The 57,671-nt window shown below is 39.3% G+C and carries 59 protein-coding genes (2 of these 59 cut by a window edge); 31 read left to right on the forward strand and 28 right to left on the reverse strand.

The genetic code is table 11. The features are described 5' to 3' along the window. Positions 1-1,908 carry the 3' portion of a TonB-dependent receptor gene (locus CHB71_RS11650; RefSeq protein ID WP_089357103.1) on the forward strand. It extends 651 nt beyond the left edge of the window, so only the last 1,908 of its 2,559 coding nucleotides appear in the window; its start codon lies off the left edge, out of view; its stop codon occupies positions 1,906-1,908. Further along, entirely contained in the window at positions 1,905-2,738 is an 834-nt protein-coding gene (locus CHB71_RS11655; RefSeq protein ID WP_179213392.1) for a DUF4249 domain-containing protein, read from the forward strand. Before CHB71_RS11650 ends, CHB71_RS11655 begins: the two co-directional genes overlap by 4 nt. A gap of 445 nt (positions 2,739-3,183) precedes the next feature. Here CHB71_RS11655 and CHB71_RS11660 read toward each other — a convergent pair whose 3' ends face one another. From CHB71_RS11660 to CHB71_RS11670, 3 genes are read right to left on the reverse strand one after another with little or no spacing between them, the layout of a single operon-like run. Continuing rightward, positions 3,184-3,624 (reverse strand): DUF1572 family protein, encoded by a 441-nt coding sequence (locus CHB71_RS11660; RefSeq protein ID WP_221406720.1) that lies wholly within the window; start codon positions 3,622-3,624, stop codon positions 3,184-3,186. Position 3,625: 1 nt separating this feature from the next. Next, positions 3,626-4,225, reverse strand: coding sequence for an IMPACT family protein (locus tag CHB71_RS11665; RefSeq protein WP_089357105.1), 600 nt, complete (start codon positions 4,223-4,225; stop codon positions 3,626-3,628). Continuing rightward, the gene (locus tag CHB71_RS11670) at positions 4,222-5,334 is read right to left on the reverse strand and encodes a hypothetical protein (RefSeq protein ID WP_144017407.1); all 1,113 of its coding nucleotides are present in this window, start codon (positions 5,332-5,334) and stop codon (positions 4,222-4,224) included. The genes CHB71_RS11665 and CHB71_RS11670 overlap by 4 nt, the downstream gene beginning before the upstream one ends. Positions 5,335-5,433: 99 nt before the next feature. On the opposite strand from CHB71_RS11670, the gene CHB71_RS11675 reads away from it, so the two are divergent. After that, complete coding sequence (locus tag CHB71_RS11675) at positions 5,434-6,324, forward strand: GNAT family N-acetyltransferase (RefSeq protein WP_144017408.1); 891 nt, start codon at positions 5,434-5,436, stop codon at positions 6,322-6,324. Here CHB71_RS11675 and CHB71_RS11680 read toward each other — a convergent pair. Next, entirely contained in the window at positions 6,302-7,483 is a 1,182-nt protein-coding gene (locus CHB71_RS11680; RefSeq protein WP_089357108.1) for a glycosyltransferase, read from the reverse strand. The genes CHB71_RS11675 and CHB71_RS11680 overlap by 23 nt on opposite strands. Then, positions 7,480-8,394 carry a sulfotransferase domain-containing protein gene (locus tag CHB71_RS11685; RefSeq protein WP_179213393.1) on the reverse strand — a complete coding sequence of 305 codons (915 nt, stop codon included), beginning with the start codon at positions 8,392-8,394 and terminating at the stop codon, positions 7,480-7,482. Before CHB71_RS11685 ends, CHB71_RS11680 begins: the two co-directional genes overlap by 4 nt. A gap of 162 nt (positions 8,395-8,556) precedes the next feature. On the opposite strand from CHB71_RS11685, the gene CHB71_RS11690 reads away from it, so the two are divergent. After that, positions 8,557-9,402, forward strand: a complete 846-nt coding sequence (locus CHB71_RS11690; RefSeq protein ID WP_089357110.1) for a glycosyltransferase — start codon at positions 8,557-8,559, stop codon at positions 9,400-9,402. A gap of 1 nt (position 9,403) precedes the next feature. Here CHB71_RS11690 and CHB71_RS11695 read toward each other — a convergent pair whose 3' ends face one another. The 7 genes from CHB71_RS11695 to CHB71_RS11725 form a co-directional block, all read right to left on the reverse strand. Then, entirely contained in the window at positions 9,404-12,034 is a 2,631-nt protein-coding gene (locus CHB71_RS11695; protein WP_089357111.1) for an FtsX-like permease family protein, read from the reverse strand. Continuing rightward, positions 12,031-12,369 carry a PadR family transcriptional regulator gene (locus CHB71_RS11700; protein WP_089357112.1) on the reverse strand — a complete coding sequence of 113 codons (339 nt, stop codon included), beginning with the start codon at positions 12,367-12,369 and terminating at the stop codon, positions 12,031-12,033. Before CHB71_RS11700 ends, CHB71_RS11695 begins: the two co-directional genes overlap by 4 nt. Before the next feature lie 100 nt (positions 12,370-12,469). Continuing rightward, positions 12,470-13,222, reverse strand: a complete 753-nt coding sequence (locus tag CHB71_RS11705) for an ABC transporter substrate-binding protein (protein ID WP_089357113.1) — start codon at positions 13,220-13,222, stop codon at positions 12,470-12,472. Between the two features lie 3 nt (positions 13,223-13,225). Continuing rightward, positions 13,226-13,678, reverse strand: a complete 453-nt coding sequence (locus tag CHB71_RS11710) for a hypothetical protein (RefSeq protein WP_089357114.1) — start codon at positions 13,676-13,678, stop codon at positions 13,226-13,228. Continuing rightward, complete coding sequence (locus CHB71_RS11715) at positions 13,678-14,745, reverse strand: M42 family metallopeptidase (protein WP_089357115.1); 1,068 nt, start codon at positions 14,743-14,745, stop codon at positions 13,678-13,680. The genes CHB71_RS11710 and CHB71_RS11715 overlap by 1 nt, the downstream gene beginning before the upstream one ends. A 3-nt stretch (positions 14,746-14,748) precedes the next feature. Further along, positions 14,749-15,447 (reverse strand): SDR family oxidoreductase, encoded by a 699-nt coding sequence (locus CHB71_RS11720; protein ID WP_089357116.1) that lies wholly within the window; start codon positions 15,445-15,447, stop codon positions 14,749-14,751. Positions 15,448-15,559: 112 nt separating this feature from the next. Continuing rightward, a complete protein-coding gene (locus CHB71_RS11725) occupies positions 15,560-17,143 on the reverse strand; it encodes an acyl-CoA carboxylase subunit beta (RefSeq protein ID WP_089357117.1) in 1,584 nt (527 codons plus the stop codon). A 115-nt stretch (positions 17,144-17,258) separates the two neighbouring features. Here CHB71_RS11725 and CHB71_RS11730 point away from each other — a divergent pair, with 115 nt between their 5' ends. From CHB71_RS11730 to CHB71_RS11755, 6 genes are all read left to right on the forward strand, one after another. After that, positions 17,259-18,203: a Ppx/GppA phosphatase family protein gene (locus CHB71_RS11730; protein ID WP_089357118.1), complete on the forward strand. Its 945-nt coding sequence runs from the start codon at positions 17,259-17,261 to the stop codon at positions 18,201-18,203. Positions 18,204-18,263: 60 nt separating this feature from the next. Next, positions 18,264-19,949 (forward strand): hypothetical protein, encoded by a 1,686-nt coding sequence (locus tag CHB71_RS11735; RefSeq protein WP_089357119.1) that lies wholly within the window; start codon positions 18,264-18,266, stop codon positions 19,947-19,949. A 9-nt stretch (positions 19,950-19,958) separates the two neighbouring features. Then, positions 19,959-21,044 carry an Ldh family oxidoreductase gene (locus tag CHB71_RS11740; protein ID WP_089357120.1) on the forward strand — a complete coding sequence of 362 codons (1,086 nt, stop codon included), beginning with the start codon at positions 19,959-19,961 and terminating at the stop codon, positions 21,042-21,044. 29 nt (positions 21,045-21,073) lie between these two features. Next, a complete protein-coding gene (locus CHB71_RS11745) occupies positions 21,074-21,499 on the forward strand; it encodes a DUF1801 domain-containing protein (RefSeq protein ID WP_089357121.1) in 426 nt (141 codons plus the stop codon). Beyond that, on the forward strand, positions 21,483-21,938 hold the full coding sequence (locus CHB71_RS11750) for a hypothetical protein (protein WP_089357122.1): 456 nt from the start codon (positions 21,483-21,485) through the stop codon (positions 21,936-21,938). The genes CHB71_RS11745 and CHB71_RS11750 overlap by 17 nt, the downstream gene beginning before the upstream one ends. Positions 21,939-22,051: 113 nt before the next feature. Further along, a complete protein-coding gene (locus tag CHB71_RS11755) occupies positions 22,052-22,408 on the forward strand; it encodes a SiaC family regulatory phosphoprotein (RefSeq protein WP_089357123.1) in 357 nt (118 codons plus the stop codon). Between the two features lie 5 nt (positions 22,409-22,413). Here CHB71_RS11755 and CHB71_RS11760 read toward each other — a convergent pair whose 3' ends face one another. The 4 genes from CHB71_RS11760 to CHB71_RS11775 all read right to left on the reverse strand — a co-directional run bounded on the left by CHB71_RS11760 (position 22,414) and on the right by CHB71_RS11775 (position 25,373). Continuing rightward, complete coding sequence (locus CHB71_RS11760; RefSeq protein ID WP_089357124.1) at positions 22,414-22,938, reverse strand: hypothetical protein; 525 nt, start codon at positions 22,936-22,938, stop codon at positions 22,414-22,416. Beyond that, a complete protein-coding gene (locus tag CHB71_RS11765; protein WP_089357125.1) occupies positions 22,938-23,240 on the reverse strand; it encodes an FtsB family cell division protein in 303 nt (100 codons plus the stop codon). The genes CHB71_RS11760 and CHB71_RS11765 overlap by 1 nt, the downstream gene beginning before the upstream one ends. Before the next feature lie 431 nt (positions 23,241-23,671). Then, positions 23,672-24,100: a type I restriction enzyme HsdR N-terminal domain-containing protein gene (locus CHB71_RS11770; protein ID WP_089357126.1), complete on the reverse strand. Its 429-nt coding sequence runs from the start codon at positions 24,098-24,100 to the stop codon at positions 23,672-23,674. After that, a complete protein-coding gene (locus CHB71_RS11775; protein ID WP_089357127.1) occupies positions 24,078-25,373 on the reverse strand; it encodes an MFS transporter in 1,296 nt (431 codons plus the stop codon). The genes CHB71_RS11770 and CHB71_RS11775 overlap by 23 nt, the downstream gene beginning before the upstream one ends. A gap of 70 nt (positions 25,374-25,443) precedes the next feature. Between CHB71_RS11775 and CHB71_RS11780 the strand changes: the two genes are divergently transcribed. Both CHB71_RS11780 and CHB71_RS11785 read left to right on the forward strand, forming a co-directional pair. Continuing rightward, positions 25,444-26,373, forward strand: a complete 930-nt coding sequence (locus CHB71_RS11780) for a succinylglutamate desuccinylase/aspartoacylase family protein (protein ID WP_089357128.1) — start codon at positions 25,444-25,446, stop codon at positions 26,371-26,373. Continuing rightward, a complete protein-coding gene (locus CHB71_RS11785) occupies positions 26,370-26,819 on the forward strand; it encodes a GNAT family N-acetyltransferase (RefSeq protein ID WP_089357129.1) in 450 nt (149 codons plus the stop codon). Before CHB71_RS11780 ends, CHB71_RS11785 begins: the two co-directional genes overlap by 4 nt. Here CHB71_RS11785 and CHB71_RS11790 read toward each other — a convergent pair. Beyond that, positions 26,816-28,315: an OmpA family protein gene (locus CHB71_RS11790; protein ID WP_144017409.1), complete on the reverse strand. Its 1,500-nt coding sequence runs from the start codon at positions 28,313-28,315 to the stop codon at positions 26,816-26,818. The genes CHB71_RS11785 and CHB71_RS11790 overlap by 4 nt on opposite strands. A gap of 116 nt (positions 28,316-28,431) precedes the next feature. Then, positions 28,432-29,085, reverse strand: coding sequence for a DNA-3-methyladenine glycosylase (locus CHB71_RS11795; RefSeq protein WP_089357131.1), 654 nt, complete (start codon positions 29,083-29,085; stop codon positions 28,432-28,434). A 17-nt stretch (positions 29,086-29,102) separates the two neighbouring features. Between CHB71_RS11795 and CHB71_RS11800 the strand changes: the two genes are divergently transcribed. Together CHB71_RS11800 and CHB71_RS11805 are read left to right on the forward strand one after the other, a co-directional pair. Then, the gene (locus CHB71_RS11800; RefSeq protein ID WP_089357132.1) at positions 29,103-29,966 is read left to right on the forward strand and encodes a DUF2911 domain-containing protein; all 864 of its coding nucleotides are present in this window, start codon (positions 29,103-29,105) and stop codon (positions 29,964-29,966) included. A gap of 99 nt (positions 29,967-30,065) precedes the next feature. Continuing rightward, positions 30,066-30,623 carry a hypothetical protein gene (locus CHB71_RS11805; RefSeq protein WP_089357133.1) on the forward strand — a complete coding sequence of 186 codons (558 nt, stop codon included), beginning with the start codon at positions 30,066-30,068 and terminating at the stop codon, positions 30,621-30,623. A 43-nt stretch (positions 30,624-30,666) separates the two neighbouring features. Here CHB71_RS11805 and CHB71_RS11810 read toward each other — a convergent pair whose 3' ends face one another. Next, entirely contained in the window at positions 30,667-32,367 is a 1,701-nt protein-coding gene (locus CHB71_RS11810; RefSeq protein ID WP_089357134.1) for a sodium:solute symporter, read from the reverse strand. 134 nt (positions 32,368-32,501) lie between these two features. Further along, on the reverse strand, positions 32,502-34,970 hold the full coding sequence (locus CHB71_RS11815; RefSeq protein ID WP_089357135.1) for a PIG-L family deacetylase: 2,469 nt from the start codon (positions 34,968-34,970) through the stop codon (positions 32,502-32,504). Positions 34,971-35,111: 141 nt separating this feature from the next. Between CHB71_RS11815 and CHB71_RS11820 the strand changes: the two genes are divergently transcribed. The 4 genes from CHB71_RS11820 to CHB71_RS11835 all read left to right on the forward strand — a co-directional run bounded on the left by CHB71_RS11820 (position 35,112) and on the right by CHB71_RS11835 (position 39,830). Next, entirely contained in the window at positions 35,112-36,293 is a 1,182-nt protein-coding gene (locus tag CHB71_RS11820; RefSeq protein ID WP_089357136.1) for a sensor histidine kinase family protein, read from the forward strand. 1 nt (position 36,294) lies between these two features. Continuing rightward, the gene (locus CHB71_RS11825) at positions 36,295-37,446 is read left to right on the forward strand and encodes a sensor histidine kinase (RefSeq protein ID WP_089357137.1); all 1,152 of its coding nucleotides are present in this window, start codon (positions 36,295-36,297) and stop codon (positions 37,444-37,446) included. 72 nt (positions 37,447-37,518) lie between these two features. Then, positions 37,519-38,685 (forward strand): sensor histidine kinase family protein, encoded by a 1,167-nt coding sequence (locus tag CHB71_RS11830; RefSeq protein ID WP_089357138.1) that lies wholly within the window; start codon positions 37,519-37,521, stop codon positions 38,683-38,685. Then, positions 38,682-39,830: a histidine kinase dimerization/phosphoacceptor domain -containing protein gene (locus CHB71_RS11835; protein ID WP_089357139.1), complete on the forward strand. Its 1,149-nt coding sequence runs from the start codon at positions 38,682-38,684 to the stop codon at positions 39,828-39,830. Before CHB71_RS11830 ends, CHB71_RS11835 begins: the two co-directional genes overlap by 4 nt. 1 nt (position 39,831) lies before the next feature. Here CHB71_RS11835 and CHB71_RS11840 read toward each other — a convergent pair whose 3' ends face one another. Together CHB71_RS11840 and CHB71_RS11845 are read right to left on the reverse strand one after the other, a co-directional pair. Next, positions 39,832-40,305 (reverse strand): response regulator, encoded by a 474-nt coding sequence (locus CHB71_RS11840; protein ID WP_089357140.1) that lies wholly within the window; start codon positions 40,303-40,305, stop codon positions 39,832-39,834. A 109-nt stretch (positions 40,306-40,414) separates the two neighbouring features. Further along, positions 40,415-41,809: a sensor histidine kinase gene (locus CHB71_RS11845; protein ID WP_089357141.1), complete on the reverse strand. Its 1,395-nt coding sequence runs from the start codon at positions 41,807-41,809 to the stop codon at positions 40,415-40,417. 135 nt (positions 41,810-41,944) lie between these two features. Between CHB71_RS11845 and CHB71_RS11850 the strand changes: the two genes are divergently transcribed. From CHB71_RS11850 to CHB71_RS11865, 4 genes are read left to right on the forward strand one after another with little or no spacing between them, the layout of a single operon-like run. Continuing rightward, positions 41,945-42,247: a hypothetical protein gene (locus CHB71_RS11850; RefSeq protein WP_089357142.1), complete on the forward strand. Its 303-nt coding sequence runs from the start codon at positions 41,945-41,947 to the stop codon at positions 42,245-42,247. 56 nt (positions 42,248-42,303) lie between these two features. Beyond that, positions 42,304-42,771, forward strand: coding sequence for a nuclear transport factor 2 family protein (locus tag CHB71_RS11855; protein ID WP_245811261.1), 468 nt, complete (start codon positions 42,304-42,306; stop codon positions 42,769-42,771). A 29-nt stretch (positions 42,772-42,800) separates the two neighbouring features. Next, positions 42,801-43,250 (forward strand): GNAT family N-acetyltransferase, encoded by a 450-nt coding sequence (locus CHB71_RS11860; RefSeq protein WP_089357143.1) that lies wholly within the window; start codon positions 42,801-42,803, stop codon positions 43,248-43,250. 19 nt (positions 43,251-43,269) lie between these two features. Further along, the gene (locus CHB71_RS11865) at positions 43,270-44,439 is read left to right on the forward strand and encodes a cation:proton antiporter (RefSeq protein WP_089357144.1); all 1,170 of its coding nucleotides are present in this window, start codon (positions 43,270-43,272) and stop codon (positions 44,437-44,439) included. Between the two features lie 5 nt (positions 44,440-44,444). Here CHB71_RS11865 and menC read toward each other — a convergent pair whose 3' ends face one another. Continuing rightward, on the reverse strand, positions 44,445-45,509 hold the full coding sequence (gene menC / locus CHB71_RS11870) for an o-succinylbenzoate synthase (protein WP_089357145.1): 1,065 nt from the start codon (positions 45,507-45,509) through the stop codon (positions 44,445-44,447). On the opposite strand from menC, the gene CHB71_RS11875 reads away from it, so the two are divergent. Further along, the gene (locus tag CHB71_RS11875; RefSeq protein WP_089357146.1) at positions 45,508-46,668 is read left to right on the forward strand and encodes an S-adenosylmethionine:tRNA ribosyltransferase-isomerase; all 1,161 of its coding nucleotides are present in this window, start codon (positions 45,508-45,510) and stop codon (positions 46,666-46,668) included. The two genes, menC and CHB71_RS11875, sit on opposite strands and share 2 nt — an antisense overlap. Here CHB71_RS11875 and CHB71_RS11880 read toward each other — a convergent pair. Beyond that, entirely contained in the window at positions 46,665-47,102 is a 438-nt protein-coding gene (locus CHB71_RS11880; RefSeq protein WP_089357147.1) for a DoxX family protein, read from the reverse strand. The two genes, CHB71_RS11875 and CHB71_RS11880, sit on opposite strands and share 4 nt — an antisense overlap. A 378-nt stretch (positions 47,103-47,480) precedes the next feature. After that, entirely contained in the window at positions 47,481-48,185 is a 705-nt protein-coding gene (locus CHB71_RS11885) for an SIMPL domain-containing protein (protein ID WP_089357148.1), read from the reverse strand. Positions 48,186-48,421: 236 nt separating this feature from the next. On the opposite strand from CHB71_RS11885, the gene trhA reads away from it, so the two are divergent. From trhA to CHB71_RS11915, 6 genes are all read left to right on the forward strand, one after another. After that, the gene (gene trhA / locus CHB71_RS11890; protein WP_089357149.1) at positions 48,422-49,048 is read left to right on the forward strand and encodes a PAQR family membrane homeostasis protein TrhA; all 627 of its coding nucleotides are present in this window, start codon (positions 48,422-48,424) and stop codon (positions 49,046-49,048) included. 130 nt (positions 49,049-49,178) lie between these two features. Then, positions 49,179-52,298, forward strand: a complete 3,120-nt coding sequence (locus CHB71_RS11895) for a sensor histidine kinase (RefSeq protein WP_179213394.1) — start codon at positions 49,179-49,181, stop codon at positions 52,296-52,298. An 8-nt stretch (positions 52,299-52,306) separates the two neighbouring features. Then, entirely contained in the window at positions 52,307-52,822 is a 516-nt protein-coding gene (locus CHB71_RS11900) for a YdeI/OmpD-associated family protein (RefSeq protein WP_089357151.1), read from the forward strand. A gap of 5 nt (positions 52,823-52,827) precedes the next feature. Then, positions 52,828-53,313: a peptide-methionine (S)-S-oxide reductase gene (locus CHB71_RS11905; RefSeq protein ID WP_089357152.1), complete on the forward strand. Its 486-nt coding sequence runs from the start codon at positions 52,828-52,830 to the stop codon at positions 53,311-53,313. A gap of 15 nt (positions 53,314-53,328) precedes the next feature. Further along, entirely contained in the window at positions 53,329-54,048 is a 720-nt protein-coding gene (locus tag CHB71_RS11910; protein ID WP_089357153.1) for a hypothetical protein, read from the forward strand. 15 nt (positions 54,049-54,063) lie between these two features. Beyond that, positions 54,064-54,468 (forward strand): OsmC family protein, encoded by a 405-nt coding sequence (locus CHB71_RS11915; RefSeq protein WP_089357154.1) that lies wholly within the window; start codon positions 54,064-54,066, stop codon positions 54,466-54,468. Here CHB71_RS11915 and CHB71_RS11920 read toward each other — a convergent pair. Genes CHB71_RS11920 through CHB71_RS11930 form a run of 3 tightly spaced genes read right to left on the reverse strand, consistent with a single transcriptional unit; the run spans position 54,465 to position 56,454 of the window. Next, complete coding sequence (locus CHB71_RS11920; RefSeq protein ID WP_089357155.1) at positions 54,465-55,064, reverse strand: hypothetical protein; 600 nt, start codon at positions 55,062-55,064, stop codon at positions 54,465-54,467. The two genes, CHB71_RS11915 and CHB71_RS11920, sit on opposite strands and share 4 nt — an antisense overlap. Positions 55,065-55,069: 5 nt before the next feature. Beyond that, positions 55,070-55,432, reverse strand: a complete 363-nt coding sequence (locus tag CHB71_RS11925) for a response regulator (protein WP_089357156.1) — start codon at positions 55,430-55,432, stop codon at positions 55,070-55,072. After that, on the reverse strand, positions 55,429-56,454 hold the full coding sequence (locus tag CHB71_RS11930) for a sensor histidine kinase (RefSeq protein ID WP_144017410.1): 1,026 nt from the start codon (positions 56,452-56,454) through the stop codon (positions 55,429-55,431). The genes CHB71_RS11925 and CHB71_RS11930 overlap by 4 nt, the downstream gene beginning before the upstream one ends. 67 nt (positions 56,455-56,521) lie before the next feature. On the opposite strand from CHB71_RS11930, the gene CHB71_RS11935 reads away from it, so the two are divergent. After that, complete coding sequence (locus CHB71_RS11935; RefSeq protein ID WP_089357158.1) at positions 56,522-57,463, forward strand: carbon-nitrogen hydrolase family protein; 942 nt, start codon at positions 56,522-56,524, stop codon at positions 57,461-57,463. Further along, positions 57,460-57,671: the 5' portion of a hypothetical protein gene (locus CHB71_RS11940; RefSeq protein ID WP_089357159.1), read on the forward strand. Its footprint extends 649 nt past the window's final position; only the first 212 of its 861 coding nucleotides appear in the window; the start codon lies at positions 57,460-57,462; its stop codon lies beyond the right edge, outside the window. Before CHB71_RS11935 ends, CHB71_RS11940 begins: the two co-directional genes overlap by 4 nt.

A 57,671-nucleotide genomic window follows, 5' to 3' on the forward strand; every position in this document is an offset into this window, starting at 1 on the left:
TTATTAAAGCCCGGAATTAGAGCTATTGGTGAAGATGCGAGTGGACTTCACGTTAGAGGTGGTGGGGTCGACCAAAACCTCACGTTACTTGATGAAGCCACTATCTATAATCCTAATCATTTCTATGGTTTAATTTCAATATTCAATCCTGAAGCGGTAAATAATGTTAGAATACTTAAGGGATTCATCCCTCCTTCATATGGAGGTAGAACATCTTCAGTAATAGAAGTCCGCCAGAAGGAAGGGAATATGAATGAAACACGAGCTTCAGGTGGTATTGGTATCTTATCCGCCCGAGCATTAGTTGAAGGACCACTGCATAAGGGTAAAAGTTCGTTTCTTATATCTAGTAGGCAAAGCTTATTAAACCTTTCTATCGATGATTTTGCCAGCACTTCGGTAAGACGAAACCGCATCCGCTTTCAGGATCTAAATGTGAAGTTGAATTTTAAGTACAGTCAATCGAGTACCTATTACCTATCCGGTTACGTGGGTAACGACCGAAATCAGGTAGGCTTAAATTCAACACGTAATTGGGGTAACCGAATGCTGAATTTTCGGTGGAACTACCTTTTCTCACCTAAGCTATTTTCAAATATTTCTGCTTTTGTATCTGAGTACAATTACAAGATTGAAAGCACAGAGGAACCAGGAGCTTTTGTAGGTAGGTCAAAAATCGCTGACTACAGCATAAAAACAAACCTTTCATATCTGCCTAATCCAAATAATGAATTGTCATTTGGTTTTAGTACAATTTATCATCGACTATTGCCAGGCTCACGAGAACCGTTTGATCAAAATGCCAGCACCAATACTATTGAACTCGAAAATGAGCAAGGTCTGGAGAGTGCCGCTCATTTTGGTCATGAGATGACCACCGATGGATTTTCATTTCACTATGGACTGAGAGTAAGTGGGCTGCATACCCTGGGGCCAGGGACCGTATATCAGTATCGAGACGGAATTCCATCAGCTGATTCAACCATTACGGACACTATACAGTTTAAGCGTCTTGATATCATTGAAAAAAATATCAATCTGGAGCCGAGGATTTCTTTGAATTGGAAATTGAATGGAACCACTTCATTGAAAGCTTCTTTTACACGTACAGCACAGTACCTCCATTTAATTTCTAATACCATCTCCCCTGCTCCCACAGATATCTGGAAATTGAGCAGCGAGTATATACCTCCAACCACAACAAACCAATATACTTTAGGACTTTACAAAAATCTTAAAGACAACACCTGGGAGCTATCATCAGAGGTTTACTATAAGGATATAGGTAACAATATTCAATATAAGAACGGAGCTGACTTGGTCTTTAATGAAAATATCGAGACCGAGCTGTTGCTCAGCCAGGCAAGAGCGTATGGACTTGAACTTTATGCTAAGAAAAAAACAGGCAAACTAAAAGGGTGGATAAGCTACACCTTATCCAAAGCAGAAAGTCGTATCCCTGAATTTGATGATGTTCGTTTCGTGGTTGAGAATCATGATAAAACACACGATTTCTCAACCTCCTGGAGCATGGGGCTATCCGATAGACTAAGTGCCTCAGCCAATTTTGTGTTTAATACCGGTATTCCTGTAACACTTCCCACCGATAAGTATGAATATGAAGGAAACTTAATTCCTCATTTTCAATTTAGAAATAATGCACGCTTACCTGACTATCACAGGCTTGATGTGTCTTTCAAGTGGGATGGAAAAAAGGTTAAAAAGAGTGGTGAAAAGAGAAAAAATGATGACTATTGGATACTCACTATTTATAATGTGTATGCGAGGCAAAATGCGTATTCATATTTCTATAGAGAGTCACCAATCGATCCCGGCACTGCTCAGGTAGTCAAATATTCTATATTCGGAACAATAATACCGGCCATAACCTACAATTTCAGGTTTTGAAAAAGGTTATTTATATATCGCTCATTTTTCTTTTTGCCTGTGAGCAAGTGGTGGTTGTTGATCTTCCACAACCACAAAAACTTGTAGTGTTGGAGGGGTGGATTAGTGACGACTCTACCAGCAGACACCCCATCAGATTAACTCGCTCCAATGCATTTTCATCAACAAACAGAGTTGCTCCTATTGATGATGCTGATGTCATAGTTCAAGCCCGAACGGGCGAAGTTTTCAATTATTCTTATGATCAAGATGGCTATTACACTGCCAATAGTGAGTATAGTGGTATTTCCGGAGTTGCATACCGGGTTCTTGTCTTTGTTGACTCAATGGAAGTCAGGTCTGAATGGGATATTATGCCGGAAAAGGTGCAGCTCAATAACATTCAGATACAATCTTTTCAGGAAAATGATCCTGATGATCCAAGTCAGCAAATAACGATTTATTATCCCAAAGCGAATACTATAGACCCAGTTGAAGAAAGAAATTTTTACAGATGGGTTTTCTACAAAAATGAAGAGATTTATAATGAGCCTGACCCCTTTACGCTTCAGGATGATCGCTTATTCAATGGCAATCTTATTCCAAATAACTTTCAAAATTTTGGTTACGACGCTGGAGATGAAATGGAAGTTCAGCTTATTTCTATTTCTGCAAGGACACATGCTTATCTATCATTGCTAAAGTCCCAAATCACTACATTAGGCACTTCAGGAGGCACCACGCCTGCAATAGTTGAAGGAAATTTGTCATTCATCAGTGATGATTCACCTCTTGTGTTGGGGTATTTTGGAGCAGTTTCTATCAGTTCACAAAAAAGAACTGTACGCTGATCAAATTTTTGGGGGTCCTCAGCAATAGAGTGGACTATCAAATATGAAAAGAAAAATCACCCTATTGGTAGTTTCGGTAATTGTCACTGCACTTGGAATTAAGGCCACTCGAAAAATGAGAAGAGCATCTTAATAAATCAGACGCTTTTTTGGAAATTGATCAAAGCCATCTGTTTTGAAACGGTGGCTTTTATTTTTTTCAAATGATTATGTGGGGATAAAAAAGCAAACGGAGCGCCCTCACCAAAGCAACTCCGTTCTAATTCAACCAGCTATGGATTGTTTTGAATTTCTTTCCCTCAAGGTTAGTGAAGTTTTCATAAACGAACCATCCTCATTCGTCAATTGAGCTTGATTATTAGACCAACGTACATTTATTCCCGATTAAAGATCTTTAGATTGCAATATTCTATGATAAAGACAGAATAAGGCGCGCTTTAATCGCTTATGATAGTATTCTTCTATGATAATTTATTTGTCCAAGATGATAGTTTAGATGTCCTTGCAGGTGCATCAGGAAGAACCTGTTGGTGACTGGATGACCGAAATGATCAATGGGGAATTTATCATCAAGAGATGATGAATTCATTTGAGTAAAGTATCCATCAAGTACTTTCTTAGTGGTGTTGATTTCATTCTTCAATTCATCAAATGATAATTTGCCTGCAAACTCAAAATCTCTTTCACGAACATATCCTGACTTGGCCATTTGGGCTCCTATGAAATGTTGAAGATTTCCACATAGATGCATAATCAAGTTACCCGCTGAATTATTTATTCCTTCAACCTTAACCCATAGTGATTCATAATTAGGGTATGACTCCATTTCAGTCATCAGTTTATCCAAATCTCTTTGAAAGAGCTTATTAAATTCTTGTCCGTGCATTTTACTCTTCTATTTGAAATTCCAAATTATAAAGTTCAACAGTTTTCTGCTTAAATAACTCAATCAAATCCTTTTTAATCCACGCAGAAATTTCGCACGAAAGTTGGAAGTCACGATCAATTACTTCCATTTCGAAATCGGTAATCAATCGCTCAGCGTTGCTCATCATGTCATACGGGAATTTCATCACTAATTTTCTTGTCTCGAAAATTTTAACTTTCACAGCCTTTGATAATGCTGCCTCTGTAGCAACTTTATAAGCATTGATAAGCCCTCCAACACCAAGTTTGGTGCCACCAAAGTATCGAATGACAACCACCAAAACATTTGTTAGTTCAAAGGAGCGAATTTGTCCAAGTATGGGATCTCCGGCACTATGAGCTGGCTCCCCATCATCATTCGCTCGCCATTGCTGCTCATCCATTCCCACAATCCATGCAAAACAGTGGTGCCTGGCATCATGATATTCTTTTCTAAGCTCCTCCTGCCTTTGCTTTATTTCCTCTTCAGACCGAACATGAAATGCATGAGAAATAAACTTGCTCCCTTTTTCTTTGTAGAAGCCTTCTACTTTTTCTTTAATGGTAAAGTATGTGCTCAAAGTTCTGATAAGAGCCTGTAGGCTTCTTTTTCTACCTGATCAGTCTCAGCATATTTAAGTGATAAATCCAGCATTTCTCTAGCCTCATCCTTTTCACCCTTCTCAACTAATATTCTACCTAAGCCCACATACCCAAAGCTTTTGAAAAACTCGCCATGGCTAGGGATCGTCTTCCCGTAATCCAAAGCAAGACGATAGGCATATTCAGCTTTCTTTTGATTCTTGATAATCTTCTCTTCCAGATAACCTAAAAAAACGTATCCTGCGAGCTTGTAATAAGGGCTTTCATGTTTAATCAGTGAGTAGATGATGTCAATTGGAGCTTGCTTAAAATCAGTCGGGTTGGCCAGAGATTCAAGATATTTTGCTTTAGCATAGTAATTATTAGGGTACTTTTCACACAGTGCAGACAAATATGTCTGAGCGAGCTTCGGTTCGAACTCATACCTTAAATAGATGTAGCTCAGATAGACGTGTGCTTCTACGCGGGTTAAAAAAGATTCTTTAGTTGCACGCTTTAATTGATTCAAGCCCAGTTCCATGTCACCGTTTCTGAAAAACCAAAGCAAGGGTTTATAGATTGGATGTTTCTCCGGATACTTTTCACGGAAATAATTATATAAACCAGTAGTGAGTAAAAACTCTGGGTACTCATCTACTATTTCAAAACCTTTTTTCATAAGGCCATATGCACGATTTGCCTCTCCTACTGCTCTCATTGTATACCCCTGATCGGCATAATACTCAGCTAATAAGCCATATGATGCCATGGCGAAAAATATCATTTCGGGATCTTCTAACTCCGGATCATTTTTAACTGCAAGTGAAACTGCCGAGTCCAGATGATATTCCATTTCCAAAAACAACTCTTCTGAAATTGTTGGAATATTAACCCAGAGGATGGACATGGCTCTCATCAATGGAATTACCGGGTGGTATGGTAAATGCTTTTCTGCCTTAGCGATATAATATTCAGCCGAATCAGGTGAAGCATTGTAAATATGATCTGTTCCACGTTTAACCAGGTTTTGTACATAACCACGCTCAAAAACCTGTGCGGGACTATAAAATGCGACTGAGAGCAGAAAAGCGGTGATTACTTTTTTCAAAGGTGAAATAATTGGGATTTTATTGTAAAAATCTAAGATGCAAGATAACGCTCGTTTTAAGCTTTCAAAAGCTGAGAAGGGTTTTAATTTTGTAATCACATGTCCTTTCAAATACATAACTCAATACATGGTATTCCATCCGGAATGTCAACGACCTATTACCATCCAAAGTACTTTGAATCACAAGACTACAATGAATTCATTGTTTATAGTCAAGGTGGTCTGTTCATTGCTTTCGATCTCGATGGTGAAAAGGCAATTAGTATACCAAGAAGTCCTTTTGGGTCAGTATTGAAACAGAAAGAATCAATAGAAGAGCTAGAATCATTCTTTGAGAAGATTAGGGTAGACTTAAAAGCGAAAAGTATCAAAGAGGTAATTATTCATCATCCTTCTGAGATATATGAATCTTACGCCTCTATTGACTGGCTAACGAGTGTATTGGGAGAGCCTGTTTATACCGATATCAATCAGAGCATAGCGCTTGAAGAAAATTTTTCTGAAAAGCTGCACAAGATGCAGAAGAGAAAACTTGATTCGTTGATTAACGAAGGTTTTACTTTTCGAAAAATGGAAGACCATGAGTTTGAAACAGCTCATAAGTTTCTGAAGGTCTGTCGCCAAGCACAGGGATTGCAAATCAATATTTCCTGGGAGCAGCTTAATAAATTAAAGCAAAATCTACCAGAGAGATATGAATGCTTTGGTGTTTTTCGAGAGGAGAAGATTTCTGCTTTATGTATTACCGTCCGTGTAACTGACAGAATAGCCTACTATTTTCTACCTGCCACCAGTCCAATGTTTCGTAACCAAAGCCCCATGGTAATGTTAATTGTGGGTATAGTTGATTATTACCGAAAAAATAACTTTAGCTTTTTAGACCTGGGGGTCTCCTCGATTCATGGTAAGCCACAGGATACTTTGAGAATGTTTAAAGAAAGGATGGGCGCTACTGAATCACAAAAACCTACTTTCCGATTACATCTTTGAAAAGTTCCTCGACCTGTTTCATCCATACTGCTCCCGAATACTTATTCTCAGCAATTTTTCGAATTTGTTGAGGATCAAATTCCTGCCATTTAAAGCACATTTCTTCAAGCCCCTGCGCTAGGCTTTCTTCATTAGGCTCACAAAGCAATCCTACATTTTCAGCAACGATTTCTTCAGGTCCTCCACATTTGGTGGACAAAACAGGCTTGCCGCATGCCATCGCTTCAACCAACACTATACCGAATGTTTCGTGTCTACTGGCAAGTGCAAAGAAGGAGCAAGATTGCATTTCTGAAAGCACTTCAGATTTAGAAAGGCTGCCTAACCAGGTGACAGAATCGGATATACCAAGAGACATAGCTAGTTTTTGATAGGATCGCAACTGTGTTCCACCTCCCCCTATTCTTAATTCAATGTCATTATGAGATAGTTTGCTAAACGCCCAAAGAAGCATGTCTATTCCTTTTTGATCCTCCATCCGTCCAATACTCAAAATGATTGTCTTGCTTGAGGCAGATCGACCAGAAGGTGAAAAGTAATTTGTATCTACCGGATTTGGAAGTACATGAATATTGGACAAACCAAACGATTTCATTTTATTTCTTAATGACTGGCTCGTTGCAATTAATGCGTCTGCCTGAAGCAAAGGCTCTCTAATCAAGCGTTTGATCTCCCCATTCTTTATAAATTCTGCAAAAGGAAAAGGGCTCATATGTGCTGTCACCACAAATGGAATATTGAATTCCTGCGATAATGCCTTCCCAATAATAGCACCAGGGTAGGCCGCATGCACACTTATGACATCAGGTTTCCCATGGTCAACAATAAATCGTTCCAGACTTTTCCTGTTAGCTCTAATGATGCCCGTAATATTGCCCTTCTTAAACCTTCGGGTCCAGGTGAAAGCCGGAGTAAAGTAGACTCCTAAATTGTCTTTTAGTTGTATATCCTCAAAAGGATACTTTTTTAATGCTTTTAAAGGTGACCGCCAATCAAGTGCACGCAGCAAGAAGCGCTCATCACCCTGCCCCCACGTGCTAATTCCTATTGTCCAATCAGGTCGATTATTAGCCAATATTTCCGCCTGTTCTTGATTGAAAATACCATAGATAGGATTGGAGGTAGAAGGATACCAGGATGGGATTATAAAAACATTCATTTTACTTCCTCTCCATTATAACTTGTTATTCCAAAATCAAGCAATACACGTTTTATCCGCTTGATCTGCTCATCAGTTAGATTTCCTTTCCAGCTCTCTTTACTTCCTTTTTCTTCATAATGCGTTTTATCGTGATGATTCTTGAATGCGGGTAGATAGAACTTCTCGCGTATCTCATCAGGTTGGTTACGCCCAATGTACGTGAATATCTTTTCCAGTTCTGAATCAGGATCAGCGATCACATTTTCATAATGAATGGTCAACCATTTTTTGCTGGGCTGATTTACAGGCAAATAATTCATACTCCACCTTGCAGCAAGGATTTCCTCTGGATGCTTTAATGATGCTAAAATATCCTGATAGGGATCAAAGTACTCATGAAATCGGAATTCAGGAATCTCATACTTACTTGCTGATCGTACTTTTTCAAAGGCGTAGAAAGATAGCTGAGAGGCAATTACCGAAAAGGGATGCCTTAGCAAAACGATTGGTGTGAATTGAAATTTATCGACCAACCATTCGAGCATCAGATTACCCTGGTTGAATTTAAAAATCAACAATTCCGGGTTCAACATACTACGATAAGATGTCTCTTCAAAAAGGTATGGGTTTCGATATTTCAACCTGAACAAATCGTCAAAGAATTGCTCAGCTTCCTGATGATTTGCACCTTTCGGAATTGGTTGATGATAGTAAAAATTCAACTCGTCTAATTTCTTAATCTTACCAATCCCTGCAGGTGGCATTTTACCACTCGGATCAAACATCCCTCTGGATAAGGGCTCATCTACCTTCATGGATCTTGGGAGTGATAGTAATAAGTTGGAAAACCAGGTAGACCCTCCCCTCGGCTGTGCGAATACACAAATTGTATTGTCTCTACTGTAAGCATGCTCACTCTTAGTAGCCAATAGGCTTGATATGATAACTTTCTTACCAAAAAATAAAGGAGTATACCAAAGCTTTTCTACCACTATAACTACCTGAAATGATGAATTGGAGTTCAATACTACTAATCTTGCCTATTGTTAACCATCTTTCCACTAAATTTTAGCTAAAGCTCTAAAAAAGTAATGAACCAGCTACCATTGGTTTCAGTCATTTGTTTGTGTCATAATCACGCCTCTTTCGTGGCTGAAGCAATCGCTTCGGTGTGGAAGCAAAGCTATCCGAATATTGAGTTGATTGTGGTGGATGATGGCAGTTCTGATGATAGCAAATCGATTATAGCTTCTACTATAAAAGAAAAAAAAGAAGTTCAATTCATTGATATTGGAACCTCCCTGGGAAACTGCGCAGCTTTTAACCAAGGATTTGCAGCTTCAAAAGGTGAATATATTATCGACCTGGCCGCAGACGATATCTTACTCCCTGAGCGGGTATTGGGAGGGGTCAATACTTTCATAAAGTCCGGAGCTGGAGTTACTTTTTGTGATGTGATGAATATCGATGAATCGGGCCATGAACTTGGGACACATTATAAAAGAGATAGCAAAGGGAACCTACTAGAGAAAGTACCGGAAGGAGATATCTATCAAGAGCTCATCAGCCGTTATTTTATTTCACCACCCGGGATGATGATTGCTCGTTCAGTGCTGGAGGGAATTGGAGGATATGATGAAACTTTGAGCTATGAGGATTTTGATTTCTGGATTCGTTCATCGAGAAGCTGGAGCTATGCATTTACTGATGAAGTGTTGGTAAAAAAACGGATCGTAAAAGAATCCTTATCAAGTCAGCAATTCAAATTTCGGTCCATTCACCAAGCTTCTACACTTAAGGTGTGCCAAAAAATAAAAGAGCTGAACATTACCAGGCAGGAAAATTCAGCTCTAAGCAAAAGATGCCTTTATGAAATAAAGCAATGCATTAAGCAGGGGAATATTTCCTTAATCCCTGAATTCATAAAGCTGCTTTAGCCTACTCATATTTCAGCGTATTTGCCGGGTTTAATGAAGCCACTTTTAATACTCTAGCGCTAACTGTGATCAGTGAACAAATGATTACGACAACCATTGCAACTATAATTACCTCCCAGGGAAAATTTATGCGATACGCATAATTATCTAACCAGCTATTCATACCAAAGAACACAATTGGAACACCGATCAATGCAGCAACTCCAATCAGAATTATAAACTCCCGATAGAACAACCCTACAATGTGAGGTTCAGATGCTCCAAGTACTTTTCTCACTCCAACTTCCTTTGTTCGCTGCGAAGCTATGAACGAAATCAAACCAAACAATCCGAGTATTGCTACCAGCAATGCAAAACCTGAAAACACGCTAAAAACAGCTCCGAACCGTCGATCTTCCTTATACAAGCGATCAAAGCGATCGTCAATAAATGAGTATTCTAATGTTGCGGTTGGGAACATTTCGCTCCATATCTCATCAATCTTCTTTAAACCTATCGCAACATTCTTCGGAGACAGTTTAACCAGGGAATTAATTTGAACTTTATCATAGAAATAACATGTTGGCTCTGTTGACTTTTTCAAGCTTGTTCTGTTTGCATCCTTTATGACACCTATAATATTGTACTTATCATTTTCAGGATCGCGACCAAACTGGATTTTTTCGTTCAATACATTTTGATCTGCAAGATTAAATCGGTCTAGAAATGCCTGATTTACAATTACCGCTGTTGTGTCATCTAGCAAGTTGTCTTTGATGAAGTTCCTTCCATCAATAAATGAAATATCGAGCAACTCAAAATATTGATTGTCAACAACTTGAATATAGGTTGTCGCCTCTAAGCGATCTGTCAATCCTACAATCTTCACCCCACCGCTGGTAGACCAAATCTCATCGCTTTCTCCGCCGGGAATTATGCTTGATGTAGCAACACTTGTAATACTAGACTCTTTCAGTAATCGATCTTTAAATACCCCCATCATTTCTTCATACTTATCATCATCTCCGGGCATGGTTTCAGGATTACCAAAGGCAACCACCTGCTCTGTGTTCATTCCCTTGTCCATACTTTTCATATATCTAACCTGACGAATGACGATTAAGGTACATGCAATCAACACAATAGATGTAGCAAACTGTAAAACTACCAGGCCTTTCCGCAGGCCCACTCCACTTTTGGAGTTTCTGAACTTGCCTTTTAAAACAGAAATGATTTTAAAATTTGACAGAAAAGTGGCTGGATAAAATCCCGAGATTATTGTTCCCACGACTGTAAATAATCCTAACAATTTTAAGAAAGTGAGATCCTTCCATAAATCTCCCAAAATTGGAGTATCAACTAGGGAATTAAATGCTGGAGCTGCGATCTGTGCTATAATCAAAGCAACCAATGCTCCTATCACATTAATCAGAAAAGCCTCTACCAAAAACTGCATTCTCAACTGCTTTTTACCAGCTCCTATTACCTTCCTTAAACCTACCTCTTTTGCCCTGTCTATCGCTTTTGCAGTAGAAAGATTTACATAGTTTACCCACGCAATTACAAGAATGAAAATGGAGATGATTTCCAAAAAATTGATTGCATCCTTACTTCCTGATTCCTCAATTTCAAATGTCATACTTGAATTAAGGTGTATATCTTGAATCGGCTGGAGGTTGAAAAACAATGAACTTCCCTCGTTTAAATATTTATTTTTTATTGGAATCAGTTTTTCCTCCAGCATAGCAATATCGGTCCCATCATCAATCCTCAGATACGTGTAGTAATTAAATGCATTCCATCCTTCACGCTCCAAAACATCTTTTATTGAGGAAATTGAGATAAGCATGTCGAATTTAAAATGTGTATTAAGCGGGATATCTCGGACTACACCAGTCACTTTAAAATCTTCATCAAAACTTGAATAAAGATGAAGGGTTTTTCCAACCGCATCCTCTTCTCCAAAATAAAAGCGTGCCTTAGATTCTGTCAATACGATAGAATTAGGTTCCTCAAGCATGGTTTTCGGATCGCCAGAGATGACCGTATGCCCAAAAAAGTTGATAAAATGTTCATCAGCCATTTTAACAGACTCTTCGTTAATAAGTGACTCACCCTTCCTGATGGTTTGACTACCAATATTATAGGTTAGTGTGTGTGCATTAACCTCAGGAATCTCCTCGGTAATAATTTTTCCTGAAGGGTTAAAAGACATGGCGTCACGCGTACCAAGTTGTCCATCTACAACCTGATCAGTCGTGAGACGATAGATACTCTCAGGGTCTTTATGAAATGAATCATAGCTGCGTTCAAATCGAATGTATTGATTGATCAATAAGAATGCAGCCAAGCCAACTGCTACACCTATCACATTGATAGCCGTGTAGCCTTTGTGTTTCATCAGGTTTCTAAAACTGATTTTAAAATAATTTCTAAACATGCCTGTGTCCTTTATCATTGAGTTTTTGAATATTGGTCTTAGTAATGAAATTCTGAAAAGAAGGAAAACATCCAAGGCATACCTTACCTGGGTTAAATTTCTTTTTTGGTCCACCCTATCCTTGTAAATTTCTTCTAAATCCCCCTTGATATCAGGATAGAAATCCGGATGGCAAAACCATCGGAACAGCTTATCTGCAGTCCTTTTTATCATACTGCTTTTAGCTCTAATGCTACTTCAGGAATAGCGTTCCATAATTGTGTACGTACGTCCTGAGAATATTTAAGGGCTTCTGTACCGTAGGCCGTTATGGTAAAATACCGTTTTGGCTTCCCTCCTCGTTTTTCATTTGCTTCACCTTGCCTGCTATCGAGGTATCCTTTTTTTTCCATGCGTCTTAGGGCAGACTGGAGTGCTCCCACACTCACTTTTCTCTTCAATCTCGATTCAATCTCCTCTTTGATTGCTACGCCGTATGCTTCGTTGTATAATACGCCAACAGTTAGCAATACAATTTCTTCAAATTCGCCTAATTGATACTTTTTCATAATCAATTTCCTAAATGTAGTATTCGCGTGTAAACATAAAAAGGTTACATGAATTTCCTAAATGTAGTATTGATTAAATTTAATTGAGTAATAAATTAAATCAGCAATTTGCCCATTTTATCAGCCTACTCCCATACCAGCTATATAGTTCACCATCTACTAACGTGCACTCAGTGTTTGGCCAAACGGCCCTTGCTTCAACTAAATGTTCTTCTTTGAATGGAAAAGGTTCCGAACTAAATAGAATTTTATCAGGGTTTAGATTGGCAATTTGCTGAGTAGTTAGTTCCGGGTATCGTTCCTCAGAGATGATGTTTTCATAACCAAGATGAGTAAGAAAATGATCAATAAAAGTGTTTTTCCCGGCTGCCATCCAGGGTTCTTTCCAGATCAGATAAATTACCTTTCCTGATTTGGAATTTTTAACCTTTTCTGCAGCTGTATGACAAGTTTGAATGATTTTTTCCGCCTGATCATTCAAACTGCAAATGCCGCCTAGTTCAGACATCATTTTGAAGGAATCATTAAGAGTGAAGATGTCACTCATCCAAACTGAGAACTCCTTCTCCAGTTTTTCAATACCATACTTATAGTTTTCTTCCTTATTCCCTATAATCAGATCCGGTTGTAGCTCCCTGATTTTATCGAAACGAAAATTTTTCGTACCTCCAATTATCGGGATGTCTTTGACTTGGTCGTTTGGGTGAATGCAGAATTTAGTACGTCCAACAACTGGAGCGCCAATATCTAATAAAAATTCCGTTTGAGAAGGGACTAAAGACACAATCCGATGAGGTGGAGAGGCTATTTGCACCTCTCTGCCCATCTGATCGGTATATTTCTTTGAAGTCATCTACTAATGGCCATGTCCTGCATGTGAGCCACTCTCAAGTCGCTCGAACATTTCATTCATCAACTCTTGGTTCTCAGCCAGGCTACCTTTTATATCTGGTGTCTTCCGATTTATCAGGAAATAAGTCTTTAATGAATCAACCTTATTATCGCCAATGAATGTGGCTTGGAAAAGCTCTTCACTTGATTTATTTACTTGAAGTTTAAAGTTATGTTCATCAACAACCCTACTCTCAATTAAAGAGAAATCAAGGGTTTTTCCGTCTCGTTTTAAATCATAAAGAAGGAACTGATCAATTCCGCTTAGGTAACTCATGGCTTTATCTTCTCCTAGCCACAGCTCCATGTAATCGCCGCTTTCAGCATAGGTGTACCATTTACCGGTGATCTCAGGGCTTTCCTTTGCGGCACACCCAATGACAAGCAAGACAAGAAATGTTTGATAAAGTTTATTCATTACTTAAAATAGGTAAAATCCTGACCGTCCTTAATCTGGGCTACTGTTTCATAAATCAACTTGATCACATTCTCTACATCCTCCTTATGTACAGTCTCAACGGTAGTGTGCATATACTTCAATGGTAATGAAATCAATGCTGAAGCTACACCAATATCAGAATATGCAAATGCGTCGGTATCAGTACCAGTAGTTCTGGAAGCAGCCATTCGCTGATATGGAATCTTGTTTTTCTCAGCTACTTCCAGGATCATATCACGCAGATTATTCTGAACTGCCGGCCCGTAGGTCACAGCCGGACCTTTTCCTGCCGTCATGTCTCCACTCGTGATCTTGTCATACATTGGAGATTGCGTATCATGGGTTACATCTGTAACAATTGCCACATTCGGTTTGATTCTACGAGAGATCATTTCTGCACCTCTCAGGCCGATTTCTTCCTGAACAGAGTTTACCACATACAAACCAAATGGAAGCTTTACTTTCTTTTCAGATAGTCTTCTTACCACTTCAGCAATCATGAATCCACCCATTCGGTTATCAAGAGCCCTTCCCACCAAATACTTCTTATTCATTTCGAAAAGCTCATCCTGGAAGGTTGCAACTGTTCCTACATGAATACCCATTTTTTCAACCTCCTCTTTACTTTCTGCCCCTACATCTATACAGATGTTCTTTAGAGTTGGATTATCCTCTTTGTCTTTTCTTACATGGATAGCAGGCCACCCAAAAACACCTTTAACTACACCCGCTTTCGTATGCAAATTTACTCGCATGGAAGGAGCGATCTGATGGTCAGAACCTCCATTTCTCACAACATAGATGTATCCTTTATCTGTGATATAGTTCACAAACCAGCTGATCTCATCAGCATGTGCTTCAATCACTACTTTGTATTTAGCTTCTGGATTTACAACACCAAATACGCTTCCATATGTATCTACTTCATAATCATCCACGTAAGGCTTGATGTAATCCAACCATATTTTTTGTCCTTCCTGCTCAAAGCCGGTTGGCGCTGCGTTATTAAGGTATTTGTATAGAAAATCTGTACTCTTCTTATCCATGTTTTATATTGATTTTACTAATCCTCCATCGATGAGGAAATCTTGTCCTGTGATATATGCTGATTTATCGTCAGCTAAAAACGAAACGAGCTCCGCGACTTCATCAGGTGTTCCCTGACGCAACATCGGAATTTGATTGATTGTTTCTTCAGTTGCCGGATAACTGTCTATAAAGCCCGGCAACACATTATTCATTCGAATATTCGAACTGGCATAATTAGCGGTAAATAGCTTAGTAAAGCTGCTCAACGCCGTTCTAGCTACACTAGAAATCGGAAAATTTAAAGAAGGTTCCTTTGCTCCAAAAGTAGAGATATTGACGATCGATCCTCCTCCACTCATGTGAGGTGTTACCAATCTTGACATTCGAATGACATTCATCAATGCCAGATCAAATCCTTGCTTCCACTGCTCATCTGTCAGTTCCAGCAGCTCTCCTTTTGGCGGATGTCCGGTGTTATTTACCACCACATCAATCTGACCGTAGGTTTCGAGCGTAGCATCAACTAATCTGGATAAATCCTCCACATTATCGGTTGACCCCTGAACTGCGATTCCACCAAACTTGCTTGCCAGATCATGTATCTCGGATGAACGAGAAAGAATCGCTAATTGGTAGCCCTCCTCTGCCAGTTTTTCAGCACAGGAGAGTCCCATGCCTTTGGATGCTGCTGTTATGATTGCAACTTTAGTTTCGCTCATGATAGAAATCAACCCTACTTTTTATTAAATGTCATCTCGAACGAAGTGAGAGATCTATACATCAAATGAGTAAATATTTCTCCTAGGTCGAAATGACATTCTTATATTAATTCTACAATGGAATATTCCCGTGCTTCTTTCTTGGCAGCTTATCTACCTTGTTTTCCAGCATTTTAAATGCGTGAATCAATTTCGTTCGTGTATTGTGAGGCATAATAACCTCATCCACAAAGCCTCGCGCTGCAGCGATATACGGGTTGGCGAACTTCTCCGTGTATTCATTGATTTTTTCCTGAAGCTTCGCGTTAGGATCATCCGCTTTTTTAATTTCTTTTCTGAAGATAATCTCAGAAGCACCTTGTGCGCCCATTACTGCAATCTCAGCAGTAGGCCATGCGTAGTTCATATCCGCTCCGATGTGCTTGGAGTTCATTACATCATATGCTCCCCCGTAAGCTTTTCTCGTAATAACTGAGATTCTTGGCACTGTTGCTTCGCTAAATGCATACAATAACTTCGCTCCATTGGTAATGATCGCATTCCATTCCTGATCGGTTCCGGGAAGGAATCCCGGCACATCTACCAACACCAAAAGTGGCACATTGAAGCTGTCACAGAATCTCACAAACCGTCCACCTTTTGTGCTTGAGTGAATATCAAGCACTCCGGCCATACTCATTGGTTGGTTTGCCACAATACCTATGCTTCTACCAGCCAGTCTTCCAAACCCACAAATAATATTTTCAGCAAAATCTTTATGAACCTCCAGGAAGCTTTCTTTATCAATGATGCCATTGATAACATCATGCATGTCATATGGCTGGTTCGGATTATCCGGAAGAATGTTATCCAAAACATCACGGGTTTCATCCCCCACCTCGTATTCCAACATTGGAGGTTCTTCTTCGCAGTTGGAAGGTATATAGCTCATTAGTTGCTTGATCTGACGAATGCATTCTGCTTCATTGGCACATGCAAAATGGGTAACTCCACTTTTAGATGCATGTGTTTGCGCTCCACCTAACTCTTCGCTGGTTACATCTTCCTGGGTTACGGTTTTCACTACGTTTGGCCCGGTCACAAACATGTAACTACTCTGCTCCACCATGAAGATGAAGTCCGTAATGGCCGGTGAGTAAACCGCTCCACCTGCACATGGCCCGAGAATAGCCGAAATTTGAGGAATCACACCTGAAGCAAGCGTGTTGCGGTAAAATATATCCGCATAGCCACCAAGAGACACCACGCCCTCTTGAATTCGGGCTCCACCTGAGTCGTTCAAGCCTATCACAGGAGCACCATTCTTCATGGCCATGTCCATGATTTTCACAATTTTTTCTGCAAAAGTCTCTGAAAGTGATCCACCAAACACGGTGAAGTCCTGGCTGAACACATATGTCAACCTACCATCAATAGTACCATACCCGGTCACAACTCCGTCTCCCAGAATCTTCTGCTTGTCCATCCCGAAATCGGTGGCACGGTGGGTCACAAACTTCCCGATTTCCTCAAACGAACCTTCGTCAAGAAGAAGGTCAATTCGCTCACGTGCGGTCAGCTTTCCTTTTTCGTGTTGTTTAGCTATTCGGTCTTCTCCACCACCTTTGAGTGCTTCTTCATTCATTGAGTCTAGTCGCTCAATTTTCTCAGCGGTGGTTTGGATGTTCGTCGCGGTTTTTGGTTTTTCTGTACTCATATTTCTTTGCAAAACGCCAAAGATAAGGCGAGCACAGGACAATGAGAATTCAGCAATTATCAATCGAGTAAATCAAGAATCTCTCCATTCCATTTTGCTATATTGCGGCCTGTTTATGAAAGTAGCTGTAATTGATTTAGGTACAAATACTTTCCACCTTCTGATTGCCAGAGTGGATCGAGACTCTCATGAAATGCTTCATCGAGAGCGAAAAGCAGTGAAAATTGGCGAGAAGGGGATCAATAAGGGAGAAATCACAAAAGAGGCCTGGGGTCGAGCACTAAAAGCCCTTCATGAGTTCAAGGAAATGATTGATGCGAATGACATTGATCAGGTTTTCGCAACAGCTACCAGTGCTATCCGCAACGCCAACAATGGGCAGGCGCTTGTCGACGAAATCAAATCTCAGACCGGTATTGAAATAGAAGTTATTTCAGGAATGAGAGAAGCTGAGCTGATTCACCATGGTGCAAGTAAAGCCCTTGATTTTGGAGAAGAAAAAAACCTCATCATGGATATTGGCGGTGGCAGCATTGAATTCATTATCGCTGATAACCAAAAAGCTCACTGGATGCAGAGTTTTGAAGTCGGTGGTCAACGACTGGTGGAAATGTTTCATAAAACAGACCCTATTTCAACGGATGAAATTGAAAAACTAAATGCCTTTTTTGATAAGGAACTACAACCATTAGTAGAGGCATGCAAAGAATTCAGACCAACAACGCTAATTGGTTGCTCCGGAACCTTCGATACTTTGAGTGATATCTATTGCGAAGAAAATGATATCGAAAGGCAATCGGATGCAACCGAATACCCTTTCGGAAAAAATGTTTTCAAAAAAATCTACGAAGACCTGATTACTAAAAACAGGGAGCAGCGTCTTGCAATTCCGGGAATGATAGAAATGCGGGTGGACATGATCGTAGTAGCGTGTGTTCTCATTGACCACATAGTTGAGAAAATAGCGCTGACTAATATTCGGATTTCGGCTTATGCATTGAAAGAGGGAATCCTGTACAATGTATTAGATCAACTTCAGGAAGGAAATTCTTCTCATTAATCATTGCCATTGATCGGCGAATGATTAAACTTAGAAATCCATTTTAATCCTAATCTACTAATGAAATTCGCGTTTGGATTCACTTTTCTCTTATGGACGCTTTCGTCTCCTTCACAAGATATCGCTTTTCAAAGTATCATATCTGAGATTCAGAGTAATCTTCATGAGGTTCAAACGAAGAATGAAAACTACACACACGAATTGTCATTCGTGAACCATTCAGTACTCAGATACACCCTAACTGAAATAGACAAAAGAGGTCAAAGTACGGTACTCGTGTCTGAATTTAACGTTGCTGACCTGGATCCATATGCCTTACGTGAAGAAACCAGGCAGGATATTATTCATCTCAATCTGACTGTAGAAAATAGCCAGCGATTTATTAAGAAATATGAGAATGGAGAGGTGGATGGTTATGAGTCAAACCTGCTTATCGTAGCGCAGGATATTGACAATGCACGAACAATCAAAGAGCTAATTAAGCAAGCAATCCCGCTCGCTAAAGAAATAATGGATAATAAGCTCAAAGCCAACACCTACGAAGAAATGGAAGATTGGCTGGTGGCTCACGTAGTTAAAGTAGAAGGTGACAAAAAATCCTACAACCAACAACTCACTGCGTTAGAAGATTTTCCTGCAAATTTTCAATTCACACAAACCCAAATCACTTCAAAATCTTCTGAACAAAAGACCTATATCTTCAACCTATCAGATATAAATATTCATAGCCTCAGATTCAACATCTCCGGATCAAGCTTTTCATTGAATTTTGAAACCAATCGCAATCAAAAATTGATGCGAGTGCTTGAAAATGAAATTCCCAGAGGATTTGATAACAAAATAGAAATTTTCACTAACAATGTTGAAGAGGCCAGGGACCTGAAAATCATGTTAACCAAAGCTGTGCCACTCGCTGAGTCTAAAGTAGAATCCTCTATCAAAAAGCTTGAATCCTTGCAATCAGCTTTTGATTTTCTGGAAACTTATGTGAAAGACATCTACTTTGGAGCCGAATCAATTGAGCAGCAAATTGAAGGAAACTGTTTAATTAAATATTCACTTTCAGAATCTGATACGAAATCAACAAATAAGACCTCCGCTGCATTAAATCTCATTGACATCAACCCCACAACTATTGATTATGATATTTCCAGTCACCGTATGTATGTGGAGTTTTCTACCAAAGAATCAATGGACTTGATCCAGACATATGAAAACGATGCGTTTGATAGGTATGATGACGAGCTGAAAATCTATGCCGAGAACATTGAGGTAGCCAGAAGGATCAAAGCTGCCTTGCAAGATCTTACACGGTTATGCCAACGTGATTATCAGAGCCCTTTTGAGGGAATGACACTGGAGCAAAAAATAAACTGGCTCACTAAAAACATGGAAGATGTAGTAATCGATGACGAGACTTTTACCCAAACTTTTGAACAAGTGGATAAGTCCGATCCGGAAAAAATCAAGCTCACCAAGCTTGAAATCAATGAAAAAGGACGTACAGAAGAAATTTATGAATTCAACCTCACGGACCTAAATCCAAAAAGTATTCAATTCGATATCGGCTATAAAACACTTGCTGTTGACTTTGAAACTAAGTTCAAGGAGGACATCATCAAATATTATAAAGATGGTAAGATTGAAAATTACCAGGATGATTTTGAGTTGATCTTTGTAGACGTTGAAAAAGCCCGAAACATAATTTTGGTTTTCAATCAAATCATAGCCGAGCTTAATGAGTAATTTCGCTGGATGAATTTTTCAGCAGAGGAACTTAGGAGATTTGCAACCCAAATTTTTACCAAGATTGGTTGCCCTGAAAATGAAGCACAGCTAGCCGCAGATGTGCTGGTCAATGCCGACCTCAGAGGAGTTGATTCTCATGGTGTGGCTCGTTTGTCCGGTTACATCCGGCTGCATGAAAAAAATCGCCTTAACGCCACGCCTAAAATCAAGACTGTACATGAAACACCATCTACAGCAGTGGTAGATGGTGACTTAGGACTAGGGCTTGTTGTGGGGCCACATGCCATGAATTTGGCCATAGAAAAAGCGAAGAATGTGGGGTCAGGATGGGTTTCTGTTAAAAATTCCAACCACTATGGAATTGCCGGATATCATTCGATGATGGCGCTGAAAGAAGATTGCATTGGTATTTCTTTAACCAATGCCAGCCCATTGGTCTCTCCTACTTTTTCTAAAGAGCGACTCCTTGGCACCAACCCTATTTCCATCGCCATTCCTACAAAAAATCAACCTCCGTTCGTATTAGACATGGCAACAACCACCGCTGCAAACGGAAAGTTGGAGGTACTGCAACGAAAAGAACTGGATGCACCCGAAGGGTGGCTTCAGGATAAAGACGGTCATATCACCACTGATGCAAAAGGCTTAATGAAAGGTGGATCCATGCGTCCACTTGGTGGTGATCGCGAACACGGCTCTCATAAAGGATATGCCTTAGGTGCAGTAGTCGATATTCTTTCAGCAGTATTGTCAGGTGCCAATTACGGCCCCTGGGTCCCACCGTTTGTTGCCTTTATTGATCCGGCACCAAATCCGGTAGGTGAAGGTCTTGGACACTTCTTTGGTGCCATGCGTATAGATGCCTTTCGTGATGGGGAAGAATTTAAATCGCACATGGATAACTGGATTGAGCGATTCAGAGCTTCTGAAACTGTAAATCCTGATGAGAAAGTGTTGATTCCGGGGGATCCTGAACGTGAGATGACAGCTGAGCGATTAAAAAATGGTATTGATTTACTGGAACCTGTTGTTAAGGATTTAAGTGAGCTGGGAGAGAAGTTGGGGGTTGAGTTGATAGCTGGTAATTCGTAGATTAGTAGTCGGATTCAACCTTAATTAAAATGTCAGACGTCAAAACGCAACCCACCGATCAAAGTGTAGATGCATTCATAGATTCAATAGAGCCGGAATCGAAGCGTGATGATGCACGGGAGGTTCTCAAGCTCATGAAAAAGGTAAGTGGAGAAGATCCCATCATGTGGGGTGATTCGATCGTAGGATTTGGTAAGTATCACTATGTCTATGAATCCGGCAGAGAAGGTGATTGGATGCTGACCGGCTTTTCTCCCAGAAAACAATCGCTGACACTTTATCTAATGTCGGGGTATGAAAAAATGGCTGAGTTGCTGCAGAAGTTGGGGAAATATAAGCACAGTGTAAGTTGTCTCTACATCAAACGCCTCTCAGATATTGACATGGATGTACTGGAAGAAATGATTCGCACTTCTATTGAAATTATTAAAAAAAGATATGCGGAGCATAATTAGTCTGCTGATCCTCTCCATTTCATTTGGCCTGTTGGCGCAGCGTGTCGCATTTGAAGACCCTGATCTTTCTTTCAGTTTTAAAAAACCTAAAGGATGGGAAGTTGTAGATGATGGGTATGTTGTAAAAGTGAGTCCTTCGATTGCCGACACTTCTACAACCTGTTTTGCCATCACCTATTTTGAGTCACCTAAACCCGTCGGAGATATCCCTCTGGATTTACAGCTCCAAATCGATTCTACTGAAACGCCAACCAGCAAAACCAAAATAGCCGGTGAGGAAGCAAACTGGTTCGAAGAGACATCTGAAAATTTTATCAGCAGACATTACACGTTCTTTAAATTCAATCAGCGGTTTGAGATTACAATCAAGTACCCCATTGAATCAAAGTATGATAAAAAGCTGAAATCAATCATTCGTTCAATAAAAGTGAAACAATAATCCCCCACCGAACAATCTGGTTGCTTCAACGAGCCTTAGCTGACGCTTAACTAATTGCCGGAACTTCCACCTCCTGAACCTGTTAAATTCGGTAATAAATATAATTACCGCTAATGGATTATTTCAGAAAAGCAACCGCCACTTCTCCAGCTGTCATTATGGATGCACAATACCAATCTGTACTGATTAAAGGATCGTCTACATGTATAAATATGGACGAATATGGAAGTGTTTTGAAGGTCATACAAGTGCAGCTTAATAGAGGAAACTACTCTGACGTGAATATTAAGCTTTCACACTTCAATACCAGGGCTGCAAAAGCATTATTATTACTATTTAAATCCATTAAAACCAGCAATAAATCAATTGCTATCAATTGGGTTTATGACAAAAGTAATGAGGAAATGAAGCAGATGGGGCAGGATTACAGCGACCTGCTTGAAATGGAGTTTAACTTCTCTTGCAATTAAACTAGCTAAAATATTCCTACACCAATCCCTGCGCGAATTACCCATGGACTGTTGTATGGTCTAGGGAAATCAGTTTCGTCATAAAGGACATTATACAATGCCATCAGGCTGAATGATGCTCGGCCACCGAGCTGCTCAGCATAGCCCCCTCCTATCAGTAAACTATTATAACCCGTCCGTTCCTTGCGGACCGGATCAACACCTGTAACGTACTCAAAGGACAATCGCTCAAACTCTGAGTAAGCAAAAAATTGCTGTACAATATTGTATCTGGTAAATAGACTCCAGCCATAATTATTAATGCTTATGCTTGGCTGTTTGATTTTTACGTACTGATAAGAAATTCCTACTCCTGCCGAAAATTTTTCTGTGATTTTATATCCTACCTGTGGAGATAGGCTAAGATTGGTTTGATCAGCGCCAGCGCTAAACCCAAAGCCTCCCCCGAAGTAAATCCGATCGGCGAGTTTGCCTTGCGCTGAAACTCCAATAAAAATGAATAAGCAGGAAGTGAATAGGATCGATCTCATCAGTCTTCTTTTACGACAATGTATAGATCCTCGTTATCCTTTTTCATCAGATACTTTTCTCTCGCCATTTTCTCCAAGAGATCAGGATTATTATTTAGTGCCGCCTGGTCATTTTTCACCTGCATGATCTTTTCCTGGTAAAAGTCTTTGGCTTCTATCAGATCAGCCTTTTTACCGGACAGTTGCGCCTGCATAAACAGATCGTTGCTATCTATAAATGCCAGCCATACCACAAAAAACAGTGCGGACAGAAAATAAAAATTCTTAAAAAAAGACGGGATACGGTCTAGTAAATTATTCATGTGTTTATTGATTAATTTTCAACGGTACACATGGAATTCGCATATGTAATACACTCCAAAAAAAGATAATATCACATAATGCTCATTTCATCTGCTTTGAGTTTTATGGGTGGTTTGTCTTTCAAAGCATCAGCAGATAGGTGTAAAGATAAGAAATATCTAGGTAGACTACTCTTTCACTTTCAATTGTTTGATCTTTTTCTCCAGTTTTCGCCACTTTATAATAGAAACACAAATTATAATAGGCCATACAATGACTATTGCAACATCTAAATAGTCTATAGTATTTGGGTATTTATCAATGATATCAAATAGTTGTAAAATAACAATTAATGAACCGATAGTTACAGCAAAAATTTGCCCTGTTGCCTAATTTTGCTTGTCTCTATATTCTTTCCTTGAAACTTCCATGTCGCTAATATAGGTATCTGTCAAGATTGATAAAAAGGAAACTCTTTGATCTGTTTAAAGCCCAATTCTTCTTTCTTCCAAATGAAGTGTGTCATGCCATTGGTAATGGCGAGGTACTGTGAATCCAGGACTTTATTATACGCAGAAACCTGATTAACTACTTTTTGATCCAGCTTGACATTTGGTGCTTTGCATTCAACCAAAAGAAACATTTCTCCTCCCTTATCCAGGACTGAAATATCGGATCGTTTTTGATTTTTGAAGTAACGCATCGAATGTTCCAGTTTGAACAATCCTTTGGGGTAGTTCAGGTGGGCAACCAGCAGGTTGATAAAGTGCTGACGGACCCACTCTTCGGGAGTAAGCACTACCCATTTTTTCCTTACCTGGCAAAAAATGTTGTTTCCCTCAACTTGATAATCAAACTCAGGCAGCTTGAGTGGATGCATTCTTAAGCTTCACTTGTGATAAGAAAATGATGCCAATGATGAAGAATGACGCCAGCGCCAGCGTGCTGTTTCGCATACTTCCTGTTACCTGCTCTATATAGCCATAAACAAACGTCCCAAATACGATGGACAGGTTATAGGTCACATCGTAAAAGCTAAAGAACGAAGCTGTGTCTACTGTATCAGGAGGCATGATCTTGGAAAATGTAGCTCTGGAAAGAGATTGAATGCCACCCATTACCAATCCTACTACTGCAGCTAGTGCAAAGAACTCGATCTCCTGATTGACGAAATATGCATACAGACAACACACAATCCAGATCACAATCATGACCAACAGGGATTGAATATTGCCTCTTTTCTTAGAAACAAAAGCAAAAAGATATGATCCTGCAATGGCCACAAACTGGATCAGCAAAACCGTCATAATCAGTTTGGATGCTTCCATTTTCAACTCTTTAGATCCAAAAGTTGCTGCCAGGTACATTACAGTTTGCACGCCCATGTTGTAGAAAAAGAATGCAAGCAAATACTTACGCATGCCTTCCATATCTTTCAGCTGTCCCCAAACGTTTCTTAGCTCACGATACCCATTGGTCAGGTAATGACCTTCCGGTTTTCTACCATGCGGGTTCTCCGGCAGCTTAGCAATCGCATAGAGTGAAAATCCGATCCACCATACCCCAACGGTAAGGAATGCTACACGGGAAGCAATGCCTGCATCAGCTAGACCAAACGTGTTAGGCATTTCAATTACAACAAGATTCAAAACAAGCAAAATCACGCTTCCCAGGTACCCGTATGAATAGCCTCTTGCACTCACAATATCACGCTTGTCTTCGGTTACGATTTCATTCAGAAATGCATCATAAAAGACCAAACTACCCGAATAGCCCACACTCGCCATTACTGAACAGAGTATGCCCCATTCAATGTTTTTACCGGTAAAAAAGAAGAGGCCAATACACGAAAAGGAGCCGATCAGCATAAACATTTTCAAAAAGAATTTCTTCTTCCCCGCATAATCAGCAATACCGGATAAAATCGGGAGGATAATAGCTACCAGTAAAAAGGATGCGGATAAGGCATAGGAGTACAAAACGGAATTCACCACTTCGGTACCGAAGAAACTCACTCTATCCCCTCCATTGGCATTTACGGCCACAGCCTGATAGTAAATAGGGAAAATGGCTGAGGTGATGGTAAGCGAGTAAACGGAGTTTGCCCAGTCATACATACACCAGGCTCGTATGGTCTTCTTTTCGTTAAGCATAGAAAATCGCGTTGATCCGGCAATATAATGAATGCTACTTTCACTACTTTTAGCATTACCAAAATACGCTATGAACTTTGACTTAAAACCGGAGAAACTCCACCGCCAAAATATTCCAACCGCACGTCTCCCATCCGGGACGGTGATTGAAATTCCTATTTTTTCCTATGAAGCCAAAAAAGAAGGCCCAACAATGCTTCTAATGGCCGGGATGCATGGAGACGAAATCAATGGTGTAGAGATCATGCGCAGGATCATTGCTCAGAAATTGTATCAGGTAGATGCAGGCAGAGTAATAATGATCCCTGTATTCAACGTCTTCGGATTCATAAACTTCAGTAGAGAAGTGCCAGACGGCAAAGATGTGAATCGATCATTTCCGGGGACTAAAAACGGCTCACTCGCAAGTCAGTTTGCTCATTTTTTGATGCAGGAGATTGTCCCTCATATTGATTATGGGATCGATTTTCATACCGGAGGAAAATTAATCAACAATTACCCCCAGGTGAGAGCCATGCTCGACGATGAAAAAAGTAAAGGTTTAGCAAATGCTTTTGCGGCTCCCTTTATCATCAACTCTCCATTTAGAGATAAATCATTGAGGAAAGAAGCCGGCAAACATGGGAAAAGTATACTTGTCTATGAGGCTGCTGAATCATTGAAACTTAGAAAGCATGCCATTGATGAAGGTTTGTCAGGCATGAAGAGAGTTATGAAGCATCTCAAAATGATTGCTGATGCTCCTACGCCTACCAGAGAACCAATTACAATCATTAAATCTACTTGGTCAAGAGCTGGCCGAGCAGGACTCCACTATGCACAAGCGCGGAATGGTGCCTTTGTGAAAAAAGGCGATGTATTGGGAGTAATCTCAGACCCTTACGGAGAATACGAAAAACCAATGAAGGCTTCACATGACTGTTATGTGCTTAGCATAAACAACAACCCGGTAGTCAACCGGGGCGATGCATTGTTCCATACAGGAGTTGTACCTTCATGATAACCGAACTCAACCATAAAGACGAAACTGTTGCAAAAAGAATCAGAACAGTATTCCAGGCATCCTATGCAGTAGAAGCCAAACTACTTAAAGCAGAGAATAACTTTCCGCCCCTTCAGCGACCAATTGATGAATTTATTAAAACAGATAATTCATTCTATGGATTTCACCAAGGGGTTACACTGGCGGCCGTGATGGAGATCAAAGAAGATGGTGATTCCGCACATATTCAAAGTCTGGTCGTAGATCCGGTATTTTTTAGAAAAGGCATAGCTAGCAAACTGCTGGGTTTTCTCTTTGAAAATTTTGATGCGAAGATCTTTACCGTTGAAACAGGTGCGGAAAATGGTCCTGCAATCGCCCTTTATGAACGATTCGGATTCACTTTAATGAAAAAATGGATGACCGAGTTTGGGATTGAGAAGGTCCGATTTGAAAAACGTTAATCTTCAATCACCTCAAACTCTACTCGCCGATTCAGTTTTCGTGTTTCCTCGGTTTCGTTTCTGGCTATTGGCTGATTGCCTCCATACCCTTTACCTGTCACGCGATAGGGACTTATTCCTTGTGAAATAATGTATTCCTTCACTGCTCTTACCCTTGCTTCAGAGAGCTGTACGTTTCGAACAGGATCACCTGTATTGTCAGTATGCCCTTTCAGCAGGATTTTGATCTTCGGATTATCATTCAACATCTCCACTACGAGATCCAGTTCTTCATAGGAATCTTCGATTAAATCGGGCGTGCCACGATGAAAAAGCACATGGCTAAGTGCAATCGTCTCACCCTTTTTTACGCGCTCTAATGCAATTTTATTTTCACCCATGATCAAATTATCCTCTAATGCAAAACGAACCGGCAGGTATCCCTCTGACTTAATCTCAACTTCTCCATACTTTAGGAATGAGGAATCCAGCACGAACACTCCTGCAGGTACAGGTAAAATCAACGTATCAAAGATCAGCTGTGCGGATAGATATTCATCCGTTTTCTTATCTACTATTTGAATCATCGCTTCACTGGCCACTACCTCCGCAACAGTCATCTCCTCCACAGGCTCTTCTACCACTGCCGTATCCTCCGCTATATTTTCCTTGAATTTGACCTTCATAATGTCTCCATACCCATCACTATCCTTCGAACTGATGTAATACGCCCACTCAGACCCATCCAGATATGCGAATGAAGTTTCAGAACCAGATGTATTCACCTGCGGGCCAAGGTTTACCGGCTCACTCCAGTTTCTCCACGATTCATCCTGACGGACCGTATAGAACAGATCAAAGCTTCCTTGACCTCCTCTGCCGTTCGTGGCAAAGAATAACGTTCGATTATCCTCAGCCAGAAATGGAGTCACTTCCTGAAATTCGGTATTCAACTGAAAACCTAGGTTCTTAGCTCGATCCCAGGAGCCATCCGATTTCTTTTTTACAAGATATAAGTCTTCCACACCGGCCGTATTGTTAGACTCCATACTCAAGATCATATATCGTCCATCTTTTGACAAACAGCCACTTTGGATGGGGGCCTTGTTTCTTAAAAAAGGAATATCTACTTCCTCAACTTTCCCATTAGATGAAAATTTTACTTCTCCATAGTACATGCCTTTATCAAAAGTTACCTCACTGTAGAATACTCCGAAAGGTGTAAAACCTAATGGACTGAGCATTCCCTTTTCACCAAGCCAGTCCGGGAATACTAAGACCTGCCATGACATCCCTTCAATAACTACCTCTTTTGAAGTAAATAGGTCCGATGATGTGGCAACCCCTCCCTTTTCTTCCGTGAAGGCCATCCCCTTTTGGAATGGATTGAGCACTAAATAATTCTGTCCGTTGGCTGTATTAAGCGAGTCAACTGTTGTGCCAGTGCCTTCAAAAGCTATTTGAGCATTTAAAGACAAGCTTAAACAGGCTAAAAATATGATTATTGAACTTTTCAAGTAATTTTTTTAATTTTTTTGTGAATATTATTTGATAATATAAATATCTTTATATATAATTGTATTGTAAAGTTTCTCTATTGGTTAGTTGGTGACAAAGCTAAACAGCTAGTGAATTACGAAAGTCCGGTATGGTTAGCCGGACTTTTATTTTTTACCGGCTTACTCACAAAGGTATTACCTGCAATCACAAACCTCCACGGTTTTAGCGCATCTTCTTCAGCATATTCCACACCAATACGTGTATCTGCTAAAATTTCAAATGCATTTTCATTTGAATCCTTTGTTATCCAAATACTCTCACCAGTCAAACTTACCCCTGTCAAATTAGTCTTTATCCCCATCGCCTGAGATAAGGTGCCCGGACCGGATGCTAACTTTGCTTTAGTGTGATTTCTTCTTTCTCTCATAGCTTCAGTTCCGTAGACAGGTTCCAACGCACGTATCAGCACTGCATCCGCCTGACCTTCGACATTCGTAACCACATTGAATAAATGATGGATACCATAGCAGAGATATACATAAGCACAGCCGGCAGGGCCATACATCACCTCCGTTCGTGGCGTTCTTTTCTCATTTGCATGGCATGCTTTATCTCCTCGCCCACAATACGCCTCAGTTTCCACAATTTTTCCAATAGTCAAAACCCCCTCTGTTTCTGTCACGAGCAGCTTTCCTAATAAATCTTTTGCTATTTCTACGACATCTGCTCTTTCATAAAACGATCTTGGCAGTTTTTCGTAAATGGATGTATTAATTTCGAAAACCATAAAACCTTATTAACAACATGAAAAGAATCACAAATCTAATCGCACTATGTGTGTTGGTCACCTTTGGGGCCACAGCACAAATATCAACTCCTGCTCCTAGTCCTGCAGGATCAGTAAGCTCCACCGTGGGTTTAACTGATATAAACATTGATTATTTCCGACCTGGTGTAAAAGACCGACAAATCTTTGGAACCGGGGATGAATATCTTGAGCAGTACGGAGAAGTTTGGAGAACTGGCGCAAACGCTGGAACGATGATAAGCTTTAGTACAGATGTGAAAGTGGCAGGTCAGGATGTGAAAGCAGGAGAATATCAAATAGTTAGTATTCCTGGTGAATCTGAGTGGCAAATAATGTTATTATCTGAACCAATTGGTGGAAATGAGAGTGCCTATAATGACAGTCTAGCTGTTGTGAAAACAAAAGTTAAGTCTTCCAAAACTGCTGCTCCTGTAGAAAGAATGACCTTCCAGATTTCTGATATCAGTGCAGACAACACTTCAGCAAACATTCATTTTGCATGGGCTAATGCATCATGGAAAGTGCCTATAGAAGTAAGCTTCCACGAATCTGTGATGAAAGATATCGCTGCTAAAACGCAGGTAAATCCACAGAACTATGTAGCAGCTGCTAACTACTACCTAAACTCAGGTGAGAACCTGGAGCAGGCCCTGGAGTGGATGAACAAGTACCTTTCAATCGGTGAAAACTCTGGACAGTTCTGGCATGTGCACACGAAGGCTCAGATTCTTGCAAAACTTGGCAAGAAAAAAGAAGCCATCGCAACTGCTCAGGATTCAATGGCAAAAGCAAAAGCTTTTGAGCAGGGAGATTTCGGATACATCAAAAGAAACGAAGATTTAATTGCTTCTCTGAAGTAATTATAACCAAGTAAGATCGAAAAAGCGTGGGCGTGAGTTCACGCTTTTTTTTGTGACCTCACATATCAATCCATTATATTTAAATATTAATTATCTGTGATGTCCAAAATTATATTATTCATTCTTATAGCGTTTATGTGGCTAAACGTCAGTTGTGGGGATGATAATGGAATTGACTCAGAAGTGGAGTCTGAATTTGAAATGTGTATAGATGACCCTAAAGATGGATTGATTGCAGGTGGTTGTCGAAATATTTTTGCCTATAAATTTTTAGACACCAAGGAAGATATCTCTGTAGTTATTGATGCAAATCCAGAGATTTTCACGATCACAAATCAATGTGAGAATTACGCACTACCTATTGAGGGAATTACAGTTTCACTTCAACTATCAAAAAAGCATCCGGATAGTATTTATTTTAATTTCTGTGATGACATTGTTTATGAGAACATGGCTGAACCCTTTGAATGGCCACTTAAATCCGGACATCTAAAAATTGTTGCAAACATCGATACTGTATCCGTTAACTCTAAGGACTTTCGTGTGTCTCTCGAACTAAATGAAATTGTATTTAATAATCCAAATTCTGGTAAAGACACTTTAATCAACAATATTGCCTTTTATAAAACACATCAAGGGTGGGAACCTCCTTTTTAGAAGCTTAAGTCAGTCCAGCACTCAAAGTGACTGGACGGATCACCTAAGCTTTCTTACTTCCCAGTACCCCCTGCAAGATCAAACTCAGGATAATGGTAGACCCACAGCCGAGCACATTGTACCACAGGTAGCTTAATGAAAACATGCCTGCTTCAGTCATGAAGTGACAGACAATAACACCAGTTTGAGCAATAAGCGCTGCGATGAAAACCGCATTTCCTTTCACTTTCTTAAAAAAGAATGCAACAAGGAATATCCCCAGGATGGTGCCATAAAAAATAGAACCGATAATATTGACCGCTTCAATGAGGTTCTCTGAATTCTTTGCCAGGATCGCAAATAGAATCGCCAAAACGCCCCAACCGAATGTCATAAGCTTGGAGGTGTTGAGATAATGATGTGGGGACCCATCCTTTTTGATCGCTCGTTTATAGAAGTCAACAGAAGTCGTTGATGCCAATGCATTCAGCTCGGAAGAAGTGGATGACATGGCTGCTGAGAAAATCACAGCAATTAAAAGACCAATCAAGCCATGAGGCAGATAAGTAATGATAAACGTGAGGAAAACGTAATCTGAATCTTTTGTCTCAAGTGTATCGTCTGCTTTCAGGATTACTTCTTTGGCTTGTTGCCTTATCGCTACCGATCGGGCATCTGCCTCTTTTAATTGGGTAGCAAATCCATTGCGTTCAGTTTCTGAAATGTCATTTTTAGCCAGGTTTTCTGCAGCAACTCTTCGCTCCTGTAAGACAACATCATATTGGTTATTTAGCTGCTCAAATTCTCCTGCATATTCCGAGTTTTCTACAATTTCTACGGATGCTTCTTTAAAGTGAATAGGTGGGTTGTAAAAAATGAAAAAGACATATACCATCACTCCAACAAAGAGGATGAAAAACTGCATTGGGATTTTCAAGATGGCATTAAACATCAATCCCATACGGCTCTCAGCTGCACTGGTGCCTCCAAGGTATCGTTGCACCTGCGACTGATCGGTTCCGAAGTAGGACAATGCTAAAAAGAACCCACCAGTCAAACCGGACCAGATGGTGTAACGCTCACCTGCATCGGTACTGAAATTCACCGCCTCCAGTTTGCCTAGATTGCCGGCAATCTCAAGTGCTCCACCAAATGAGGTATGATCTCCGATGTATCCAATGATCATAAAAAAGGCGGCAAACATGCCTGCCATAATCACGGCCATTTGTTGCTTTTGGGTAATCGATACCGCTTTTGTTCCACCGGAAACGGTATAGATAATTACGAGAATCCCCGTACCCAGGATTGTAATGGTCAAATCCCAGTGAAGGATGGATGAAATGATAATGGCAGGAGCATAAATGGTTATTCCGGCAGCCAACCCTCTTTGAATCAAGAAAAGTGCTGCTCCTAAATATCTCGTTTTCAGATCAAATCGCTTTTCTAAAAACTCATAGGCTGTATAAACCTTGAGCCGATAGAAAATCGGAATAAATACTGCAGAAACGACGATGAGTGCAATGGGTAATCCGAAGTAATTCTGCACGAATCCCATCCCGCTTTCATAGGCTTGCCCCGGTGTAGAAATGAATGTAATGGCACTGGCTTGTGTGGCCATCACGGAGAGCCCGATGGTTCCCCACTTCATGGTGTTTCCACCCAGGAGATAGCCTTCAATATCCTTTTGTCCTCTCGTTTTATAAACGCCGTAGGCCACAATAAATAATAGGGTGCCAAACAGCACAATCAAGTCGAGGGTATTCATATACTAATACGCAGAGCTAAATACGTGGAATAAAATAATTAAAGCAGCCAGCCACCCAGCTATAAAAAGGTAGAGGTATCGCCATTTTTTGAATAAAGGCGGCTTGTCTATGTTTCTTTCAGAAATCAATTCGGTCATTTGCCTAAGGATATCAAGTTTACAAAAATTCTGTATGCCCCAGGCACTCCAGCCGGTAATTCTCTAAACCAGCTGTATCCCGAATAGACATAGTATCCCCCTCCATACTTTGCGACGAGTAAGCCTCCGGTTTTTGGACTCTCACCCGGATCATTACTTTTTAATATCGGTGTGAATTCTTCCCCCCATTCATTTGGAAAGTAAAGCCCACGCTCCTGCACCCAGCCTTCAAAATCTTTTTCGGTAATTCGATTGGGCCCTTTCATCACTGGGTGATCAAAAGCTAAAATTTCTACAGGTGCCTCCTCAACTGCTACCCGATCTCTCGATAGCTTCAAGGAGTACGGTGATATATCCTGAGTTACCAACCTGTGACTTGTGTTGTATTGAATGATCAGATTTCCACCTTGTTTTACATACTCAAACAACTCACTGTTTTTGTATGACAACCAATCCACTGTATTGAACGCACGAATACCCAGGATTACAGCATCATATTTCTTTAAGTTATCAGCCGATACATCATCCTTGGCAAGTGATTCTACCTGATACCCAATTTGTGATAAGTTTTCAGGAATGGCATCCCCTGCTCCATCTATGTATCCGATAAGATTCCCTTTTCTTTTGAGGTTTACTTTCACAACCTTCACTTTCGCATCCGGATAGAGTGTTTGCTTTGGGATATGATCGTAATCTATAACTGTGAGTCCCTTGGTGTAAGTCCTCCCATTTATTTCGGCTTTCGCTAGCACATTACCCTCAGATGAACTTGCAGGAGGGGAAATACTGAAAGTGAATATTTGCTCTTCGCCTTTTTGATTTAAATCAAACGCATATTGGGCAGGTGAAACCTTCCAGCCATCCGGGGTATCCAATGTAACATTCCCTTTTGTCTTGTTTTTTCCTGCTATTACACGTACGTCAACCGATTTGGATTGATCATCACCAAACACCAGCACTCCTCCAGATATATTCACCATTACCGGTGGTCCTATGGTTAAGGGCTCAGTCACTTCACCTTCTACAGGGTCTGTCCGCTTGAAAACAACAGGCACTTCAATGTGAATTTTTTCATCGTTTAACAAAACACTCACGACTCCTTTGATCGCCGGATCATTTTCCGGTTTTCCGATCATTTCCTGGTCATTGACAGTATACATTCCAAGCGTTCCTTTTTCTCTCAACCAATACGGGTGAGCGTACTTCGTACCATTCGGAATTAAAAAATTCATCTCGGTCTGTAGCGGCTTATTGTTAGGGAGTAATACACCTAACTCAATCGGATTAGGCCAGGTATCAAACTTGACCTGTTCAACAAGCATTTTCTGATCACTCCTGTTTACAACCTCCATATTAATCTGAATGGAATCCCCCACTGCATAGTTTGGCTGATCTGCTTTAAGTCCAATGTACAAACCAGAAGCTGCGACAATTAGCTCTTCGATTTCTCGTTTCTTAATTTCTTTCCAAAAATCATTTTGCACACTCTCAAGTGCTTTCCTTGCACCCATAAGTGGCTCAATGATCAGTTGAGGGTTTCGCTCATCATAAATTTTAATAGCCTTATCGATAAAAAATGAAACCTCTTTAGCACCTTCTACCCGTCCCCAGGAAGTATCAATGCCCTCAAATGGTGTATTAGCCTCTTCACCACCCCATTGCTCCAAATATTCAATTTGCTCACCCCTGGAACCTGTTGATCCAAAACCCTGACTTTTGTGCATACTCCTACTTCTTGCCGCTATCTCAGGATATGATTCGCCTAGTAATGGATTGTATTGACCCACATCAATTTTTTTCAGATTGGTGGTATCTCCTCCAGTGTCTCTGAACCACCACCATCCGGTATTCCAAAAAATCTTTTTTGGCTGCCAAGGGTCAACATAATCTAGTTGATCTGGAAAGGCATTAGGGTCTCCACTCAGCTCAAACGCCTCTCTTGCAAGGATGGCGCTCGCGGTATGATGACCATGAGATCGTCCGTCGGAGTTGAATCTGGTGATCACTACATCCGGACGAAATTTCCTGAACGTCCATACAAAATCGGCAAGCACCTTTTCACGGTCCCATATATTGAAGGTCTCATCTGGATTTTTAGAATACCCAAAGTCATTGGCTCTGGAAAAAAATTGCTGCCCTCCATCGGTACGACGAGCAGCAAGCAGTTCCTGGGTGCGAATCAAACCTAATTCTTCGCGGATTTCCGGTCCTATTAAGTTCTGTCCTCCATCACCACGGGTAGCAGAAAGATAAGCTGTACGCATTAGTTTCTCATTGGCATAGAATGCAATGAGTCTTGTGTTTTCGTCATCAGGGTGAGCAGCCACGTAAAGGACAGATCCCAATACATTTAATTTTTCCAGCTTTTGGCGAATTTCACCTGGTTGGTAGGCTTTAGTGTCTTGGGCAAAAGTATTGACGGTAAGAGCTAATACTAAAAAGCTCCAAAAGGCATGGGTTTTCATAAATCGGTTTTCGTTCGGGTTAGTTACGAGATAAAAGTTGGAAAGTTATGAGAAATTGGATGAGTGGTAATCCAATCTTTTTATTTAAAATTTAAAACAACTTATACGAATTTTTACTTATGTAGTATATATCGCCATCAGTTGAAGAATTTATTCCTTAAAACTCCATTAATATACTTAGGCTCTCGAAATGAAGGTACAGCCAAATCTATCAATGGGTTTTTCCAGACTCTTTCTGTTTTACTTATACCTATAATAGGAATTGACTTGTTCAGTGGTAAAACCCTGGATGCCATTATAATATTCACACTTCTTATTTCTATACTGCTGACTTATGAAGTTTTTAGAAGAGGTGGATTAAATCTTTCTGTACTAATTCTGTGCATTTTATTAACAATTGCTGCTACGCTATTATGTGCTATTGGCTATGGGATTCATGATACAGCTGTATTGGCTTACCCGATTATCATTGGTTTGGCAGTCTTTGTTCAAGAGAAAGCATATTTGATTATAAACACAACATTTGTAGGATTGTCTATCGCTGGATTGACTATAGGTGAGAAGATAGGGTTAATAAATCCAGATTATCCTATTGCTGCATCTACTTTATCTGATTTCTTCATTACATCCATCATTATCGTTTTTGGAGGCATTATTTCATATCACTTTGCCACTAATTTTAAAGATTCGCTCGAAAATCATTATAGAAAATTACTGGAGAGGATCGGCGCAACCAGGGAGCTAAACAGGATTGTAGTCGAAAAGGATATGATCATCCGCGAAATACATAAAAAGGTAACCGATAGTATTTACCGAATTTACAATTTGATCAGCTTTATGGCGATAGCGAATGAGGACAAGGTATTCATTTTACAAAACCTAAAGAAAAGAATTTTCGCTGTAGAAACAGCGCATGAAATTCTACTCAACGCAACTGCGACCGAATGGCTTAGTTTGTCACAATATTTACGGCTGCTTTTAGAGAAATTTGGTAAAACAGCCGATGGATTGCATAAAGTTGGAAACCTGAGCCTAACAGACACACCTATTCATATTGATGATGCTATACCGTTAGGAATGTGTACAATTGAAATGCTCGATCGACTGGAGCAAAAATACCCAAGTGAAATTCAACTGAAATCATCAGGTAATGAAATAGAGTTAATCATTAAAAATCTCGGGAAAATACAACCTGCAAATGATTCTAAATCTCTTTCCCTATTGGAGGTTATGCAAAGACAGATCAAAGCTAATATTGAGCTGAAGAATCAAGGGAAGTATACTTTTCAGATTTTCTCGTTCTCCAAAAAAACAGAAAAATAATATGGAGAGCATTGCACAATCCATCAACTACAATAAGAATTTAAGGAATCGAATCTCCGGTATATTATTCAATATACTCCTTATTATTCCATTACTAGCAGTACTGATAATTGTCATGAATTTTACTCTTGGCAATATCACGGTCGCAGCAGTGGTCTTTTCCATAATTCCTATTTGCCTGGTGTGTATATGGCTTCTTAAAAAAAAGGGTAGTGTCAGACTAACCATGTCCATCTTAATTGGCGTATTGCTGGCTGTATCAATCGGTGCGTGTACGTTTGGAAAAGGAATTCATGCTATCGGGATTGTCATCCTCCCAGTAATTATTGTTTTTTCCAGTCTTGTTTTAAGTGCCAGAGGTATATTGTTCACAGTGCTTGGGTGCTTAGCCGGAATAGCCTGGTTAACATTAGGTGACATATATGGACTATATGAACCTAATTATAATAGTCCAACCAGTTTCGCATCGATGGTTGTGATCTTTAGTATCCTATTTTCTCACCTATTCGTTTCTTTTTCGCTTGTAAAAGCAACAAAAAAAGGCATTAATGAAGCGCGCGATGAGGTGTTAAGTCAGAGGAAAATACAAAAAGAAATATCCAGCAACCTCGAAGTAAAAACACTTTTGCTCCAACAAATTCATCACAGGGTGAAGAATAATCTTGCTTTGATTAACAGCCTGATAGATTTGCAGATGTTTGAAAATAAAGATTCCAAAGAATTGTTGCATGGACTCCAGGATAGAGTTGAAACAATTGCTCGTGCACACGATCCACTTTACCATACAGATGATTATCGTGAAGTTTCTCTTAAGCCCTACTTTGAAAAGCTTCTTTCAACTTTTATGATGTCAAGCAACAATTACGACATAAAATTTGATCTGATTGATGTTCAAATTTTTCATGAAAAGGCATTATCTGCAGGCATCTTTCTACAGGAAGCACTTAGTTTATTTAATAAAATTGATCAAGCCGAATTGTTTGTTTTTACATCAATTGAGACGGGTCTGCTAATTTCTGTTGAATCAAAAACCGGTCACATTGCCGATATTGAATCAAGACTGGAAGTCATGTTGCTCAAACTAATGGCTGAAAACAACCACGCTCAACTGACCATATCTCCAAATTCCGCTTCTATTACACTTAATGTTTAGATATTGAGTGTGCCTCTCTGCCAATGAGCTTGCTATTTTTTTTAATAGCTTTAGATAATCAAACGCCTACGCTTGAGAGATTTTTCATCTACACCGAAACACTATGTAAATAGCGACTTGGAGCCAATCGCCAAGGTTATGAACATTGGCTTTTATCTTTTACTGTTCTTTTTATCAATTGTGCTAATTAGACAGATTTATCAGGTTGATTATAAGATAGGCTCATTGGCTGCTATTGGCATTATACTATCATTCGTTTTTAGACATCAGTTTTTAAAAGGACATCTTAAAAGATCAGTGATGCTTATCACTGTATTCTTCACGATTCTTCTAACATTTATTTGCAGTCTTGGACATGGTATTCATGATATTGGTTTAATAGCATTTCCTGTCATTATTGGGTTTTCCAGTATAATCCTAGATCAAAGGCAGCTCATAGTTGCGTCTATTTTAAGTATCGCGAGCCTAATATGGTTGGTAATTGGTGATTTATATGATTCATACTCACCAGTTCCTGTTTCAGATGCAGGACTAGGTGATTTTGTAATTGCTTCCTCAATCATTTTACTGGGTGGTTTCATAGCTTTTAATTTAACTGAGTTGATGAAGAGATCACTTGAGAAAGCGAAGTATGAAATGGACAACAGTCAAAAAGAGGCTGAACGACTCAGACAGGACTCACAACAAAAGATGATTATCATCAAAGAAATTCATCAAGCAGTAATTAACAGCCTCAATTATGTACAGCGCATTCTTGATCATAAAGAAAAAGTGTCTGAAGAGCTCATTCCTCTCTATGAAAGTATTAGAAGAAAAATTGTAGTGATAGAGGTGGCTCACGAAATACTACATGCTGGTGGGGCTCCAATTATGCTTGATGTTAGTCTTATGACAAAGGAACTCATTAGAAGAGTAGAAAAGTCCTTTAAATCCACAGTCATCCATTTTGAAGTTGACAACTCTCAATGCCTTATCACATTGGATGATGCAATCAATTACGGTATCTGCTTGGTAGAAATACTATTTGATGTAGATACAAAAGAATATCAGTCAATAAATCTGACACTTAAGGTTAATGGTACGGAAATTAAAGTTACAATTAAAGGCCTGGATCCAGCCATAAAAGAGGATAGTAAGGTTAGCTTGATTATTGATTTACTTACCCGGCAACTAAAGGGAAGCCTTAATAAAGCCGGAGATGAAATAACATTAAAATTCGATCCAGGAAAATTAAAATGAATTCGACTAAATGGCTACCGTACGATCAAACACTTGATAACTACTCCAGGAATGAGATTAGTAATTTGCTACGCATTTTTCTTTATACGATACCTATAGTCGCGATCATCTTGTCTGTAGTCAATTTCTCACTTGGTTTTACTCACATTGCAATTGTTATTCTTTCTGTCCCTACTTTTTGCGGATTGTCATTGATTGCATTGAATCGGGGACATATTAATCTTTCTATGATCACGCTCATTTCAGTTCTTATAGCAGCTACAACTATGAGTTGTGTTTTGGGAAATGGCATCCATGAAACCGGCGCAATGGTTTTACCAGTAATTGTACTCTTCTCAAGTCTGGTAATGAATGTGCGTGGCGTAATTATAACAACAGCCACAGTGATCCTTTGCGTGGCATATATTGTATTTGGTGAAGCTTATGGATTTTATCCTGTAAGAAACACCCCTAATGCCAGGTTTTTAGATTTAATTGTTGTCCTGTCTGTTACTACAATTCACATATTTGTGACATATAACTTCTCAAACATCACCAAAAATAATCTGCGAAGAGTAAAATCTGAGCTCGAGAACCAAAAGAGATATCGTGATGAAATGAAGGAAAATCTAGATGAGAAAGTGGAACTCCTTAGACTAGTACATCATCGAGTAAAGAATAACCTGCTACTTATAAATAGTCTGGTGGAATTAGAAACAATTGAGGATAAGGAAGCACGCAAAGATCTTCTTGATATCACAGAAAGTATTCATACGATTGCACGTGCGCATGACCCACTCTTTCATTCAGAGGATTATAAGCAAGTAGCCATTAAGCCGTATTTAGAAAAAATGATCTCCACTTTAAGTATGTCCGCTGGCTTTAAAAATGTTTATGCAGACCTCCAGGACGGTGAGTTACATCATGAAAAAGCTCTTGTAATTGGAATGATCTTGCAAAAGATTCTTAATCAACTGCTAGAACCACGAAAAAATGAATTGAAGATCGTATTTAGTTTAAATGAGGCTCAGATGAAGCTGGATATAGCTTCGCTGAATGGTCAATTTCAGTTCACTAACCTAGGTCTTATTGAATTGCTGTCTCGTGAAATTGAAGGTGAAATCAGTACATCGTCAAAAGGGGCAGTCCTAACATTTAACAGATAGACTATCCTAATTTACTGAAATCCTTTACTTCAGCATCTGTGGTTAGAATTCGCTGGAAAATGGCATTTAAGTCATCAAAATCCCACGGCTTGGTTACAAAGTCATGTATACCAAAATCACCGATCGTTTCGTATAAATCAGCTCGTTTGATAAAGCCACTCAAAATCATTCGTTTCATCTCAGGGTGTGACGAAAAAACATCTTTTAGTAACTCCACTCCCGACATGTGTGGCATGCGGTGATCTGTAACAATCAGGTCAATTTTCTCTTTTTTAATTACTTCAAGAGCCTCTTGTGGGCCCAAAGCAGTATGAACATTATATAGCCTTCTGAAGGTGGATTTAAACCCTCTGAGGTTTGGCATTTCATCATCCACATAAAGAATGGTATATTCTTTTTCGACCCTTGCTGCCTGCCTGGCAGCTCTTCTTGCGGCTCTCCTTTCCGCTCTTTCTTCAGCTGTGAGTGTTTCCATAGGCACTTATCTTCAAATACAAAAATACACGAAATGTCGAGGATCAAATATCTATTTTCGCGTAGGTAAAATACTTAATTTATGAAAGAATAAAAATGAATTTCTTGTTCTAACTAGCTGCTCGTTTTAACGAAAAATTGAAAATCGTACCCTTCCCGTTAGGATTGTCCATTACCTCGATAGATCCCATGTTTTGCTCAATCAGATCTTTACATATAAACAGACCAACTCCCGAACTCTTTTCATTATCAGTACCCGTTCGCTTATTGTCTTTTTTCATTTCAAATAAGTTGGTTTTCATCTCATCAGGAATGCCTATTCCGGTATCACAAAATTGAACATGTATAGTATCCGAACGTTCCTCGACCATCAGATCAATGTTTCCATTTTTCTCAGTAAACTTCACTGCATTTGACAATAGGTTTCTCAAAACTACTTTGAGAGCATTTTTATCAAAGAGGCATACCGCTTCCAAATCTCCAGAGATTTTTAGTTTTAGCTCTTTATTATCAATATGATTTCTTGCCTGCTCCACTATCGGATCAATCATTTCTTTCAACACTATTTCTTCTTGATCTATTCGTTTATTATCGGACGCAGCATGACCCCACTCCATCAATTCATCCAGCATCTGTATTGTATGGTCAACTCCTTTATCGATCGTTCCAAGAAACTCCTTTGCCTGCTCCACACTCACCTGCTCATCTCTTGTAAGTGTAATTACACTTTTCAGGTTTCCCAAAGGACCTCTGAGATCATGACTTACTATTCGAATCAAAGTATCCCTAAGCAGACTGGATCTCTTCAACTCTGAGATCTTTTCCTCCACACGTTTCTCAAGATCCTTGTTTAGTTCTTTATTTTCTCTGAACGATTTGGCAAAAATTTCTGATAGTGCGATTGATTGAAAGAACAGAAATACTATAAACCCTGTATTCACAAGATTTGGCCCGGCATTAATAAAAATGATTCCAGATGTCTTTAGCAATTCAGCCATTACAAAAACAAAGCAAAGTGCTGTGCCGGATAGCACATAAATTGAACCTGTCAATTCCTTTCTCACCGCACTAATAAGCATAGAAAAAGTAAGCACATAAGATAAAAGAATGATCAAATTGTAAATATCCAGTGTATGGTAAAAAATCCGGTAAGGTGTGACCAAAACAAACAAGAGGAATGCAAATGTGACAATCAGAAAACCTTTAACAAACTTCACGAAATGTGGAAGAGTATACAATCGATAAATGAATAACAATGTGAGTGGAACTCCGGCATAGCTGCAGAAAAACTCAATTTTTCTTCCAAGAGTAAGACTTACGTCTGGGAAAAAAGTGTAGAATATCATAGACCCATCATCTACCAAAGTCGCCCTCACAAATATTACAACGCATAAAAGAGCCAAATAGAGATAATACGTTTTTTTAACCTGCCAAAACAAAACCAGATTATAGGCAGCAAAAATTGCAATGCTTCCTATCTCCATCAATTCGATTTGTTGCTGCATATCTTTTAAATAAGTTGAAAGGTTAAGTAAGGTATCTGATGCTTAATAATCAAGCGCTTATCTGAAATTTTCGACCATTCTCTTTGATATCTACATATTTCTATATCTTTAGCTAACTTCTAAAATTTTTGAATTATGTCAATGTACTGCCTCGTTTGGAAATATAAACTATCATCAAACCAAGCAAAGTTTGAAGAAGAATATGGCCGTAATGGTGGCTGGTTTAAACTTTTTGAATCCTGCGAGGACTATTTGGGCTCTGATCTTTTAAAGAGCTCTGATGGAAAAACATTTATAGTCGTTGATAAGTGGATGTCAAAAGCTGATTATCAGGACTTTCTCGACGAAAACAAAGCTGAGTACGACCAGCTCAATGAAAAAAGTAAAGCGCTCTACGACGAAGAAGAGCAAATGGGTGAGTTTGACTTGCTACAATAAGCATAACCACCACTCCTTTATAGACGTTTGAGTTAGTGAATCAAACTAACTTGAAAATGAAATCAACCACAAGAATCACTTTGATGGTGGTCATTGCCGCCATCGTATCCTTTTCCTTTATCAAATCAGAAGAGCATATAGCTGAAATGGAAGCTGTAAAAAAAGTCGTGTATGATTCGTACATCAATGGGGCATTCAATGAACTAAATGCTGAAGCGATGGAAAAGGGCTTTCACAAAGACTTTTCCATATTTACACCTAAAGGTGAGGAGATAAGCAAATATCCAATTGCGGACTGGATTGCCGGTGTGAAGAAGAAAAAAGCTAACGGATATGACCAAAATGATAAAAAGAATATTTGGGATCACAATTTTGCAAATATTGACATTACTGGTAAGGCAGCACAAGTTAAAGTCGAGTTAAAAAATCAGGGGAATCATGTTTATACAGATTATTTGAGCCTTTTAAAATTCGATAGTGGATGGAAGATTGTTGCCAAAGTTTATCATAAACATGAAAAATAAAATCTCATCAAACAATAGCTCATTTGTGAATGAAAATAAGGATTGCTACGCGTGAAGATGTGCCATATATGGTTGCAATGCTGGCCGATGATAAACTAGGGATCCTTCGAGAAGACTATCAGATTCCATTACCAAAAAAGTATTTTGATGCATTTCAAAAAATCAATCAAGACCCAAACCAGTTCCTGATCGTGGGAGTAATAGAAGGAGAGATAGTTGGAACGGCACAGCTATCGCTTATACCATACTTGACTTATCAGGGAGGTATTAGAGCTCAAATTGAAGCTGTTCGAGTTAAATCAACATATAGAGGAAGTGGCTTAGGAGAAAACCTGATTCAATGGATGATTCAAAAGGCCAGAGAAAGTGGGGCACATCTAATCCAGCTCACAACTGACAAAAAAAGACCCGAAGCATTAAAGTTTTATGAGAAATTAGGGTTTAATGCCACACATGAAGGCATGAAGATGCACTTTTAAGTTCTACTTTTACATAGCTATGTTACTTATAAGTGCACTTGCATCTGAGGTAAATCTATTGTTGATAATAAGCCTCGTTATTGTTTTCCTAGGATTGATCCTTAGGCGCTTCAATCAGCCTTACATTATCGCTTATATTCTTTCAGGAGTAATCTTAGGTCCCTATGGATTAGCTATCGTGACTGATACCGAAGTAGCCCAAAGCCTTGGCGATATAGGGTTGATCATTCTAATGTTCTTCATAGGAATGGAAATTTCCCTACCTGACTTCCTTAAACGATGGAAAGTGGCCTTTTTTGGTACTGGCATGCAAGTCATTTTCAGCATTTTACTCATGTACATGTTGGGCAGCTTTCTCGACTGGTCCATCAATCGAGTGATCTTGCTAGGCTTCATTATAAGTATTAGTAGTTCAGCAGTTGTAATCAAGCTCGTTCAGGATAGGTCTTCATCAGATACAAAAACCAGTGATAATGTCATCAGCATATTGCTAACACAGGACATTCTCATCGTCCCAATGATAATTACGCTAACCCTGCTAGGAGGACAATCTCTTGATATCGGGCAAGTAACATTGCAGATAATTGGCGGGATTTTGATCATGATAGTCATGATCTATTTGATCAAAAAGCAAAGAATTAAACTCCCTTTTGAAAAGGTATTGAGTAAGGATCACGAATTACAAATTTTTGCCGGACTAATCGCATGTTTTGGATTAGCACTCATCACCTCCTTGTTTGAATTATCTGCCAGCTTGGGTGCGCTTATTTCAGGCATCCTTATCAATGCCTCCGATTCGAATAAATGGCTGCACGATAGCCTGCATTCGTTTAGAGTAATTCTCATCTCGATTTTCTTTATATCTGTTGGAATGCTCATAGATCTTACATTTTTAAGTGAGCATATTATAGCAGTTAGCTTCCTTGTGCTCATCGTCTACTTGTCAAATCACGGGATCAATACGCTCTCCCTCAGACTTCTGGGCAATGACTGGAAAGAAAGCCTCCTCGGAGGTTCATTCCTTGCACAAATTGGGGAGTTCAGTTTTGTGCTGGCAACTATCGGTCTACAGCAAGGTATAATCACTACATATGGATATCAAATCACGATTATTGTAATTGCTATCACGATATTCATCAGCCCATTCTGGGTATCTCTTACTCAGCTTTTAATAGGAAAGAAGAGTTGAAAATCTTAAAAATCAATATCACCCCAGACGCTTGACTTTGCATAGGAAAAATATCCTCTGTCAATTACAATCGGCGAAGTAATATTATTATGATAGAGTCCTCCGGTACCCAGCCCGTGAAATTCATCACTATTGGAGTATGTAGAAGCAAATTGAGCTATTGCATTAAGGCCAAGATTAGATTCCAGATATGAGGTGATCCACCACTTAATTCCATGTATCTCTGCCAGGTCAATCCATTCTTGTGAGGACGCAAAACCTCCATGTAGGGTAGGCTTAATAACCACATAGTGAGGCTTTAACTCCTGCATTAAATCTACACGGTCTCTCGACGAATAAATCCCTATAAGTTCTTCATCCAGCGCTATTGGTATTTCACTTCTGTTACATACAAGTTCCATTGCTTCATGTTGCATTGGCATAATGGGTTGTTCGATCGAATGAATATTAAACTTACTCAGCTCTTTCAGTTTAAAAAGCACCTCATTTGTTTGAAAAGATCCATTTGCATCTAATCGAATGATAAGATCCTCCGATACTGAACGTAAAGATTTGATTATTTCTATTTCGGTTTCAAAATCGAGCGAACCCACTTTTAGTTTAATACATCTAAACCCTTGATTCAACTTTTCCACGATTTGCTCTTGCATGAAATTTTTATCCCCCATCCAAACCAGACCATTTATCGGAAGCTTAATTTTTTCCAAATTTTCACTAAAAATCAACTTCTTCCCGCCATGAATTAAGTCCAGAAATGCCATTTCCATCCCAAAGCGAACGCTTGGGATTGCAGGAGGCACCAGCTTACTCACTACATCATAAACTTCTTCTTCTGATTCCGGAGTAACAATTTCTTCAATATCGACACACAACCTCTCAAGAAAATTAGGCACATCTTCAACATCTTCCGGACTGAGTCTTTGAATTGGGGCGACCTCACCAATTCCGAACCTTCCATCCTTATCAATCAATTTTAAAAACCAAACCTTCCGATCACTCATCTCTCCCCTACTTGTCCGGGCAGAAAATTTAAAATCAAGAACATACGGTTTAATTTCGAGGCTCAACATGGATCTAAAATTAGACGATTTTCTCTACGAACTGCCAGATGACAGGATTGCCAAGCATCCACCTGAGACAAGAGGTGGCTCCCGGCTACTCGTTTATAAACAAGGTGAAATTTCTCATCACGAATTTATGAACATTCCTTCCCTATTGCCTGATGAATCACTGCTTGTTTTTAATGACACGAAGGTTATTCCAGCCCGTATCATTCTTCATAAAGAGAGTGGTGCTAGAATTGAAGTTTTCCTATTGGAACCTCTTACACCATCTAAAGTGCATGAAGAGGTAATGAATACGAAAAAAGAGTGCTCCTGGAAATGCATGATTGGAAATGCGAAAAAATGGAAAATTGGAACATCGCTTCACTTAGAAGATTTATCTCTCAATGCCATTCGTACCGCACATGATGAGGTGACTTTTCATTGGAATAACAGTCTCACTTTCTCTGATTTATTGACCGAAATAGGTAAAATCCCACTTCCACCTTACATTGATAGAGAAGTAGAAGAGTTTGATCAAGAGCGTTATCAAACTGTGTATTCACGCATGAAGGGTGCCGTAGCAGCACCAACAGCCGGACTTCATTTTACAAACGAAATAATTGAAACCATCACTAAAAAAAGGATCAAAACAGATTATCTCACCCTTCATGTCTCAGCTGGCACCTTTCAGCCAATAAAAAATGCCAACATCGCCGAACACCCTATGCATAATGAGCAAATATGGGTGAGCAGAGAAAATGTAGAGAATCTTCTTCTTGCCAAAAAGGTCATTTCAGTCGGAACAACCTCTATGAGAACCTTGGAAAGCTTGTATTGGTATGGTGTGAAACTAAAAAGTGGTGATTCTGAGTTTTTTATAGATAAAAAAGATGCCTACAACCTAAAACCAATTGAAAGAGAGGAAGCACTTCAATATGTTTTAGAGGAGATGAAACGACGAAATGTCGAGCGAATCGGCGGTCAAACGGAAATATTCATTTACCCAGGCTACAAGTTCCAAATATGTGATGGATTGGTTACAAACTATCATTTGCCGGGCTCTACATTAATACTGCTCGTCGCATCATTTATAGGCAATGACTGGAAACACGTGTATGACAGTGCATTAAATAACAACTACAGATTCCTTAGCTATGGAGATAGCTCACTGCTTCTACCCTAGGTGGACTTCATTTTAATCCTTTGATCACGAATGTAGTCCAGGGAAAACTTCCCACTACCCGCAATCCCAACCACGATAAGAAGTCCAAGAGTAATTGCTGCTACAGGAAACTCCATATAGTTTTCAGCAGTTAGCATTTGCTTATAGTTGAAGATTACGGCTCCAGCAAGAATCGGGATGTTAAGCAAGCACATCCATCGTGTAAGAGCACCACACATTAGAATAATACCTCCGGCCATGTGGATGAAAATAATGGCATGAGCTAAATGAGCTGCCACAAAAACCCATCCTACTGACTGAATGTTAGCTGTGAAACTATCAAAATTACTTGCAAAGACAATTCCTTTGTAAGTAATAAAGCCACCCAAAGCAATTCGAAGAAAATCGACCAAAATGGGTGGATTTATTGATTCGAGTTTTTGAACAATCCCCATAACTTATGCCATTTGGTGTATCATTAAGTTATTCAAAAAATCATTCAATTGCAATTTTTACGACTCGGTAGAACCGTTCAGGCTATTCATCGAAAGAATAAAAAATACCCTAAATAGGGTATTGATTGCCAGTAGCAAACACCCTTGTTTTGTATTACCAACTATTCAAAAGCTATGAGTCAATTATTAAAAACCTTGTCTCTAGAACGAGTTCACTTAGAACTATTCGGGAAATGTTTCCTATTAATTCTAATCCTCGCTCTTTTGATACTTTGATCGCTCTGATCACCGCACTACTATTTACCGTTAAACATTTAAAAAGCGCCCAAGGGCGCTTTTTTCATTATGGTTTATCAGCTCAATAAATAGTTTTTCGTATCACTCAATCTCAAATCTTGCGAGAATTTTATAGTCTAATATTATTTCTCTGAAATTGAGATTATATTCTGGTTCCCAATAATCGCTAGCTAAAGCTCTGCTAACCGCCCCTGCTGACCTCAATCGATAGCTATATCCATAACTGTCAGCTTCATGCTCAATGCCAATTTCCTCAACAAACAAAAGCCCTTTTACTTCCTGACCTATTTCTGTGAGCATCAAATCAGCTTTTTTCTTTGCAGACTTTATAGCATCAACTTTTGTTTTGGATTTGTAATCAGACAGATCAGAATGATCAACTTTATCAAGAGATATGTAATCAACTCGAAGTTTTCCCACCTTCTCATATACTTTGCTTACATGCTCTACATCATTCAAGGTAAGTTTATATCGTTTAGTAGTGTTTAATGTTGGCTGAAAAACGCCATAGTGTATGTTTCCATCGATATCTTCAATAACCAACTGTTCATCGGGATTTATACCAATAGATTTTAAGGTATCAACGAGTGCATGCTCGATTTCTGAAATTGGATGTCGCTTCTTATTTCTCTCTGTGATTCGAATGGAAAGCTCAATCTTATCTGGCACAATAGTCATTTGAGACTCACCTGTTACTTCCACATAAGGGAGACTTCTGATTAGTCTGGTTTGAGCGAACGATGATAGCGAAATAAAAACGACGACAATTAAGGATGATATTTTCATATTTTAATTTTTGTTTGATTCTCTATGTATCCCTGTAAGTACTCATGTGGTAACTATGCTTTCTACCATTCCAATACAATCACGGTTAAATGCAATTATTTATTCGATTAGGTACAGTTTGAGTTTATCAAAAAACTTCAAAAGTGGCTATGAAACTGTCCCATTTTAAGATGGCCTTAGAAATATTTATCGCATGCACGTTAAGTGAGTAAATTGCATCTATTAGACACATAAGCATGGAAACAGTTAGATATAGTGTTACAGAAGAACGACTGAACGTAATAACGCATGCGATTGGGGTTATCTTCGGGGCTGTTGCTACAGGTTTTATGTTGCTAAAAACCAACTCTTTAGAATCACGAATTGCGGTTCTAACCTTTGGCATAAGCCTGATACTCTTATACACAGCTTCTACCCTATATCATTTAGCTACAAAACCGGAGCAAAGAGTTAAGCTTCGTATATTCGACCATGCCGCTATTTATGTATTGATAGCGGGTACTTACACACCTGTATGTATGATCACACTAAGTGACAGTATTGGATTTACCCTGCTAATTATTATCTGGAGCGTTGCGATTTGTGGAGTAACATTAAAACTGTTCTTCACAGGACGATTCGATCGACTATCCACCATTATGTATATAGCCATGGGTTGGATTGCTTTATTTGCTATTAAACCCCTACTTTCAGCTATGAACACAGATGGCCTTCTGTGGATGTTGTATGGAGGAATATTTTATACAATAGGTGCAGGGCTTTACAGCATTCGCTCAATTCCTTTTAATCACGCCATATTTCATGTATGTGTTTTGGGTGGCAGCATATGCCATTTCATAATGGTGTATTTTCATGTTTTATAGTATCATAATCGACATAAACTCATAACAAAACGGAATATCTGAATAGGTAATTCGGAATGGATTGTATAACTTATTATAAGTTTATTCTTAACCGTTAATGACTATTTGCCTACCCATTTTTATTAAAAAAATGATCAGACTCTACTCTCTACTGGTCTGTGTTGGCACATTTTTCTTGCCCCTGATTAATGATGCACAGCAACTAAACCAACAGAAAAGGTTGAGTCAGTTTGTGCTTAGAAGCTGGAATACAAACGCTGGACTTACTTCTGAGTCTGTCAGCGAAATGGTTCAGACAAATGATGGTTACATCTGGATTGGAACGTACACAGGCTTACATCGTTTTGACGGGAAGGATTTCACCGTATTTACTAATCAAAACAGTGACTTACCATCATCTAATGTGCTAAGAATTGAAAAGGGGCAGGGAGGGGAACTTTGGCTTGGAACGCTCCATGGAATAGCTATATATGAAAACGGGGTTTTTACTGTTCCTGAAAAGCTCGATTCTGTAGAGAACTTAAGCATCGAGGAGATGCTAATTACCAGAGATGGAGATTTATGGTTTAGCACTAAATCAAACAATCTCTTCTACTATAATCAGAATAGTCTAACCGAATTCACTAAAGAGTTTGGTGTAGAAAATAGCACAGTACTTTCAATGTGCGAAGATCGCAACGGAAATGTGTACTTTGGAACCGATGACTCGCAGCTGATCATCTATTCACCATCAGGAACCTTAGTAAAGTATAGCCTTGGAAATGATCTGAATGGAATAAATGTAATGGAATCAAAGAGCGGCCTAACCTATTTGGGAACCGGTGATGGATTTTACCTGTGGGATGGAACCGAGCTTATAAAAAATCCAATCTTAGGTTCCTCAACTGTTAACTCAATTCTAATAGATGAAAATAAAACATTTTGGCTAGGTACAATGAAGGGCCTTTTCAGATATCAATCCACAACACAATCATTAGATTCGCTCACTGAACAAAATGGCATTCCAAACAATATCATTGAAGATCTAATTTTTGATTCTCAAGGTAATGTTTGGGTTGGAACCTATCGAAGCGGGATATTCTATTTAGGGGACGGCTCAATCACCAGTTTTACAAAAAATGATGGACTAGCCACAAATATAATCAGTAGTGTTACAGAACTTAATGAAGAAACATTTCTACTTGGTAATGAAAATGGATCACTAAACCTCCTTCAGAACGGGCAAATTTCTGATTATAAACCAGCAATTTCAATTCCATCTGAGCGACTGAAAAACTTATTCACTGATAGCAAAGGTCGTGTTTGGGTCTGTACTTATGGTGGTCTGGTAATCCTGGATGGTCCCCGAAGTAAACACTATAAGGTATCAAATGGCTTTCCAGACAATTTTATCAGGCTTGCTTATGAGGATAAAGACGGAACCATCTGGCTTGGGACTAAAAATGCAGGACTATTGCTTTTCGAAAGCGACGACCTAAGTAAATGGAAGTCAATCACTATCGAAGATGGCTTGAGTAGCAATTACATTATGTCTATAGAGGAGAATAAAAATGGAGACATGATTGTAGCCACTATTAGTGGTTTGAATTTTATCCGTGACAAAGAAGTCTTTAAAACTGTAACCACCGACGATGGGCTGCCGTCAAACTTTATGTTTTCCACTCAAGCTACTTCTGAATATATCTGGATTGCTTCTAATGATGGGCTTTCCGGTTATAGTGAGAATGGAATTGTAAATTTCAATACAGAAAGGGGAATGCCTACTAACATCATTTATGATGTCATTGCAGATAAAAGTGGGACTCTTTGGATGCCAGCTGAAAACGCTATTCTTGCTATCAAAATAACAGCTTTAGAAGCTGCCGCGGAAAACCCGGAAAAAGGAATAAAAGTCAAGCAATATGACGAAAGCTATGGGATGAAAAACAGTCACTGTCTAGGTGCAGTTTTAACATTTGTAGATTCGAAGGATAGGTTCTGGGTTCCAACCATCGGAGGAATAGTAATGATGGATCCAGACAATATTAACACACCATCATTCACACCAAGTATCATAATTGAAGGAATACAGGCAGACAATGTTCACTTACCTTTAGGAGAGGGCGTCAGTGTGCCGTCCGGCACTAACCGACTGTTGATAGATTTTACTGGAATCAGCTATGCACAAACAGAACTGCTACAGTTTCGATATAAGCTCAGCCCTTTCGATGATGAATGGGTAATAGCATCAAATGAAAGAAATGCAATCTACACCAACCTTACACCTGGCAACTACGAATTCGAACTACAAACAGGTGTTGAAGGAAATTTCACCGACTCCACACTTACTACTCGAATCAGGATTGAAGCTTCGTGGTGGCAAACTACGTGGGCAAAAATTCTGCTGATCTTCGCAGTGATTTGTCTTGCTTTATTTATCTATTGGATCAGGTTGCGATCTCTTAGAAAGAATAATATCAGGCTTGAAGAGACGGTTACTAAAAGGACAGAGGAAATTGAAAACCAGAAGCGTGAACTGAAAAGTGCTATTGAGCAATTGAGAAGTGCTCAAGAGCAAATGATACAATCAGACAAAATGGCTTCATTAGGGATTTTAGCTGCAGGAGTTGCCCATGAAATTAATAACCCTTTAAATTTCATACAAGGCGGTATTGAAGGATTAGAACAAAAACTAAAAAAGCACAAAAGCATAAAGAAAGAAGATTATGGAGTTTTAATTGGAGCTGTTAAAGAGGGTATTTCAAGGGCCTCCACAATTGTGCATAGCTTAAATGAATTTAGTCATGCATCTGAAGATAAGTTAGAACCCTGTGACGTACATCACTTAATTGATAATTGTATTACCATGATTGGTTACCGACTTAAGAATGGGATAGAATTAACTAAAAACTATGATAGCAAAGAAGCCATTGTACTCGGCAACAACGGAAAACTGCACCAAGCGTTTCTAAATATTATCACAAATTCAATTCAAGCAATAGATAGAAAAGGGAAAATTACAGTTGAAACTGAAATCAATAGTGAAAACATATTCATTGAATTTATTGATTCAGGACACGGTATAAAACCGGAGCATCTCACCAAAATAACTGAGCCCTTCTTTAGCACAAAAGAGCCGGGAAAAGGTACGGGGCTGGGGCTTTCTATTACCTACACAATTATCAATGAGCATAAAGGTAAGTTAGCATACAATTCAGAATGGGGTAAAGGAACCACTGCCAGAGTTTCCTTGCCACTGCTTAAAAAGTAATTTTAGAAATGTCGATAACATTATCTGCCCCTATTCTCAAATTCGAATCAGAGCTTTGGAGCTACTATGTTCCTATTCCAAAAGAATTGGGTCATTCATTGATTGATGGAGAAAATCGCAGAGTTAAGTGTACAATAAATTCTGGTGAGCCAATCTATACCGCATTAATGCACAAAGGGGATGTATTTAGCATTTATGTGAAAACCGATTTTCTCAAAAAGAACGGATTATCTGAAGGTGATGAAGTCAAAGTAGCGTTGGAAAAAGATGCATCAGAATATGGAATGCCAGTTCCGGAATCTTTTCAGGCCCTAATGGATCAGGATGACGAAGGATTAAAGTTTTTCAAACAGCTGACCATGGGCAAACAACGGAGTTTGATTCATATTGTAGGAAAAGTGAAAAATGTGAACAGCCAGATCGCGAAAGGGCTTGCCATAATGCACCACCTCAAAGAAGAAAAAGGTGAATTAGACTTTAAACGGTTGAATGTCCTTATCAAGGAATACAACAATCGCAAATAATCAAAGTGGACATAGAAAAAATTGGATTCGGTGGTGGTTGTCATTGGTGCACGGAAGGTGTATTTTCAATTATTAAGGGCGTTACCAACATTGATCAGGGTTGGATAGCTTCTAAACCACCAAATGACCAGCATTCAGAAGCAGTGCTTCTACTCTTTAATCCATCTATTATTCAACAAGAAGATTTGATCAGTATTCACCTTCAAACACATGCATGTACCTCCGGTCATTCTATGAGAGAGAAATATAGATCAGCGATATATACATTCAATCAGGCACAAGCATTGATGGCTCGCCAATCCATAGATCAATTACAGGTCGGGTTTAATGAGAAAATCATAACAGAAATTCTGCCATTTTACTCATTCAAGCCATCTCAGAAAAAATATCAGAACTACTATCAGAAGAATCCGAAAAGACCATTTTGTGAAACATATATTTCTCCGAAAGTATTAATGCTGCTAAAGGAGTTTAATCACCTCACTGTTTAAGCTTATCTTCGTTTTATGAAGAAAGTACTAATTCTTATTACCATACTTATTTCTACTTCTATTGTAGCACAGGATCAGCTCTACAAAGTCACCTTGCTTAGGGCAAAACCGGGAGAACTACTCAATCTAATAAATCTTCTGGATCAGGATATTGCTAATTATGAGTCATACCTTGAAAACAAACCTTACCTGCTTCGCCATAGTCAGGGAGATCACTGGGATCTAATGCTTATTTATCCAATTGATGAATTAGAGAGTTATTTCACTAAGACAGCAACAGACAGAAGGGCTAATTCCAGAACGTTTGAAAAAGAGCATGCCAGCGATTTTTTTCAAATTGTATCATTTCAGGAGGAAGCGATAGTCAAAGGCCCGCCTATAAACTCATTTATTGACGCATTCGAAAAATATGAACTGTTTCATATTGAAATATTCACCGCACTTGCAGGAAAACAATCAGAACTTTTAGAACAGCGGCTGGCAGAAAATCAATATTATGCCGGTATCGAACACCGGCCAAACTTCATCTTTACACGTGTTTTTGGACCAAGTTGGGACAACTTTACCATAGGCTTTTATGAAGATATGCATGACTTTGCTGGACCGGAAATAACGTTCGAAACCGAAGATCAGGCAGCCAAAGAAGCTGGTTTCGACGGGGTGAACTATATTGGCAGTTACCTACGTTCACTCATTGCTGAGCATCACGATACACTGGCATGGAAGGTTGATTAATTTATTGTGATAATTATGAAGATAGATTTAAAATACAAAGGAGACGAAGAATTTACCTCTACCAATGAGAATGGAAATACAGCTGAAATCGATATGCGATCAGCTGATCAAAAACAACATCAATCACCCACCGAACTGCTACTTTCTGCAGTTGGAGCATGTGCAGCTGTGGAGATCGTATCTATGGTGAAAAAGCGTAGAAAAACGTTTGTTGATCTGGATGCAGAAATTAGTGGTGAACGGCGAGATGAACACCCAAGAGGCTTCACTAAAATTCATCTAAAATATATCATTACCTCTCCTGATTTAACGGATGAAGAAGCGGAGAGAATAGTAAATCTTGCTACAACAAAGTATTGCTCAGTAGCCGGATCACTAAGTGCAGAGCAAACTCATTCATTTGAGATAGTCAGACCTTAGCCGGCAACAAGTTTATCAAGTACATCTTTCAGCTTGCTAAATGAGCTCATCTCATACATGATTAGAATTTCTCCGGAAATATTTTTCCCTTTGATGGAGAAATTTGTTCGGCATATGAGAACTTGGTTGAATCGTTCCTTATCTAGTTCGCCATATATTTCAGTGATATCACCTTGATAACTCTTCGGCATATGATAGTCTAGTGGAGCATCCAGCATGTTCCCAAAAGAACCCATAATGGCATTCAGGATTATATTCCCAACCTCAACCATCAGGCCATCCTTCATTTCTTTTAGAGCTTCAGAATCCGGATCCTCATGAATAAGGAGTGAAGCAAGTAAACCGGCACTTTCCTCAGGTAAAATGATATTGGCCAGGCCTTCATATTCACCGGAAAATTTTAACTCAACCGCATGCACATCTTCATCAGCAAGTTTCTGTAGCTCTTCAAATACATTATCAAAGCTTATCAGGTTTACGTATGGGACATTTAACAAAACCTCTGCACCTACCATCTGACTCAACGAAGCTGAGCCTTTTCCTACACCAATATTGATGATTTCTGTTATTGTATCTTTCTGTTGTGGAGTTAGCATAATTTCTACTTAGCTTGACTTAAAACATCATTAAGGATTCTTTCTAGCTCATCTTTAGAAACTACCTTATTCATAAAACCTGCTGCACCTAGCTCTAGAGACTCTTCTCTTCTAGCCTTTTGTACATCCGCAGTTATTACTATCACAGGTACACTGTTATTCCTTTTCTTCAGTTCCTTTAGCGCTTCAATTCCAGACATCCCACCCATCAAAAGATCTAAGAAAATGCAATCAAAAGAATCATCCAGTTTCTCTAACATTTCTTCCCCGGATGAAACCGCTTCATACTTATGCCCCAATTCATCTACAATATCACCTAGTATTTTTCGCTGGAAAAATGAGTCATCGGCTATTAATATTCTTTTCATGGTGCTTTCTTTAGAATGAGCGTTACTTTGGTCCCTACCCCTTCAGTGCTTGATACATTAACATCTCCTTCATGCAAATGCATGATTTGCCTGACGATTGACATACCAAGACCGTGTGATGGTTCTCCTCCTAGCCCGGGTCGTTTTGATTTACCAAACTTGACAAAAACATTTTTAAGAATATCATTACTCATTCCAATACCTTCATCTGCAATATTTATATAAACATTGTCTGCCACATCTTCAATCGAAATATTGATATTAGAACCAGATTCACTGAATTTCACTGAATTCCCAAGAATATTGTCCATAACTCGTGTGAACTTTGCTTCATTTATATACACAGAGCTTTCAGATTCACAAGTTAAATGAACCTTGATCTGCTTTTTCATTGTAAGCAGTCTATGGGTGTCAAGATAACGTCTCATGAATTCAATCATTGGCACAGGTACAACCTTTAGCTGATATGTCTCAGACTCTATCTCTGCCAACGCTAAAACCTCATTAGCAAGATTCAGACTTTTGTTGCCATTCATTTTGATCATATCAAGGTAGGTGAGTAATTCTTCTTTGTCTACCTCTTCTGCACTTGTGAGTGAATGTTGCAATAAATTAACTAGTCCAATGATTGATCCTAGAGGCGCACGAAAATCATGTGCTGCATTTTGCAAATAGAGTATCGTATTGTCCTTTTCAGGAATAACCACACACAGACACTTTACTTCATCGCCTATCTTTTGACCAGAACAGTTTATAATGAATTTTTTTCCCTGACTATGGATGGTAAATAAGCATTCACATAACTCATCACTTAATTTATTCCAAAAGGTACGTAATGAGTTAATTTCCTTTTCTTCAACAATTTTAGTTAGATGGTACTCACCTATTTCTAAAACTTTGATTCCCTTAAAGTCTATCACCTGAAAGATTTCAGGATTACTCCAGTCAATCCACATGTGAGAAACTGAAGACTCAAACAGTCGTAGCTTTTCTTCTATATCTTCCTCCTTCAAAATGCGCAAGCGATTGTGGTTACTAAAGGTAATTTAATTCCATTTATTTTAGTAGCTGCACCATACAAACGAGCGAATGAACCAGCAATTAAAAATAGGATTAGCTCAAATATCTCCCATTTGGCTTAACAGGGAGAAAACTTTAGATAAAGTAGCGGATTTTGTCTCTAAAGCAGCTGATAATAACGCCAAGCTTGTTGTTTTCGGTGAAGCATTGGTACCTGGATACCCTTTCTGGCTTGATCGGCTGAACGGTGCAGAGTTCAACTCAACTACTCAGAAGCAAATACATGCAATCTATGCTTTAGAAGCAGTATGCATTGAAAAAGGACATCTCGATACGCTGTGCAAGCTTGCTAAATCTAAAAATATCTCCATATATCTAGGTACAATCGAGCGACCAAATGACAGAGGTGGTCATAGTCTATATTGCTCAATGGTCTTTATTAGCAATCAGGGTGAAATTAAATCCGTTCATCGGAAACTAATGCCCACATATGAGGAGCGCCTTTCCTGGAGCCCGGGAGACGGTCATGGACTTGTCACTCATCAAGTACCACCCTTTACAGTAGGAGGTCTTAACTGTTGGGAAAATTGGTTGCCACTAGCCAGGTCTGCCTTATATGCGCAAGGCGAAAACCTACATGTTTCCATCTGGCCAGGAAACAAAAGAAATACTGAACAGCTTATTCCAGTCATCGCACAGGAATCCAGATCCTACGTTGTGGGAGTTTCCGGACTGTTCTCTGCTAAAGACATCCCAGATGAATTTCCGTTTTCAAAAGAAATGAGAAATGTTACAACTGAAGCATTGGCAGATGGTGGCTCATGTATCGCTGCTCCTGATGGAAGCTGGGTCATTGAACCATTAGTAAATAAGGAGGATTTGATAATCGCCGAAATTGATTACCGAAAAGTGCTTGAAGAACGACAAAACTTTGACCCATCAGGTCATTACTCAAGACCCGATGTTCTTAGTCTAAATGTGAATTGGGAAAGGCAATCAATCATAAAATGAAACGAGTTTTTTCCTTATTTATCCTTCTATTGGTCTTTACCGCATTTTCCCAATCTCCGGAAAATGATGATCTTAACTATAAGCAGGCTATTGAATGGCTAAATAGCAAGCTTAATTACATTTATTATGATGATGTAGGAGAGAAATGGTGGAACAATACCTTTTATGCAAACGAAGAAAAAATCATCACCATCAAACATATTGCTTC

Source organism: Ekhidna lutea (genome assembly GCF_900188325.1).
GTDB lineage: Bacteria > Bacteroidota > Bacteroidia > Cytophagales > Cyclobacteriaceae > Ekhidna > Ekhidna lutea.

What these genes read in the sequence shown, in the direction of transcription:
- CHB71_RS11660 (WP_221406720.1), bottom strand. Translation starts at nt 3,624, where the DNA reads ATGCACGGACAAGAATTTAATAAGCTCTTTCAAAGAGATTTGGATAAA.
- CHB71_RS11675 (WP_144017408.1), top strand. Translation starts at nt 5,434, where the DNA reads ATGTCCTTTCAAATACATAACTCAATACATGGTATTCCATCCGGAATG.
- CHB71_RS11680 (WP_089357108.1), bottom strand. Translation starts at nt 7,483, where the DNA reads ATGAATGTTTTTATAATCCCATCCTGGTATCCTTCTACCTCCAATCCT.
- CHB71_RS11690 (WP_089357110.1), top strand. Translation starts at nt 8,557, where the DNA reads ATGAACCAGCTACCATTGGTTTCAGTCATTTGTTTGTGTCATAATCAC.
- CHB71_RS11695 (WP_089357111.1), bottom strand. Translation starts at nt 12,034, where the DNA reads ATGATAAAAAGGACTGCAGATAAGCTGTTCCGATGGTTTTGCCATCCG.
- CHB71_RS11700 (WP_089357112.1), bottom strand. Translation starts at nt 12,369, where the DNA reads ATGAAAAAGTATCAATTAGGCGAATTTGAAGAAATTGTATTGCTAACT.
- CHB71_RS11705 (WP_089357113.1), bottom strand. Translation starts at nt 13,222, where the DNA reads ATGACTTCAAAGAAATATACCGATCAGATGGGCAGAGAGGTGCAAATA.
- CHB71_RS11710 (WP_089357114.1), bottom strand. Translation starts at nt 13,678, where the DNA reads ATGAATAAACTTTATCAAACATTTCTTGTCTTGCTTGTCATTGGGTGT.
- CHB71_RS11715 (WP_089357115.1), bottom strand. Translation starts at nt 14,745, where the DNA reads ATGGATAAGAAGAGTACAGATTTTCTATACAAATACCTTAATAACGCA.
- CHB71_RS11720 (WP_089357116.1), bottom strand. Translation starts at nt 15,447, where the DNA reads ATGAGCGAAACTAAAGTTGCAATCATAACAGCAGCATCCAAAGGCATG.
- CHB71_RS11725 (WP_089357117.1), bottom strand. Translation starts at nt 17,143, where the DNA reads ATGAGTACAGAAAAACCAAAAACCGCGACGAACATCCAAACCACCGCT.
- CHB71_RS11730 (WP_089357118.1), top strand. Translation starts at nt 17,259, where the DNA reads ATGAAAGTAGCTGTAATTGATTTAGGTACAAATACTTTCCACCTTCTG.
- CHB71_RS11735 (WP_089357119.1), top strand. Translation starts at nt 18,264, where the DNA reads ATGAAATTCGCGTTTGGATTCACTTTTCTCTTATGGACGCTTTCGTCT.
- CHB71_RS11740 (WP_089357120.1), top strand. Translation starts at nt 19,959, where the DNA reads ATGAATTTTTCAGCAGAGGAACTTAGGAGATTTGCAACCCAAATTTTT.
- CHB71_RS11745 (WP_089357121.1), top strand. Translation starts at nt 21,074, where the DNA reads ATGTCAGACGTCAAAACGCAACCCACCGATCAAAGTGTAGATGCATTC.
- CHB71_RS11750 (WP_089357122.1), top strand. Translation starts at nt 21,483, where the DNA reads ATGCGGAGCATAATTAGTCTGCTGATCCTCTCCATTTCATTTGGCCTG.
- CHB71_RS11755 (WP_089357123.1), top strand. Translation starts at nt 22,052, where the DNA reads ATGGATTATTTCAGAAAAGCAACCGCCACTTCTCCAGCTGTCATTATG.
- CHB71_RS11760 (WP_089357124.1), bottom strand. Translation starts at nt 22,938, where the DNA reads ATGAGATCGATCCTATTCACTTCCTGCTTATTCATTTTTATTGGAGTT.
- CHB71_RS11765 (WP_089357125.1), bottom strand. Translation starts at nt 23,240, where the DNA reads ATGAATAATTTACTAGACCGTATCCCGTCTTTTTTTAAGAATTTTTAT.
- CHB71_RS11770 (WP_089357126.1), bottom strand. Translation starts at nt 24,100, where the DNA reads ATGCATCCACTCAAGCTGCCTGAGTTTGATTATCAAGTTGAGGGAAAC.
- CHB71_RS11775 (WP_089357127.1), bottom strand. Translation starts at nt 25,373, where the DNA reads ATGCTTAACGAAAAGAAGACCATACGAGCCTGGTGTATGTATGACTGG.
- CHB71_RS11780 (WP_089357128.1), top strand. Translation starts at nt 25,444, where the DNA reads ATGAACTTTGACTTAAAACCGGAGAAACTCCACCGCCAAAATATTCCA.
- CHB71_RS11785 (WP_089357129.1), top strand. Translation starts at nt 26,370, where the DNA reads ATGATAACCGAACTCAACCATAAAGACGAAACTGTTGCAAAAAGAATC.
- CHB71_RS11795 (WP_089357131.1), bottom strand. Translation starts at nt 29,085, where the DNA reads ATGGTTTTCGAAATTAATACATCCATTTACGAAAAACTGCCAAGATCG.
- CHB71_RS11800 (WP_089357132.1), top strand. Translation starts at nt 29,103, where the DNA reads ATGAAAAGAATCACAAATCTAATCGCACTATGTGTGTTGGTCACCTTT.
- CHB71_RS11805 (WP_089357133.1), top strand. Translation starts at nt 30,066, where the DNA reads ATGTCCAAAATTATATTATTCATTCTTATAGCGTTTATGTGGCTAAAC.
- CHB71_RS11810 (WP_089357134.1), bottom strand. Translation starts at nt 32,367, where the DNA reads ATGAATACCCTCGACTTGATTGTGCTGTTTGGCACCCTATTATTTATT.
- CHB71_RS11815 (WP_089357135.1), bottom strand. Translation starts at nt 34,970, where the DNA reads ATGAAAACCCATGCCTTTTGGAGCTTTTTAGTATTAGCTCTTACCGTC.
- CHB71_RS11825 (WP_089357137.1), top strand. Translation starts at nt 36,295, where the DNA reads ATGGAGAGCATTGCACAATCCATCAACTACAATAAGAATTTAAGGAAT.
- CHB71_RS11835 (WP_089357139.1), top strand. Translation starts at nt 38,682, where the DNA reads ATGAATTCGACTAAATGGCTACCGTACGATCAAACACTTGATAACTAC.
- CHB71_RS11840 (WP_089357140.1), bottom strand. Translation starts at nt 40,305, where the DNA reads ATGGAAACACTCACAGCTGAAGAAAGAGCGGAAAGGAGAGCCGCAAGA.
- CHB71_RS11845 (WP_089357141.1), bottom strand. Translation starts at nt 41,809, where the DNA reads ATGCAGCAACAAATCGAATTGATGGAGATAGGAAGCATTGCAATTTTT.
- CHB71_RS11850 (WP_089357142.1), top strand. Translation starts at nt 41,945, where the DNA reads ATGTCAATGTACTGCCTCGTTTGGAAATATAAACTATCATCAAACCAA.
- CHB71_RS11855 (WP_245811261.1), top strand. Translation starts at nt 42,304, where the DNA reads ATGAAATCAACCACAAGAATCACTTTGATGGTGGTCATTGCCGCCATC.
- CHB71_RS11860 (WP_089357143.1), top strand. Translation starts at nt 42,801, where the DNA reads ATGAAAATAAGGATTGCTACGCGTGAAGATGTGCCATATATGGTTGCA.
- CHB71_RS11865 (WP_089357144.1), top strand. Translation starts at nt 43,270, where the DNA reads ATGTTACTTATAAGTGCACTTGCATCTGAGGTAAATCTATTGTTGATA.
- CHB71_RS11875 (WP_089357146.1), top strand. Translation starts at nt 45,508, where the DNA reads ATGGATCTAAAATTAGACGATTTTCTCTACGAACTGCCAGATGACAGG.
- menC (WP_089357145.1), bottom strand. Translation starts at nt 45,509, where the DNA reads ATGTTGAGCCTCGAAATTAAACCGTATGTTCTTGATTTTAAATTTTCT.
- CHB71_RS11880 (WP_089357147.1), bottom strand. Translation starts at nt 47,102, where the DNA reads ATGGGGATTGTTCAAAAACTCGAATCAATAAATCCACCCATTTTGGTC.
- CHB71_RS11885 (WP_089357148.1), bottom strand. Translation starts at nt 48,185, where the DNA reads ATGAAAATATCATCCTTAATTGTCGTCGTTTTTATTTCGCTATCATCG.
- trhA (WP_089357149.1), top strand. Translation starts at nt 48,422, where the DNA reads ATGGAAACAGTTAGATATAGTGTTACAGAAGAACGACTGAACGTAATA.
- CHB71_RS11895 (WP_179213394.1), top strand. Translation starts at nt 49,179, where the DNA reads ATGATCAGACTCTACTCTCTACTGGTCTGTGTTGGCACATTTTTCTTG.
- CHB71_RS11900 (WP_089357151.1), top strand. Translation starts at nt 52,307, where the DNA reads ATGTCGATAACATTATCTGCCCCTATTCTCAAATTCGAATCAGAGCTT.
- CHB71_RS11910 (WP_089357153.1), top strand. Translation starts at nt 53,329, where the DNA reads ATGAAGAAAGTACTAATTCTTATTACCATACTTATTTCTACTTCTATT.
- CHB71_RS11915 (WP_089357154.1), top strand. Translation starts at nt 54,064, where the DNA reads ATGAAGATAGATTTAAAATACAAAGGAGACGAAGAATTTACCTCTACC.
- CHB71_RS11920 (WP_089357155.1), bottom strand. Translation starts at nt 55,064, where the DNA reads ATGCTAACTCCACAACAGAAAGATACAATAACAGAAATCATCAATATT.
- CHB71_RS11925 (WP_089357156.1), bottom strand. Translation starts at nt 55,432, where the DNA reads ATGAAAAGAATATTAATAGCCGATGACTCATTTTTCCAGCGAAAAATA.
- CHB71_RS11935 (WP_089357158.1), top strand. Translation starts at nt 56,522, where the DNA reads ATGAACCAGCAATTAAAAATAGGATTAGCTCAAATATCTCCCATTTGG.